The following is a 56,087-nucleotide window of genomic DNA, read 5'->3' as shown; positions in this document are numbered from 1 at the left end:
GATCGCGACCGAGTGGGACGTCCGTGCCGGCGGCGAGAACATGATGTACAAACCGGCCTATCGGTGTGGCATCGCCAGTGACGCGTTCCGCGACCGCGTCGGCGTTCCGGGCGACCGAAACAGCAGCGACGCCGTCGTCGAAGCGTAATACTACCGGGCAGTATACCCGTCTTCTGACCAGTCGCGGTCAGCAATCGGCCGATTCCGGATCGACGGGGAGCTCGAGGTCGGAGACGTACGGCTCGAGGGCATCGAAGTTCGCTCCGGATGTGACCGTGTTCCTCGAGCGGTCGTAGTCGACGACGTCGTACTCGTCGAGCCGCGGCAGGTGATTGTGGACGAGTTGGATGATGACCGAACGGGGTGTCTTCACTCCGAGGTCGACTGCCGTTTCCCGTTGCCAGGTGACGACTCGCTCGGCGAACTCCCTCGTCGTCGTGCGGTCGACGACAGAGAGGTACCAAAGGAGGTGTTCGCGAACGACGTCGTCGAGCAACGAGTAGACGGGTTCCCGCTGGAGTCCGTCTGGATGACCAGGCATGATAGCCGACCTAGCTCTTGGAGTCGTAACAACGCTGTAGCCTAACTAGTGGGGTAGTTGTCGATCGGACTCGAGTTCGAACAGTCTCCGAAGGGCGGTCGGAAGCAGACTCTCGTCGAGGTGTTGGCTCGATCGTCGTCTCCCGTCGACGCGTTCGACCGATCGGTTTCATGTACCGAGAGAACCTATCGCCGATAGTGACCGACGAGACAGCGTCCCGTCACGACCGCGTCCGCCACCACCCGACGCCGGGACCGGGAAACTCCCTCGCCGACTGGCCCCGCGCCCGTCACCCGCTCCGTGTCGCCCTCTCCTACGTCGTCGTCTGGCTGATCCGGATCTCGCCGAGTTTGCGGCTCAAACGCTGGCTGTTGCGACGGCTCGGCGCCACCGTCGGCCCCGGCGTCTCCTGGGGGCTGGAGGCGACGCCGGACGTTTTCTGGCCGGACCTGATCACCGTCGAGGCAGAGGCGATCATCGGCTACGACGCGACGATCCTCTGTCACGAGTTCCTCCAGGACGAGTACCGAACGGGCGAAGTGGTGATCGGCGAGCGAGCGATGATCGGCGCCGGCGCCATCGTCCTTCCGGGCGTCGAGATCGGCGCGGAGGCTCGCGTCGCCGCGAACTCGCTTGTCACGCAGGACGTCCCGCCCGGAACGACCGTCGCCGGTGTTCCGGCCGAGCCGATGGGCTCGAGTGCCGACGCTGACGATGTCGACGAATCCGATAACACCGACGAAGCCGAAATCGGTGACGACGAATCCGAGTACTGACCCGGAACGGCGGTGTGCTTGCTCTCGAGTAGGTACCGGAAGGTCGTCTCGCCGCGGGGACTCCGTAGACGAAAGACGGTACACAGCGAAAAACGGTGTTCGGAACGCAACCGGGGGTGGCCTACAGCGACGGCCAGGACTTGCGGGCTTCGTTCCAGGAGGTGATGTCCGCGATCCAGCGGGCAGCGATCATCTTCTTCAAGTTCTTGGCCGGGACGCCGCTGAAGGTGTCGACGGGCAGGGAGAGACCGAAGGCCGGCTTGATCTCGTGGGCGACGGCCTTCTCGCCGACGGAGACGACGGTCCCTTTGTCCTCGTGTTCCCAGGTTTTCAGCGGGCGGTTCTCGATCGCACGGGAAATGTTCTCGCCGACGACCTCCGCGGCCTGCCAGGCTGCCTGGGCGGTCGGCGGTGCGGGCTGGTCACCCTGGTCGATAATTGCCGAGTCGCCGACGGCGAAGACGCGCTCGTCGGAGGTCTGGAAGTTCGCCTCGACGTTGACGCGGTTGTGTTCTTTCTCGATTTCGGCGTCGTCTAGGGCATCGCGGCCCGTGATGCCGCCGGTCCAGACGAGAACGTCGTGTTCGAGAGGCTCACCCTCGTCGAACTCGATGTGGTCGTCCGTCGCCTCGGTGATCGGATCGTCCGTGTGGATCCGGACGCCGGCGTCCTCGAGTAAGTCACGCAGGGCCTGTTGAATCTCGGGATCGTTACCGGGGAAGATCTCCTCGAGCGCTTCGACGAGGTGGATCTCGATGGGGGCGCGATGATTGTCGCGGAACTCGGCGATCTCGCCGGCAGTCTGGATGCCCGAGAGGCCGGCACCGCCGATGACGACCTGTGCGGGCTCGCCGCGAGTCGCGTCCTGGCTGGCCTCCTTGACGGCCTCGTGGATCTCGAGGGCATCGTCTAAGCTCTTCAGCGTCAGCGAGTGTTCCTCGAGGCCGGGAATGCCGTAGTAGGCGGTCTGGCTACCCAGTGCAACGAGGACGTAGTCGTAATCAACGTCGTCGTTGTCGGCGAGTTCGACGACCTGCTCGTCGACGTCGAGCCCGACGACCTCGTCTTTGATAAACCGGGTTGACGGGTCGGCGATCTGGTCGATGGGGAACGTGATGTCCGATCGGGCGTCGGGATCACGGATAACGCGGTGAGCTTCGTGGAGAACGAGGTGATAGTCGACGTCGGCAATCCAGGTCAGCCGTGCGTTACCCCCGAGCTCCGACTGGAGTTTGTTGATCGCACCAGCACCGGCATAACCGGCTCCGAGTACGACGACGTTCTCAGTCATATGTACTATTCCGAAATCCTCCGATACAAAGGTGTTGGAACGTTCACGAACGTGGTAGTTGGTATCACGCAACACGTAGCCGGTGTCTACGGTCGAGCGCGGACAGAACGGCCGGTCGTAACGACGATCGTAACTATTTCAGGAAGCGAAGACGGGATCGCGGTCGCTCCGGGAGTGTGTCGGATCGAGGACTCATACGGATTGCTGTACCGATTTCCGGCGCAACCGCAGCCCGGGTCGCGGTTGCGACGGTACCGACGTACAGTAGTCCGTATCAGAGGATCCGCTTGCCGAACGCGCTCGCGGTGAGTTCGGCCGCGATCGTCGCCGTCTCGTTTCCCTCGTCCAGAATGGGATTTACCTCGACGACGTCCATCGATCGCACGACGTCGTCTCGTTCGTGGTACTCGGAGACGGTCTCGAGTGCAGTGTGTGCCTCTCGGTAGGTGACGCCGCCACGGACGGGCGTGCCGACCCCGGGTGCGGTCTTGGGATCGACCCAGTCCAAGTCGAGACTCACGTGGACACCGTCGGTGCCGTCGGTCGCGATCGCGAGGGCGTCCTCGACGACCGCCGTCATGCCACGTTCGTCGATGTCGGACATCGTAAACGCCGTCAGGTCGCTGTCGCGGACCAGTTCTCGCTCGCGTTCGTCGATGCTCCGGAGGCCGACGTACGCGATCGCGTCCTCGCGAACGCGGGGGACGTTTGCCCACTCCATGTCGTCGAAGGCTCCCCGCCCGAGGACGGCGGCCAGCGGCATCCCGTGGACGTTCCCGCTTGGGGAGGTCGCGGGCGTGTTCAGGTCCGCGTGGGCGTCGAACCAGATCGCACCGAGATCGGCCTCGCGAGCCGAGCCGTGCATCGAGCCGATGGCGACGGAGTGGTCGCCGCCGAGCACGAGCGGGAACTCGCCGTCGGCAAGCGTCTCCGCGACCCGATCGCTCAGCCGGATGCTGACGTCGGCGACCTCCCGGAGGAACTTCGCGTCACCCCGCGTCGGCTGGTCGCTGTCGGGATCGCGTTCCTCCGCGTGGGGGATCGAGAGATCGCCCGCGTCGATCGGCTCGACGCCTGCCTGCTCGAGTCGGTCGGCCAGTTCCGCATACCGGATCGCCGACGGTCCCATGTCGACGCCGCGACGGTTCGTCCCGTAGTCCATCGGCGCGCCGATGATCCTGACAGTCGTCCCCATACTCGATATGGGACGTGGCGCGGTTTTATCGTGGCGATCGGCAAAGTGGTGGCGCCAACGCCCGTCTCGAGTCGCCGGTCTATCACCGGGTATAAATTCTTCCTCCGGTACCCTCCACATATGGACACCTACGACCTGATTACGCGAAACGCCGAGGAGGTCGTCACCGACGAGGAGGTGCGCGATCTAGCAGCCGATCCCGAAGGCAAGCGCGCCTACGTCGGCTACGAGCCCTCCGGCGTGCTTCATCTGGGTCACCTGCTGACGGCGAACAAACTCATCGACCTCCAGGAGGCCGGCATGGAGGTCGTCGTCCTGCTGGCCGACGTCCACGCCTACTTAAACGGAAAGGGGACCTTCGAGGAGATCCGCGAGACGGCCGAACAGATGAAAGCCCAGTTCATCGCCTACGGCCTCGACGAGGAGTCGACCGAGTTCGTCTACGGCTCGGAGTTCCAGCTCGACGACGACTACACGCTCGATCTACACGAACTCGAGCTCTCGACGACGATGAACCGCGCCCAGCGAGCGATGGCCGAACTCCAGAGCGGCGAGACGGCGAAGGTAAGCCACCTCGTCTACCCGTTGATGCAGGCCCTGGACATCGAATACCTCGATCTCGATCTGGCCGTCGGCGGGCTAGACCAGCGCAAGGTCCACATGCTCGCCCGCGAGGAACTGCCCGAACTCGGCTACGACTCGCCGCCCTGTCTCCACACCCCGATCGTCGCCGATCTTACCAGCGGCGAAGGGAAGATGTCCTCGAGCGAGGGCGTGACGATCTCGATGGAGGATGCGACCGAGGACGTCGAGGAGAAGGTCAACTCAGCGTTCTGTCCGCCAACCCGCGATCCCGAAGGCGACCTCGAGAATCCCGTCCTCGAACTGTTCGAGTACCACGTCTTCCCGCGATTCGAGGAGATCGTGGTCGAACGCCCCGAGAAGTACGGCGGCGACCTGACGTACGAGAGCTACGAGAGCCTCGCCGAGGATCTCGAGTCCGGCGAACTCCACCCCGCAGACGCAAAGAGCACGCTGGCGACGTACCTCGACGAACTGATCGAACCCGGTCGCGAGAAACTGCGCGAGATTCGCGACTGAGACGGTCTTCTGTCGTCACGTCCCGCTGTGGCCCGTCACGGTCACGGCTGTACCGGAACTGACGGACAGCAGTCCATCCGAGCGAGCGGGTCGTTTCGACCGCCTGCCTTCGTCGTCCGAGTCGGACCGAACTGTTCCACTTCAGAACTCGACCGCACCGATTTCGATCTCGTCCCCACAACGGCGACACTCGAAGCTCGTTCGGTACTCCTCACACGGTTCGTGTACCTCACGCCCACACGTCTCACAGATCACGAGTTCTGTCTCGTCGATTCGACGTTGACAGGTCGTGCAGATCCGTCCGATTTTCATGGCTATTGGTAGCGTGCCGCACGCCCTATTCGTAGCTCCGTGAACGAGCGACAAAAGCCTACGGATCGACCAACGAACCGAACGGTTCGACGGGGTCGGCGGCCGCTCGTCGGATCCGAACCCGCCGATTGAAGTACGAGTATCCCCCTCTCGAGGGCATGAACGAGACGCGACGATCGATCCTCGAGGCGCTTTCGGACGGTCCGGTCTCGGGACCGGCGCTGGCGGAGTCACTCGACATCTCGCGGGCGGCCGTCTGGAAACACATCGACGGCTTGCGCGACGAGGGGTTCGAGATCGAGAGCGGTCCGGACGGATACGAACTGGTCGCCGTCACGGCGTACAACGGCGCGGCCATCGAGTACGAACTCGAGGCGCCATTTACCGTCGAGTATCACGATTCGATCGAAAGCACGAACGATCGCGCGCGCGAACTCGCGTCGGAGGGTGCTTCGGACGTCGCCGTGTTGGCGGACGAACAGGTCGGTGGCCGCGGTCGCCTCGAGCGGGCGTGGACGGCGCCGTCGGGCGGCGTCTGGGTGAGCGTCGTCACCAGGCCGTCGATCCCGCCCGCACAGGCACCGCTGTACACGCTCGCAGCCTCGGTCGCGACGGCAGCGACAGCCCGCGAGGCCGGCGTCGATGCCCGGATCAAGTGGCCCAACGACGTCGTCGTTCCGGACGGGAACGACGGTGACTACCGAAAGCTCGCGGGGATCCTGACCGAGATGGAAGGACAGACGGATCGCGTCGAGTGGATCGCCGTCGGTATCGGCGTCAACGCGAACATCGACGCCGACACGCTCCCCGAGGGAGCAACGAGCATCCGCGAGGAAGCCGGTGACGTGGATCGACGGCGGTTCGTCCAGCGGCTACTCGAGGAGTTCGACGAGTATCGAAACGATCTCGAGTCGGTCGTCCCGGCCTGGCGCGATCTAGCGTTGACGCTCGGCCAGCGTGTCAGGGTCGACCGCCCTGCAGGCGAGGTCGTCGGCGAAGCGGTCGACGTCACCGAGTCGGGCGCGCTCGTCGTCGAGACTGACGACGGCAGCGAGACGGTTTCGGCGGGCGACTGCGAACACCTCCGACCGGTCTGATATACTGTCGGACAGCAGTCACTGTCGTGCTGTCCGACAGTATGAAGCCGATCACTCGACGGCGACCGGTCGGCGCTTCTCCTGGTCGACGTCCTCGTCCGAATCGACGTTGACCGTCAACACCGGAACCGGCGCACGACGGACGACACACTCGGTCACGCTGCCCAACAGGAGGCGGTTGAGTCCGGCGCGGCCGTGGGTCCCCATGACGACGAGATCACACTCACCTGGCTGGGCCTGCTCGACGATGACGCGACTGGGCGACCCCTCGAGGACGACCGTCTCGACGTCGACGTCGGCCGGCGCGAGTTGCGCTGCCCGATCGACGGCATCGTTTCCCCTCGCCCGGAGCGCACCACTGACGCCCTCCAGAGCGGCTTCCATCGGCATGTTTCCGTAGCCGGCGACGCTGACGACGTAGAGCGCTCGTACCGTCGCGTCGTGGGTTCGGGCCAGATCGAACGCGTACTCGAGTGCGTATTCCACCTCCGGCGAGCCGTCGGTCGGGACGAGAATGCAGTCGTACATATGATATGTATTACCATAGCATAGTCGAGTATAATAGCGTTATCGTGGACTGAACGGACGGTCATACTGTCGGACAGAAGTCGAGCCGACGGACGGTAGCGGTGGCGCCGTCACGGAACGACACGCTGTCTACTCGCGTTCGGCGCCGAAGACGACCTCGCGAACGTCGTCGACGCCGGCTCGGCGGACCACGGCCCGGACCGGATCCCGCGCGCCCGCGAGATTATGTGAGTTGCCGTCCAGGACCAGGAGTCGAGCCTCCCGCCCGGGTTCGACGAGACCGTACTCGAGGCCGGCGAGTTCGGCCCCGTTTACCGTCGCCGCCCGGAGGATCTCTCGAGCCGAGAGCTCGGAGAGTTTGGCGAGAAACTCCATCTCGCGGAACATCGACGGCGAGTTGAGCATCACGTTGTCCGTCCCGAGTGCGAGCGTCGTCCGCTCGTTCAGCTCGGCGTACGGTGAGAGTCCGACGTCGGTCACGAGGTTCGAACGGGGACAGACGACGACCGGGACCGCCTGCTCGGCGATGCGCTCGAGGTGGTCGGGTTCGGGATGGACGACATGGACGAGAAACTCCGGCTCGAGATCCAGTGCAGGGTGGATGTCGCTCGCGTCGACTTCGCCCGCGTGGATGCCGAAGGGTTTGCCTGCGTTGCGCGTCGCTTCCCGCTCGTCGCCGAACTCGGCGTCGTTGGCACCGCTCGCACCGAATCCGTCTCCCGCCTGCATCGCATCGACCGAGCCTCGGGCGAAGGCGAGCGCGTCGATGTCGAGCCCGTCGGCGGCGCGTTCGAGCGTCTCGACGCCGGAGACGTCGCCCTCCCGGAAGTCGAGACAGGCGGCGGTCCCCGACCGCTGCATGAACTGCAGCGACCGACGCATGGCGCCAGCGAGTTCGTCCGACGACGCCTGCCGAAGCAGCCGGTGTTTCAGTCCGTCCGGCGGCGCGACCAGTTCCTCGAGCGAGAGGCCGCCGCCGGCTTCCTTCGCGATCGAGTCGCCGATGTGGGTGTGGGCGTTGACGAACGCCGGGAGGATGATATCCGAGCCGTCGACTGTCGTCTCCTCGATGGCCTCGATTCGGCCGTCGTCGTCGATCACGACTCGTCCCTCGACGGGTTCGAACTCGCGACCACGGAGGATCGTGCCCGTTCGTTCCATACCCCAGTGTTCGGGGTCCGGGCCTTCATACTGCCGGTCGGCACCGTTTCCCGACGCAACCGGACTCGGCTCGCGGTCGCGTGGTCCCTGATATGAGACCGGCGCGCTCGTCCGTCGCGGCTACGTGTCGTCGTCGAAACCAGTCTCTCTTACAGTAGTTACGTTCCACTTTCACTTCAATATCTAATGAATAAAATTAGAGGATTGTTAGCAAACATCTAAGTAGCACGTTGTGGCAGTTCCGGGTGCGATGTCCGAGGATAAACCCCACGCGGCCGGTGACGTCGATGCAGGCGATACAAGTGAGCGAGTCGGAATGGAAGTTCTCAGAGAACGCGGTCTCGAACCCGAGGACCTTCGCGAGAAGTTGATCGACGCTATCGGTGCCGAGTTCACGACGTACTACTACTACACGAACCTGCGGATGCACCTGGCCGGTCACGAGGATTACAAAGAGATCACCGAGGACGCCCGCCTCGAGGACCGGGCCCACTTCGAGTTGGTCGCACCGCGCGTGTACGAACTCGGCGGTGCGCTGCCGAACGACATTCGTGATTTCGCCGACCGAGCGTCCTGTCCCGACGCGGAAGTCCCGACACCCATGGACGACGAGGGCGGCTTCGAACTCGACCAGTTGACGGCAGAGAACATCCTCGAGGTGTTACTCGAGGCCGAACGCTGTGCGATCCGGACGTGGTCGGAAGTCTGTGACATGACCGAGGGGGTCGATCCCCGTACCTACGATATGGCCCAGCGCATTCTCCAGGAAGAGATCGAACACGAGGCCTGGTTCGTCGAACTCCTCTCGATGGAACGCGACGGCGAGATCAATCCGGCCGGCCACTTCGTTCGGGGCGAACCCGGCGACGCACCGTACTCGACGAACCGGCGAATCAACGACAGCGCGTAGTGATCCCCCGACCCTGACCCGACTTCGGACCGTTGTGGCCGACTTCGGGCGACGCACCTCGAGTCGTACGAACCGCTCGACGACCGGCCGCATCCCGTTTCTCCGGCCGGTCATCGCTCGAGGGCGGACCGACGTCTTCCCATCGAGAGTCTCCGTCGCCGACAGCACCGACGATACAGGCATAGCCTTCGAAGTGGTAACTAATACCATGAGACAGATCGAAGTGTTCACGGAGATCGACGCTCCCCCCGACGTCGTCTGGGAGGTGTTACTCGAGTTCGAGAGCTATCCCGAGTGGAACCCCTTCGTCCGAGCAGTCGAGGGCGAGCCGAGCGAGGGCGAACAGCTCCAAGTGCGGATCGATCCACCTGGCGGCCGATCGATGACGTTCTCCCCGGAGGTCGTCGCCGTCGAGGAGAACCGTCGTCTCGTCTGGCTCGGTCGTCTGGCCGTTCCCTTCGCGTTCGACGGCTACCACGAGTTCCACCTCGAGCCGATCGAGGGTGGCGAGCGGACGCGACTGCTCCACCGCGAGACGGTCCGTGGCGCGCTCGTTCCGCTGTTGTTCGACGAGGACGCACTCGAGAGCGGATTCGAGGCGATGAACGAAGCCGTCATGGAACGCGCCGAGCGTCGGGCGAACGCGACGGCATGACCTAGAGTAGCCCCGGGAGTTCCTCGAGGGATTCGATCTCGTAGGTCGGCGCTGCCGGGAGGCCAACCCCCTCGACGTGGTCGCGCCGGAGAAACGCCGCGTCGATACCGGCAGCGTCGGCCGCCTCGACGTCGACCCAGCTATCGCCGACGTACAGGGCGTTTTCGGTCCCGAGTTCCTCGAGGGCCAGTTCGAGGTAGTACGGTGTCGGCTTCTTGCGATCGATTCCTTTCACCGTCGGTTCGCGCCCGTACCAGGTGTCGACCCACTCGAAATCGAAGTGATTCAAAATGTTAGCGATCGTCTCGTGTTGGTTGTTACTGACGATCGCCGTCGCGGACTCGAGGGGGGCAAGCGCATCGACGTCGTCGTAGCGTCGTTTCCGGCCGGCTTCGATCTCCGCGAGCTGGGTCTCGATGGCGGCGTGTTCCCGGGCCGTCCAGAGGTCGTTCGGATCGACGTCGTGGGCGTCGGCGACTTCGCGCAGCGAGTCGACGCTCGGCCCGAGCAGCGTTCGGACGTGATCGGCCGGCGGGTCGGTCACGCCGACGTCGGCGAAGGCGTCGTGGATGGCCTCGAGAAGGGCCTCGCGCTCTGTCGGCGTCGTCAGTACGCCGTCGTTGTCGAAGACGACTGCGTCGTAGGCTGCGTCCATTCGGGAGTGTCGATACGGGCTGGAGGAATTTCGGCGTTTTGCCCCTCTCGTTGCCACAGGTTCAAGTACGGACGAGCGGCCACGGCCGCCGATGGAGTCACAGGCAGGCGCTCGACTTCGATCGGAATACACAGCCAGCTACGAACCGCGTTCGGCCGGCGAGGAGGCAGATGGGACATAGAGCACTCGTCGCCTACCGCCGACCGGACCGACGATACGATCTCCGGTACAGTCACTGGGGCGGCGACACCGTCGCGTTCGCCGAGCGGATCAGTGCCGACACGCCGCTTGCCGACGGCGCCGTCGATCCCGCTCTGATCGCGACGGCGGTCGATCGGAATCGCGTGCTGACAGCGCACCTCGATCCCTGCCGCTACGAGGCGCTGTATCTCGTCGCACCGGGCGAGAACTACCACGTCTCCGCCTATCGCGTCTGCTGGCTCGAGTGGATCGATACCCTCGACGACTGTGACGACGACACCGACGGCGACCGCGGCGCGATCGTCGCCGTCGAGAGCGAGATCGCCGATCACCGGATCAGGACGTGGTTTCGTGCCGTCAAAACGACCCTCGCCGACGTCGTCGAGATGGGCGCCCTCTCGCGGCGAGCAGCCCGGACGTACCTCGAGGCACGGGTCTGTGAGGACGAGGACGGAACGCTATACACCTACGGCGAGCCAGAGTCGATCGATTCGGCGTACGTACCGGAGACCTCGCGGTTCGGCGCGGAGCGATGGCACCGATCCGGCGAGGACGAGCGATCCGACGACGAGTCCGACGGCGGGGGCCGTTTCTAGTCGTCAGCCGTCCAGTTGGCGTCGGCCAGCGTTCGCTGGACGGTCTCGTCGCCGACCGCCTCCGCAAGCGTCTCGAAACCCGCCCGCTCGCTCCGATCGTCGGCGTTGGCGACGAGTCGAGAGACGATGAACTCCGGTGTCGATCGGCCGACGGTGTCGAAGCGGGGCTGGTAGTCGACCTGCAACTCGAGGTCCGTGTTCAGCCCTTCGGCGAAGATACCGTCGACGCGTGCCTCGGACGGCAGCGGCTCCAGGTCGTCCGCGAGGTGGGTGACGAACACGCCCAGCGCCTCGCGCTCGACGGCGAGTGTCACCAGCCCGTGGAGCAGATCAGCTGCACTCCCCGGCTCCGTGATCGCCTCGAACTCGTCGACTAACATCAGCGTTCGGCCGTCGGCCGACAGCGGCGGCACGATCGAGCGCAACGTCGACTCGAGGACGCCCGCGTTGAAACTCGCGTGCCGGCGGTGAAAGACAAGCGAGTCGACTGGCGTCACCGTCGCGCGCTCGGCTGGCACGGGCAATCCCATCATCGCCAGCAGGACGACCTGACAACACGTCTCGAGTAAGGTCGTCTTCCCGCCGCTGTTGGCACCGGTGAGAACGGAGACGTGTTCCTCGCCCGGAACGGCGTTTACGCCCGTCGGAACGCCGGTGACGTCGTGGTCACCGAGGGCGTACGTGACCGGCTGGACCGACTCCTCGTCGGCTGCGGCAAGCGTAAGGTTCCGCGCGTCGACGACGGCGACGGCGGCGTTCGTTTCGTCCCGAAACGCCGGCCGCGTACAGTCGTAGGCGAGTGCGAACCGCGCGAGCGAGAGGGACAGCGCGATGTCGTCGACCGCCGAGACGGCCTGATCGACGGTGTCGCGGGTCTCCTCGAGTGTCGCCTCGAAGTCGCTTGCGACGGCGTCCTCGCGCTCGTCGATCGCGTCGGCGAGATCGCTTCGAAGGGTGCGCAGCGTGGCGCCGACGAAGTCCGTCGCGTCGGTCGCGTCGGTCGGCATCGCCGCCCGGACCCGATCGACCGTCACCTCGGTCTCGGCGAGAAGGTGCTCTTCGAAGGCCTCGCGGAACTGGCCGACGTCGCGGACACCCTCCCCGCGAAGCTCCTCGATCAACTCCAGGGCGTTGGCGTCTATGTCCTCGACGGTCCCGAGCGCGTTCCGCAAGCGGTCGAGTTCCTCGTCGGCGCCCGCGCGTACGCGCCCGCGATCGTCAAATGCTCCCAACGCATCGGCGGCCGCGGCGAGTCGTTCGCGATCGAGGTCCGCGATCGATTCGAACGGGCCCGAGTCGACGTCGGCCTCGAGCAAGGCGAGTGCGGTCTCGACGGCAGCGTGTTCGCTTTCGGCGCGCTCGTCGTAGTGGTCGTAGGCCTCGAGGACGGCCTCGCGGTCGGTTTCGGGGAGTTCGGTCCAGGCGTCGCGAGCCGCGAGCACGTCGTCCAACCGGGCTTCCATAGCCGCTCGAGACGACAGCGGTGTGAGCACCCGGATCCGGTCGGCGGCCCGCCGCGTGACGGCGTGGTCGACTGCGAGATCGAGCAGTTCCTTGTACGCCGATCGCGCGTCGCTGGTCGCCAGTACGTCGATCCCATCGTCACCCGTCGCCCGACGCAGGATTCGCGTTGCTCGACCGCGCGCGAGCCCGGCGTCGACGAGCGCCCGTACGTCGCCGCTCTCGATCGCCTCGATCGCGCGCTCTCGTCCTAACCCCTCGATCAACGTCTCCCGCGTCTTCGGCCCGACGCCCCAGTACTCCTCGAGTCGCATACTCGTCGGATTCGAGCCAACCGTCTTGAACACTGTGTCTACGGTCTCCTGTCGTCGACGACCGTCGATCGCTTCGGCCGATAGTGCGTGTTATTCCCTCCCTCATTTATACACCTTGGTGATGTGGGAATCGACGGGGATTCGGATGAGTGATCAACAGGTTCCAGGGTACGACCTCGGCGACGACAGCATTCCCGAGGCACCGATCGACGAAGCAGAGTTCGATCGACTGAAGCAGTCGGTCATGTTCACCGAGGAGGACGAAGAGTACTTACAGGAGGCCGGGGAGCTCCTCGAGCCCCAGATCGACGAGATTCTGGACGTCTGGTACGGTTTCGTCGGGGACCACGACTTCCTCCTCGAGTACTTCGCCGACGCCGAGACCGGCGAACCGATCGACGAATACCTCGAGCGCGTCCGCGAGCGCTTCGGCCAGTGGATCAAGGACACGTGTGACACGCCGTACGACGAAGCGTGGCTGGATTATCAGTTCGAGATCGGTCGTCGACACCACCGAACTGGAAAGAACGAGACGGACGACGTCGATTCGGTCGAGATCATCCACCAGCGGTACCTGATCGCCTTCATCTACCCGATCACGGCGACGATACGGGACTTCCTCGAGACCGGAGATCACGATCGGGAAACAGTCGAGAACATGTACCACGCGTGGTTCAAATCGGTGACCCTGCAGGTCACGATCTGGACCTATCCCTACGCCGGCGACGACTGGTAGTCGTCGGTTACCGACGGCACCCTCGAGACGCCCGCGACAACCGACCACCGACGTCGAGGTCGCGTATGTATCCACGTTCGTGGATATCGACCGGTTGGGGAAACCGTAGTGAAAGCACAAACACGGGGATTTTTATCGCCGCGGTGCCCTACTGACTTCCATGACTGATGGGCGGGGCGAGACTCCCCGGCGAACAGGAATGACCGAAAAGTGCGGCGTCGTCGGCGTCTCACTGGACGGTCGGGACGCGGCACGACCGTTGTATTACGCGCTCTATGCACTCCAGCACCGCGGCCAGGAGTCGGCCGGGATCGTCACCCACGATGGCTTCCAGCAACACAGCCACGTCGATATGGGTCTCGTCGGGGACGTCTTCGACGCAGACGACCTCGAGACTTTGAACGGATCGGCGGGAATCGGCCACGTCCGGTATCCGACGGCCGGCTCGGTCGACTCCTCGTGTGCACAGCCGTTCTCCGTCTCGTTTAAGAGCGGGTCGCTCGGCCTGAGCCACAACGGCAACCTCGTCAACGCCGACGAGATCCGCGAGGAACTCGCCGCCGTGGGACATGCCTTCACCAGCGACGGCGACACCGAGGTCATCGCTCACGACCTCGCACGGAACTTACTCGAGGAAGACCTCGTGCGTGCCGTCAAGCACACGATGAGTCGAATTCACGGCTCCTACGCGTTGACGATCAGCCACGACGATACCGTCCTTGGTGTCCGCGATCCACAGGGGAATCGTCCCCTCTGTATCGGGAAACTCGAGGACGGCTACATCCTCGCCTCGGAGTCAGCTGCGATCGACACGCTCGACGGGGAACTCGTCCGTGACGTTCGGCCGGGCGAACTCGTCGTCCTCGACGACGACGGCGCCGGGTTCGACTCCTACCAGCTGGTCGAGACGGAGAACACGGCCCACTGTTTCTTCGAACACGTCTACTTCGCGCGGCCGGACAGCATTATCGACGAGCAACTGGTCTACGAGGCCCGCCGAAATCTCGGTCGCAAGCTCTGGGAGGAAAGCGGCGTCGAGACTGACGTCGTGATGCCGGTTCCCGACTCCGGCCGGGCGTTCGCCTCCGGCTACGCCGATGCTGCAAGCGAGACGACCGCCGACGGCGAACTCCGCGCCGACGAGGACGACGGCGTCGAGTTCGCCGAGGGACTGATGAAAAACCGCTACGTCGGCCGGACGTTCATCATGCCGACCCAGGACGAACGCGAACGCGCGGTACGGCTGAAACTGAATCCGATCAAATCCACGATCGAAGGCAAGACCGTCACCGTCATCGACGACAGTATCGTCCGTGGCACCACTTCGATGCAACTGGTCCAACTGCTCAAAGACTGTGGCGCCGAGGAGGTTCACGTCCGGATCGGTGCACCGGAGATCGTCGCCCCCTGCTACATGGGGATCGACATGGCTACCCGTGAAGAACTGATCGCCTCGGATAAGTCGACCGCCGAGATCCGTGATACCATCGGCGCCGACAGCCTCTCGTATCTCTCGACCGACGCCGTCGCCGACGTCCTCGGAAAAGAGCGGATCGATCTCTGTCTTGGCTGTGTCACTGGCGAGTACCCCTACGATATCGAAGGCGAAGAGACGGACCGCGACGTGAGCCGACCCGAACTCGAGGGACGGACACTCCACGCGGACGACTGATACGGTCCCCCGTACCGACCTCCCGGCACACCTCCGACCGGGTCGCGGATGTGCCAGTACTGACCGACAGCGATCCGTATACCGCCGCCGCGTTCTCGATCAGCGGGCTCTCGGGTTTCGACGACTGACTCGAGGCTGGCTACCGCCGTCAGTAGACGACGTGCAACAGCACGTAGACGACGATCCCCAGCGAGAACGAGATCAGCCACAGCGCCGCGGCGTAGCGACCGAAGCGGGCGTGGCTGGTGTTTCGGAGTTCGTCGATGGGATAGGCAAACCCGAGCAACAGCGCGTAGTAGACCAGCGGAATACAGACGACGGCAAGGAAGATGTGGATGGCGAGTATCGGCAGATAGACGAACTGGTAAACCGCGTCCGGACCGGGGAACGGTTGTGGCCCACCAGTCACGATCAGCCGGTAGAGGTAGAACACGAGGAAGGTCGCGAACAGACCGAACGAGGCAAGCATTGCGAGGCGATGTCTGTCGACGTCTCCGCGTCGGATCGCCCGCCAGCCGATCGTAATCGTCCCGATTGCCGCTGCGCTGATCGCGACGTTGAGGTGGGGAATCAGATCGAGGACCCACTCCGGCGCGGCCGGCACCGTTTCCTGTGGGATCTGCCCGCCAGCCGCGGCGAAGACGACTGCCAGCGAGACGACGCTCAGGACGGCAGCGAGCGGGGTGACGCGCTCTCGAGAGACGTATTCCATATCTCGAGGTTCGACTGTGGCAGGAAAGGGGTTACTGTCCGCGGTGGCCTCGATTCAGTCTCCGTGACACGAGCGTCGTCTGGCGGCGCTGCTTGTTCGTGTAATGTCTCGATCCAAACCATTAAAGTATCAAATGAATAATTAATAAGAACGCATGACTAACGCGTTCTCACTCTCGGATCCCGCCCAGTTCGCTGTCGACGTGATCGCTGTCGCTGTCGTCTCTCTTGCGTTGTTGTTCGGGGGGACGCAGTCCGGGATCGTGACGCCGACGTTCACGTGGGTTACGGGAGGTCTCGTACTGACGGGCCTCTGTCTCGGAGTCCTCTGCTGGAGATATTCGCTCGAAAGCGAACAGGGAGCACTCGCCTCTCGCCGTTCGGGATACCCGCTCGTCCTGTTTCTCATCGGGATCCTTACGTTCGGGATTCTCTGGATGGGGTTCGTCCCACCAGCCTACGGCAGTGACCTGGTATACGGCGTCTTGATGCTGGTTTGGACGATGTTCGTCCTCTCGTATACCGGCTAACGTCTGCTGTCTCCACGACGCCGTTTGCAACTGTCGTCGCTACTGACCGTCAGTGCGCACTCGACCGCACGACGGCCATGTGGATCGGAACGGTGTGTGTAAGACCCACGGCTCGAGCAGTGTACGATAGCGGATCTAACTTCCAGCAGCGGCCCTCGCGACAATACCCGCTGCCGAAGGCCGTCGCTATCTCGTGTAGTTTCCTGTAGAAGTTATGCGTGGGTGATGTCCGCGAAGGGAAATCACCTGCATCGTTTGCGTTCGGCGGCGAAGCCGCCTCACGTTCCGCGGCGCGTAGCGCCGCGCATGCGATGCGTGGGACCGGATTCGAACCGGCGGACCCCTACGGGACAGCGCCCTCAACGCTGCGCCGTTGGCCTGGCTTGGCTACCCACGCTCGCTGTCTTTGTCTTACTGCACTCAATCGTAGCCAGTGGTATTACAAAACACTTTCTTTTCTATCGGCGCCTGCGGGGAGGTCACACGGAACTGACCTCCTGCAAGGCGGAGATTTGAAATGCGGCAGTTGCCAAAGGATACCATGGCTAAGTATTCGACCGGTTCGTCGTCCGGCGGCGGCGGGACGAATTGCGAACTCTGCGGTGCAGAAAGCGATTCGCTTCGCCTCGCCAGCGTCGCCGGCGCCGAACTCGAGGTCTGTCCGGACTGTGCACCTCACGACGACACTCAGCGCACCCAGTCCCAGCGCGACTCTCAGGACGAGGGTCGCGACGACGAGCCGAGCCGCAAGCAGAAGGCGGCCCAGAACGTCGCCAAGGCCAACCCCGTCTGGGACGGCGACTCCGAACACTGGGAGCAAGAGGGAACGAACTACGACGACGATCCGCTACCGTATCTCGTCAGCGACTACGGTGACAAGCTCGAAGCGGCCCGCCAGGAGGCCGGACTGCAACGAGAGGAACTCGCCGAAGAACTCGGCGCGCGCGAGAAAGACCTCATCGCGATCGAACAGGGACGGGCCACACAGGCTGGCGTCGGCGGCGGACTGATCGACGCCCTCGAGGAGTATCTCGACGTAGAGCTCTCCGAGTAACGACGGCAACGTTTTGCTTCGGCCGGACGACCGAGTCATACTGCCGGACAGCAGTCAGTAACACGTCGGTCGTGAGCTCGCGGCCGTCACCCGTTGGGACGGCCGCAGTAGCGCGACCGATCGCTGAATAGTGCTGTCCGGCAGTATCAGTGATCCGAACACCGTAGCGTCTCGCCCAGCCAACGCTGCCCCGTGTTATTACTTGTCTGCGAGCGACCGACTGGGTATGGGAGTCGACTACACGACGCTGCGCGACCCGAACGCGGAGTATACGATGCGGGATCTCTCGGCCGAGACGATGAACATCACGCGCGAGCGCGGCGACGGCCGCGATATCGAGATCACGGACGTCCAGACGACGATGATCGACGGCAACTTCCCGTGGACGCTCGTGCGGATCTACACGGACGCCGGGATCGTCGGCACCGGTGAAGCCTACTGGGGGGCCGGCGCACCGGAGTTGATCGAACGAATGGTGCCGTTCCTGCAGGGTGAGAATCCGCTGGATATCGACCGCCTGACCGAACACCTCGTCCAGAAGATGTCCGGCGAGGGCTCGATCGGCGGCGTCACTGTCACCGCCATTTCGGGTATCGAGGTTGCCCTCCACGACCTGGTCGGCAAGATCCTCGAGGTGCCCGCCTATCAACTGCTGGGCGGCAAATATCGTGACGAAGTCCGGGTCTACTGTGACTGTCACACCGAAGAAGAGGCCGATCCGATCGCGTGTGCCGACGAGGCCGAACGCGTCGTCGAGGAACTGGGCTACGACGCGTTGAAGTTCGACCTCGACGTCCCCTCCGGCCACGAGAAAGACCGCGCGAACCGGCACCTCCGGGCTCCCGAGATCGAACACAAAGCCTCGATCGTCGAGGCGATCACCGACCGCGTCGGCTCGCGGGCCGACGTCGCCTTCGACTGTCACTGGACATTCTCGGGCGGCAGTGCGAAACGGTTGGCAAAGCGATTAGAGGAGTACGACGTCTGGTGGCTCGAGGACCCCGTCCCGCCGGAGAACCACGACGTGCAACGCGAGGTCTCCCAGCATACCTCGACACCGATCGCTGTCGGCGAGAACGTCTATCGGACCCACGGCCAGCGTCGCCTCCTCGAGGAGCAGGCAGTCGATATCATCGCCCCCGATATGCCCAAGGTCGGCGGGATGCGTGAAACGCGGAAGATCGCCGACCTGGCGGACCTCTACTACGTGCCGGTCGCGATGCACAACGTTGCCTCACCGATCGCGACGATGGGCAGCGCTCACGTCGGCGCGGCGGTCTCGAACACACTCGCCGTCGAGTACCACTCCTACGAACTCGACTGGTGGGGAGATCTCGTCGAGGAGGACGTCATCGAAGACGGCTACATCGAGGTTCCCGAAGCGCCTGGCCTCGGCGTGACCCTCGACATGGACGCCGTCGAAGAGCACATGATCGAGGGCGAGGAGTTGTTCGACTGAGACGGACTGCTGTCCCGATCGCCCGCCGATCGCCAGGGCGGGGTCGGCGGTGGGCGGGACGTGACGACAGCAGACCGTATGACCGGAGCGAACTCGGCGGATCGTTGTCCGTCAGTGCCGGCGCGACTGTGACCCGTCCTGCGGTCGTATCGGGATATCGGCACACCGCTCCGTACGACTGCTGTCTCGCGGTATACTGTCTCGCAGTAAGCACAGGGAACGTATGTACGCTGATCTCGGCAAGCAGTTGAGGGCACGCCCGGAAGTACAGGACTGAAATCAGTCGAGTATGATATCTGCAACAGATCCAATATCGAGTAAGAGGGCAACTCCGAGTGCTACTCCTCCGAGCGACGTAAAAGTCAGATAACCGGGATTCCGACGGCTGAAGGGTTCTGTCTCGAACGGATTGCCTCCTGAAAAAGCATACGCGAGAGACACTATTACTCCCAGTAGACCAACAGTCAAAAAGAACAATCCAACGGTTATTCTTTTGTCCATAAACTGAATTGATTCCTTTATCTAGATATATCTTATTATCAATATGGTTGCAAACTAGCACGTGTAGTGACCGAATCGTCTGTTTCGATTTCAGTCGTCTTTCTGAATGAAGAACGCGTGCTATTCTCTCCTGCAATCACTCGAGTCCGAGCGATCGAATTCGATTTGGACTTTCGACGAACGTGGGGCAGCCGAATCTGTGAGACGGCGCGTCGGTGGCGAAATCGCCGATCCAACGGCGGGAAACTCGAGACTCGAGACGACCCACCGTAGCGCTCCGATAGCGCCGTAGCGTACTCCCGGCCTCTCCTCGAGTCGGCCGACTCGAAGACGAACGAGTACTCGAATCGGGATTCGCGTCGGCTCACGGCCACTTTCTGGCCAATCCTGTCACCTTCATATTACCGTCTACCGAAGCGGAACGTCGCGAAACACATTCAGAATCTATTTTAACTATGTTTGTAAGAACTTCTACGAACGGTATGGAATCGGAAACGACTGCTATCGCTGACTCTCATCTCGAGGGAGAGCTCTTTACTGCCGTCCAGCGCAACGGCGTCTTCGCGGATTCGAAGCGATTCGTCGACTGCGTGCCGCTGTCGGATCCGCGTCGGATCGCACGGTCGTTCGCGGACGAACGAGACGAGCCGGGATTCGATCTTCATGCGTTCGTCGAGACCCATTTCGACGTCGCCGGCGAGACGGAGCCACACGTGATCGACGGCGAGCGATCGATGGAAGCACACATCGATCAGCTCTGGTCACATCTCAGACGGGAACAGACGAAACAGAACGAATACGACACGCTGATTTCGCTGCCGAACCCACACGTCGTCCCCGGCGGTCGATTTCGCGAAGTGTACTACTGGGACAGTTACTTCGTCGCGGAGGGGTTGGCCGCGGCCGGTCGGTTCGACGCCGTCGTCGACATGGTCGAAAACGTCGCCAGCCTCGTCGACCGATACGGGTTCGTCCCGAACGGCAATCGGACGTACTACCGGACTCGGTCGCAGCTACCGCTGTTCTGTCGGATGGTGTCGATACTCGTCCGACGAAACGGCGTGGACGCGGCCACGCCGTATCTGCCGCGACTCGAGCAGGAGTACTCGTTCTGGATGGACGGCAGCGACGACGTCGACCGGACCGATCCCGCTCACCGGCGTGTCGTCCAGATCGGAGATCACGTGCTGAACCGATACTGGGACGACGAGTCCGCGCCACGAAAGGAGTCGTATCGAGAAGATCGCGAAATCGCCGCCGACGTTGCGCCCACGGAGCGACCCGAACTCTACCGCCACATCCGCGCAGCGTGTGAGTCGGGGTGGGACTTCAGCAGTCGGTGGCTCGCGGATCCAGACGACTTCGCGTCGATCCGGACGACGGATCTCGTTCCGGTGGACCTCAACGCGGCGCTGTACGACGTCGAACGGAAACTCGCGAAGTGGTTCGCGGCCCACGATAAACCGACAGTCGCAGACGAGTATCGGGCGGCGGCCGACCGCCGTCGACGGGCCGTCGACGAGTACTGCTGGGATCCGGACGATGGCTTCTATTTCGACTACTGCTGGACGGCGAGTCGCCGGACCGATCGGTGGTCGTCGGCGGCGGTTGCGCCGCTGTACTTCGGACTGGCGTCGGACGAACAGGCGACGGCGGTGGCGACTACACTCGAGGAACGGTTCCTCGAGCGCGGCGGGCTCGTGACGACGCTGACCCGATCCGGCGAGCAGTGGGACGCGCCGAACGGCTGGGCGCCGTTGCAGTGGATGGCCGTCGAAGGGCTTCGCCGATACGGGATCGATGACCTCGCCGACGAGATCGAGCGGCGGTGGCTCACGCTCAACCGGCGCGTCTTCGACGACGCCGGGAAGCTGGTCGAAAAGTACGACGTGATCGATCCCGATCGCGAGGCTGGCGGCGGCGAGTACCCCCTTCAGGACGGGTTTGGATGGACCAACGCGGTCGTCGTCGCGCTTCAACGCGACGAGGACGTACGGCTCGAGGAGCCGACTCCGTAGCGATACCTGCTACTGCCGGACAGCAGTCAGTGAACCATCGGTGAACAGTGCTGTCCGACAGTAGACACCTCGTAGACGAACACGGTGGCGTCGATCGGTTTCGACGGATCGCCGAAAGTTCTGTTTTTCGCCCTCGAGTAAACTTCTTTGAGCGGGGGCGCGAACGGCCCGTCGTGATGATCGATCACGACCACGCGCTCGGAGGGATCGCCGATGACTGACGTCCGGACGGTCAGAGACCGCCTCGCCGAAAGCGGCGTCGTCGCCGTGCTCCGTGGGATCGACGAAGATCTGATCGTACCCGTCGCTCGAGCGATCCACGAGGGTGGCGTCGACGCGCTCGAGATCACCGCGGACGGGACGCGCGCGAGCGAACGGATCGCAGCCGTCGACCGCGAGCTATCGGACGCGATCGTGGGTGCAGGAACTGTCCTCGACGCGCCGACGGCCCAGTCGGTAATCGATGCAGGCGCCGAGTTCGTGGTCTCGCCACATACCAACGTCGAGACCGTCGAACTCTGCAATCGGCAGGGCGTCCTCGTGGCACCCGGAGTCATGACACCGACGGAAGCCGTCACGGCGATGGAGGCCGGTGCGGACGTTCTCAAACTGTTCCCCGCCTCGACCGTCGGCCCGGGCCACATCGGCGCGATCCGCGGTCCGCTCGGCGACGTCGACGTGATTCCGACCGGTGGGGTCTCCCCCGACAACGTGGAGTCGTTTTTCGAGGCCGGTGCCGTCGCCGTCGGCGCGGGCAGCGCGCTCGTCGACTACGACGCGATCGAAGCCGGCGACATGGACCGCGTCCGGGAACGTGCCGCCGCGTTCGTCGACGCAGTCGACGCAGCACGACGCGACTGATCTCGATCACGATCTCGAGATCGCCGAACGCGAGTCGCCCCCCGTCGATGCCGTCCTGATGGAAACTATTACTATCTTCGGAGTTAGTATTTATGGTATGGGTGTCGACTACACGACGCTACGCGATCCGAACGCGGAGTATACGATGCGAGATCTCTCGGCCGAGACGATGAACATCACGCGCGAGCGCGGCGACGGCCGCGATATCGAGATCACGGACGTCCAGACGACGATGATCGACGGCAACTTCCCGTGGACGCTCGTGCGGATCTACACGGACGCCGGGATCGTCGGCACCGGTGAAGCCTACTGGGGGGCCGGCGCACCGGAGTTGATCGAACGAATGGTGCCGTTCCTGCAGGGTGAGAATCCGCTGGATATCGACCGCCTGACCGAACACCTCGTCCAGAAGATGTCCGGCGAGGGCTCGATCGGCGGCGTCACTGTCACCGCCATTTCGGGTATCGAGGTTGCCCTCCACGACCTGGTCGGCAAGATCCTCGAGGTGCCCGCCTATCAACTGCTGGGCGGCAAATATCGTGACGAAGTCCGGGTCTACTGTGACTGTCACACCGAAGAAGAGGCCGATCCGATCGCGTGTGCCGACGAGGCCGAACGCGTCGTCGAGGAACTGGGCTACGACGCGTTGAAGTTCGACCTCGACGTCCCCTCCGGCCACGAGAAAGACCGCGCGAACCGGCACCTCCGGGCTCCCGAGATCGAACACAAAGCCTCGATCGTCGAGGCGATCACCGACCGCGTCGGCTCGCGGGCCGACGTCGCCTTCGACTGTCACTGGACGTTCTCGGGCGGCAGCGCGAAGCGACTGGCAAAGCGATTAGAGGAGTACGACGTCTGGTGGCTCGAGGACCCCGTCCCGCCGGAGAACCACGACGTGCAACGCGAGGTCTCCCAGCACACCACGACGCCGATCACCGTCGGCGAGAACGTCTACCGAAAGCACGGCCAGCGCCGTCTCCTCGAGGAGCAGGCAGTCGACATCATCGCCCCCGATATGCCCAAGGTCGGTGGGATGCGCGAAACCCGGAAGATCGCCGACCTGGCGGACCTCTACTACGTGCCGGTCGCGATGCACAACGTTGCCTCACCGATCGCGACGATGGGCAGCGCCCACGTCGGCGCCGCGATTCCGAACGCACTCGCCGTCGAGTACCACTCCTACGAACTCGACTGGTGGGGCGATCTCGTCGAGGAAGACGTTATCGAGGACGGCTACATCGAAATTCCCGAGGCGCCCGGCCTCGGCGTGACCCTCGACATGGACGTCGTTGAGGAGCACATGGTCGAAGGCGAGGAACTCTTCGACGAAGCGTAGAGTAACCACTGAAACGATTTACACACCGATCCCGGGACTCGCGGATTACGTCGGTCTCGCTCGCCAGTTCGCGGGGCTCGCTCCGGTGGGCGCATCGACCCGCGCTCCCGTGGGGCGATCGGGTTCCCACTGACGGTCAGTGGCTACTATCGGTCTCGACTACAGCCTCGGCGGATCGCCACGGCGAGACAGCGTCTCGCGGCCGTCGTCGGTATCCGATAGGATGGACGTGCTGGGACGTGTTTTATTGGAGCGGTCGGGGTATCGGTCGGTATGCCGCCAGACCATCCACGCGTTACGCGTCGTCGGCTACTGCAACTGAGCGCCGGGGCCGCGACCGCGACCGCACTCGGTGGAGGTGTCGCCGCCGCGAGCGCTCAAGAGGAGCCCGAGTTCGAAGGCGAGGGAGCGTACGCCGAGATTTACGAGGAGACGATCGACGACGTCGTCCTCGTCAACGTCTTCGGTACCGACGGGCCGGGCGAGGACGGCATCGGCGGGCTCGGATCTGGGTTCGTCGTCGACGACTACGTCGTCACGAATCACCACGTCGTCGGCGGTGCGAGCGAGGTCGAACTCCAGTTCGTCGACGAACAGTGGCGAACAGCCGACGTCGCCGGCACGGACGTCCACAGCGATCTGGCCGTCCTCGAGGTCGACGACATACCCGACGGCCCCGACGGCCTCTCCTTTACGACCGACGAGCCCACGATCGGGGCAGAGGTCCTCGCACTCGGCAATCCGCTCGGACTCGACGCGTCGATCTCACAGGGGATCATCAGCGGCATCGACCGATCGCTACCGAGTCCGACGGGGTTCTCGATTCCCGCGGCGATCCAGACCGACGCGCCCGTCAATCCCGGCAACAGCGGCGGCCCGCTCGTGAATCTCGAGGGGGACGTCGCCGGCGTCGTCTTCGCCGGTGCCGGCCAGACGATCGGCTTTGCTATCTCGGCTGCCCTCGCCGATCGCGTCGTTCCCACACTCGTCGAGGATGGCGAGTACGACCACGCCTACATGGGTGTCAGCGTCTTCCCGGTCGGCCCACTGGTCGCAGACGCCAACGACCTCGAGGAGCCACGCGGCGTCCTGATCATGGACATCGTCTCGGATTCGCCAGCCGACGGCGTTCTCGAGCCGGCCGACGAGACGACGACCGTCGACGGCGACCCCGTTCCGACCGGTGGCGACGTCATCGTCGCGATCGACGACAACGAGATTCCGAACCAAGATCTCCTTTCCTCGACGATTGCACTCGAGACCTCACCCGGCGACACGATCGACGTCGAGGTCGTCCGCGACGGCGAACGGGAGACCGTCGAACTGACGCTCGAGGAGCGACCCGAAATCGACATGCCCTGATCGGGTCCCCGTCTTGCCGTTCCGGCGACGCGACGAGTCGGGCCTACGACCGGAACAGCCGATACAGCCCGACGAGTCCGAGCCAGAGCCACACGAGTACGACCGTGGATGCGACGAACAAGACGATACCCGCCCGCGTCAGCGGCCGACCGAGAAACTCGAGGACCACGACGACGACGAAAAAGACGGCGAGGAGAACGAGCTCGAACCGCACCGACCGAACCACCTCCTCGAGATACGGATTGTCGGGATCCCAACCGGGTAGCATCGTCGTCGATATACGGTTTCGCTACAGAAATATGTCATCAAGTGACATCTCGGTGATGACCGCGGCCGGCGACACGAGGCGCCCGGAACGGTGTCGGGTAATACTGTTGGTCGACGCGCTCCATTTCGTCCTCGATTTCGGCCTCCCGTTCCGCCTCGTATTCGTCCGTGCGGTCGGTGTCGTCTTCGGCCATGACACCCGGAGTACACACTCGAGCGGTTTGGTCGACGGGCCGTCGAGTGCAACGTCGAAACCTGTCGTTAGCTTGAACCGTCGGCTAACACGAAAGACAGATAAAAGACGCAGCGTTGTGAACGGATAGATATGGACGTTCCGTACGACTTGACCTCCTACGTTCGGGTGTTGAAGATGGCGACGACACCCACCACCGAGGAGTTCCTCCAGGTGTCGAAAATCGCCGGTGCAGGGATCCTGCTGATCGGACTGATCGGGTTCGTCATCACTGGCATCATGCTCCTGCTGACTGGCGGCGGTGGTATCTGATGGGTATCTACGCCGTCAAGACCACAGCCAGTCAGGAGCGCACCGTCGCAGATATGATCATCAACCGCGAGGAGCCGGAGATCCACGCCGCGCTCGCGCCCGACTCGTTGACCTCCTATGTGATGGTCGAGGCCGAGGGGGATGCCGTCCTCAACCGCGTACTCGAGGACATTCCCCACGCACGTAGTATCGTCCCCGGTACCTCCGACATTTCGGAGGTCGAACACTTCCTCTCGCCCAAGCCGGACGTCGAGGGGATCGCCGAGGGCGACATCGTCGAACTCATCGCCGGACCGTTCAAAGGCGAGAAGGCACAGGTCCAGCGCATCGACGAGGGCAAGGATCAGGTGACCGTCGAACTGTACGAGGCGACGGTGCCGATTCCAGTGACCGTACGGGGCGACCAGATTCGCGTGCTCGATTCCGACGAGCGGTAGCCTGTCGGGGCATGCGACGGTTATGACGGGGCCGCGAGCGAAGCGAGCGACGACGGCGAATTCGATTCTAGAGCGGGGTCGGACGGTGACGATTCCACCGGCTGTTCTCGAGGGTCCAGCGTCTCACCGTGTGACGTGAGAAACTGTACCTCGAGTTCGATCGAGTCGTCGACGTGTGGCTCGATCGCCGTCGCGAGGCGTGCGGTCAGTGCTGAATCCAGATCAGTCTCGGGGCCCGTGATAGTGATGACGACGCGATCGATGGAGCGAATCGGATACTCGGCGTCGAGTTCGACCGCCACCGTTTCGGCCTCGAGTCGGTCGTACTCCGGATCGGCGAGGACGCCGTCGACGCCGGCTTCGACGTCCGATTCCAGCTGTGCAGCCCGAAGTTCGACGATCGTCGCGCTGACGAGTGGGAGCAACAGGAGGAGGATAATCAGCCCGATGACAGCCGCAAACACGACCGTCTGTCGACGGGCAGTCGAGACGGTGAACAGCCCCGGCGGACGGTAGCCACCGCCCCACAGCGTCACCAGTGCGGCGAAGTTGATCGACAGTGCGTTGACCAGCGTGAGTATGAGCGCCCCGCCGGCCGCGCCATAGATTCCCCAGGCGAGGGCGATCCCGACTGCTGCGGCCGGCGGGATCAGCGCCGCGGCGATCATGACGCCGACGATCGCCTCCGACAGCTCCCGCGTGAGACTCAGGATACCCGCGACGCCGGCACCGAGTGCGATGACGAGGGCGAGTAGGTTCGGCGCGACCCGTTCTTCGAGCTCCGCGATGGCGACGATATCGATTCCGGCCGGCTCGAGACCGATGACTCGAACGAGTCCAGCGAACAGAATCGAACCGAGGACGGCGATACCGAGGCCGCTGAACTGGTAGGCGAGGCCGATCGATCTGAGTTCGGAGTCGGCGATGACGGTGCCGATGCTCGCAGCGAGTGCTGGTCCGATCAGCGGCGCGATCACCATCGAGCCGACGACGACAGCCGGCGAGTCGAGCAAGAGCCCGGACGTCGCGACGATCGCGCTGATGAAGGTCATCGTCGCGTAGACGGCAAACGACGGCGTTAGATCCGCCGCCCTCGTCTGTAGCTCGTGTCTCGAGATGCGACCGCCGGCCGGTCTGCCACGACTGTACTGCTCTTTGAGCCGGGCGAAATCGTCCGAGAGTATCGTTTCAGCGTCGATGACGACGATGCTTGCATCGTCGCTGATTCCGGCCTCGGTCAACCGATCGAGGACCTGTTCGACAGCCTGACTCGGGATCGGAAACCGGACGACGGCGACGTAGTCGCGGCCGCTGGTCTCGTCGCTGACGACGTAGTTGATCCCCTCGTCTTCGAGGATCTCGAGAACTGCACCTTTCCGACCAGTCGGAACCGTGACCTCGACGTAGCGCACGGCCGAAACGACCACGGTGGATCATATACTGGTTTTCGACGGCCAGCGGTGAGTCACGATCGAACGTGTTTTCAACTGCTTGGAAACTCCAGATGCGAAGAAAGCGAGCAAAGCGGCTGTACTGCCGGACAGAAGTCATCGAAGCGCGTTCGCCGACGGGAGCAGCAAACCCTCACACTAGTTTTATCCGGTAGATGATACCGCTCGAGGTGACGGGGACCTGACCGACAGTCGTCCGTACTACTGTTTCAGTTCGCGAGCGATCGCCTGCATGTCGGCGACGTCTTCGATCTCCGCCAGGAGTTCCTCGCGCTTGCGGACGTCCTCCGAACTGGCGCCGTAGGCACGGACGTACTCGGCTCGACTGTGTTCGGTAAACGCGTGGCGAATCGCGAGATACCCGTCAGGGACGACGGTGCCACAGACCTTACACTCCCGTCGTTCGTGTTCCGTCGCCTGATGGACGACGGTCGCCTCGACGTCCTCGAACACCGCGCCACAGCCGTCGATTCCGCATTCCCAGGCCATTCACAATCACTGATGTATCGAACGGCCGACCTAATGATCCTTTCGCAGCCGAGGGACGCGGTCGACGGCGGCCCCCGAGTGGCCCGAAAATCAGAATTCATAACTCGACCGTCTCGAAAGACGGTGTCGTGAGCGAGGGCACAGCCGCGGAGACGCGAGTCGACTGTCACGTGAAGGTGCTCGACGACGCGGTCGTCGAGCGAGCGATCGACGCCGGGCTCGACGCGATCGTCTACGCGCCACACTTCACGCGAATCCCTGATATCCGCCGGGAAGCACGCCGCTACTCGAGCGAGGAGCTCCGGGTCATTCCCGCTCGCGAGGTGTTTACCGGTTCGTGGCAGAACCGAAAACACGTCCTGGCGATCGGTCTCGAGGAGCCGGTGCCGGATTTCATCCCGCTGGAGACGGCGATGGCTGAGTTCGAGCGCCAGGAGGCGGCCGTTCTCGGCCCCCACCCCGAATTCGCGACCGTGAGTCTCGACGAATCGGACCTCCGGCAGTACCGGGAGGTCGTCGACGCCGTCGAGATCTTCAATCCGAAACACCTCCCATCACACAACCGACGCGCGCGCGATATCGCCGAGCGACTCGAGTATCCGCCGTTTACGTCCTCCTATGCCCATCTCCCACGGACTGTCGGCGTCGCCCACACGGCTTTCGAGGCGACGATCGACTCCGAGGACGACCTCGTCGAGGCGCTTCAGGACGACGTCGCCCGTCGCGTCGTCTACCACAACGGTAGTCGCCGCTGGCGAACGACGGCGGGCGAACTCGCCCATCTCTGTTACGAAAACACCTGGAAGAAGGTCGATCGGCTGTTTCTGTCGGGGACCGAGCCGACACATCCCGACCATATCGCCTACGACGGTCGGTTCGACGACGTTTCCGTCTACTGATACGGACTGCTGTCCCGCTGTCCTGCCGATCGTCAGCGGGGTCGGCGATCGGGAGACACAGTTACAGCGGTCCGCATCAGTCGTTGCGATGGTCCTCTCGATCCGTCTCTGCCTCGAGTGCGTCCGCGATCCGCTCGAGTTGAATCCCGATGTAACAGAGCGCCTGCGTCTGCATTATCGCCGGATCGGTACTCCACTCGTCGGTGATGTACGCAGCCTGTTTACCCGCTCGATCGAGGTGTTCGGTATCGTCTGACATAGCCACTCGAGGCGTTCGCTACCGAGACGTGAAACGGTTTGGACCGATCCGGACCCGGTCGAAATCGAGGCGTATGATCACGGCATTGTCACGCCCGAAGACTACCTCAGTCCGGCGTGTCCGTTCATTCGACCATGGGTGACACAGTCAAAGTCATCACGCTGACTGGTAATTCGACGGAATCGTGGGAAGACGCTGCCCAGAACGCGCTGGACGATGCCGACCAGACCATAGAGAATATCACCGGGATGGAGGTCGAGTCACAGACAGCCGAAGTCGAAGACGGAACGATCGAAGAGTACCGGACGACCCTCGACGTGGCGTTCGTCCTGGAAGGTCGATAGACCGACTCGCCGATGACGGCCGACGGTGCCGGCTACCGGTCCTCGACCGGTTCCCCGCCGTCGTCGTCGATCCTCGAGAGCGTTCGGTCGACCCGCTCCCAGTGGCTTCCCTGCCAGAACTGTTGCCCACAGCGGCTGCACCGCCAGACGTCGGTCTCCGCCGGATCGGGGGCGTACTCGGGCGTCGACGCCGACCGCCCGACGCGCTCGAGGCGACCGTTACACCGCCCACAAAACGTCGGCTCGTCGGCCAGCGTAAGAGAAACGCCGGCGGCCGTCAGTTCGGCGAGCTGGTCCTCGACGTCGCGTGACTCGAGCAGAATCGCGTCGTCGGCGCGGTTCGCGAGCGCGACGTCGCGGGTGAGCAGGGTTCGGTTCTCTTCTCGAGCGAGTTCGAGCAGTTCGTCGTCGGCCTCGAGGCCGCGGTCGCCGGCGTAGACGGTGTCGTGGTTGCACATCCGCAGGTAAGCGACGAGCCCGCCACACATGACGTCGAGGAGCACTCGCATGGTCGATATCGAGAGGCGTGATTCGGAAGCAGTCTCAGTGGAGGAACGCGCGGAGTTCCTCGAGTTCCCAGGTGTTGATCACGTCGTCGGCTTCGGCCCAGCCACGACGCGCCGTGTGGACGCCCCAGCGCATGTACTCCAGTGTCGAGGGCTGGTGGGCGTCGGTGTTGATCGAGATCGGCGCGCCCGCCTCGAGGGCGGCCTGGACGGCGCTTCCCCAGAGGTCGAGCCGTCGGGGATTGGAGTTGATCTCGAGAGCGGTATCGTGTTCGGCGGCGGCCGCACCGAGTGCCGTCGCGTCGAAGTCGAGCCCTGAGCGTTCGTTGAGCAGCCGGCCGCTGGGATGGCCGAGCACGTCGATATCGGGGTTCTCGATTGCGGTGATGAGTCGTTCGGTGGCCGTCTCGGCGTCCTGGTCGAGCGCGCTGTGGGGCGAGGCGACGATCACGTCGAGTGCGTCGATCACCGCCTCGGAGAGATCGATCTCGCCTCGGGCGTCGACGTTGGCCTCGATGCCGGCGACGACCTCGATCTCACTGGCGGCGTCGACCTCGCGGACCGCTTCGACCTGCTCTAGGATCTCCGTGTCGGAGAGGCCCATGTTGCCGACGACGCCGGGACCGTCGGCGTGGTCGGCGACGGCGTAGAACTCATAACCCATCCCTTCGGCGGCCTCGACCATCGCCTCGATCGACGTGTTGCCGTCGGACCACTCGGTGTGGCTGTGGAGGTCGCCCCGGATGTCGTCGCGCGTGACGAGTTCCGGCAGTTCGCCACGTTCGGCGGCCTCGATCTCCCCGCGATCCTCGCGGAGTTCCGGCGGAATCCACGGGAGATCGAGCGCCTCGTACATCCCCGACTCGGTCTCGCCGGCGACGCGCTCGCCGATCCGCTGGCCGGCTTCGGTCTCGGCGACGTCCGAGACGTCGAAGGCGCCGTACTCGTTTAACTTCATCTCGCGGTCGATCGCGTAGTTTCGAAGGGAGACGTTGTGGTCCTTGCTCCCCGTAAAGTACTGTAACGCGGAGCCGAACTCCTCGGGAACGACGACCCGGAGGTCGACTCGGATCTCGCCGACGCGGACGCTCGCCTTCTCCGGCCCGGACTCGATCTCGCTGTCGACGGAGTCCCAGTCGACGAACGCCTCGATCACGTCCTCGCCGGCCTCGGTTCCGACGAGGACGTCGACGTCACCGATCGTTTCCCGCCACCGGCGGATCGAACCGGCGACCTCACAGCGTTCGACGGCTTCGAGGCCCTCGAGAAAGGCGAGGACGTCGTCGGCGAGGGGTCGACCCTCCCCGAGCAAGTGACGTTGACCGATCTGGCGGGCGAACTCGAGGTTGTCCCGGATGTTCTGTTCCGTCTTGGGGCCAAAGCCCGTGACCTCCTGGATCTCGTTTGCTTCGGCGGCTTCCTCGAGGTCGTCTAAGGTTTCGATCCCGAGTTCGCGATAGAGTTTGCCGGCCGTTTTCGGGCCGACGCCCTCGATGCGCGTGATGTCGGCGATGTCGATCGGTAACTCGGCGCGTAGCTCCTCGAGTTCCTCGATCGCGCCGGTCTCGACGTACTCGACGATCTTCGCGGAGATGGCGTCGCCGACGCCGTCGATCTCCTCGAGAATTGCCTCGTCGCCGTCCTCGATACGGTCGGCGATCGGGACGGGGTGGGCGCGGATGTTCTCGGCCGCCCGGCGGTACGCGCGGGGTTTGTACTCGACGTCGTCGGCCTCGAGTAGGTCGGCGAACTCCTCGAAGCGGCCGGCGATCTCGGCGTTGGTCGCCATTACCGGCCCCTCCGTGAGGCGCCGTCGTCCGCTCGACCCAGCGCCTTCTTGAGAAACGACATCCAGCGTTTCTTGTCGGCGGCCTGCTTTGCCTGCTGCTCACGCTCGAGATCCGTCGGTCCAAGGCTCTCTAAGGCGTTTAACGCGCGATCGATCCCGATGATGCTCTGGGCGAGTTCCTCGCCTTTCTCACGGGAGATGTCGCCTTCTTCGATGGCCTCGAGGCGCTCGGTTCGCTCCCGACGGAGGTTCCGTTTGGCCTGCTCGACGCGGTCGCGCTCGCCCGGCGGGACCGTCTCGCGGCGCTTGATCTCGAAGACGAACGTTCGCAGGTCGATCGCCTCGCCCTGGACGGTGATCGTCTCCGGAATGTCCGCGCCGACGGTCGCACCCTCGCGCTCGACGCGCTCGAGCAACTGCTTTCGCTCGTACTCTTGCACGTCTGAATATGGGAGTTCGGCGTGCAAAAATGTACAGTCCCACGGGCGGTCCTGGCTGACCGATCGGCGTGTCGGACGTGGGTGTTCGCGGGCGTGGGTGTTGTTACCGTCAGGGAAACGAACCCCAAATCCCTTAGCGGTCCCACTCTTACCCCTCGTCAATGGCGAAGTGCGACGTGTGTGGGAAAGACGAAAGCATGCCCTACAACTGTCGGCACTGTGGGGGCACGTACTGCGGTGAACACCGCTTGCCGGAGAATCACGACTGTACGGGCCTCCAGGACTGGAACGATCCCAGCGGCGTCTTCGACAGTGGGTTCGACGACAGCGTAAACGGTGGGGCCAGTGGCGGCGGCACCTCGAGGGCCTCGAGTCTTAAAGACAAGATCCCGATCGATACCGGACCGGGCGGGCCGCTCGCGTACTTCCGCGGGAACATGACGTACACGTTCCTCGCGTTGATGTGGATCACGTTCCTGTTCCAGTGGATCGTGCTCCTCGTTGGCGGTCCGGCGCTTCACAACGCGCTCTTTACGCTCTCGCCGGTCAACCCCGAGTACGTCTGGACGTGGGTCACCTCGATCTTCGCCCACAGTCCCGACAGGATCTTTCACATCGTCTTCAATAGCATCGTGATATTCTTCTTCGGCCCGCTCGTCGAGCGCTACGTCGGGTCGAAGGAGTTCGCGATCCTGTTTATCGTCAGCGGCGTCCTCGCCGGCCTGAGCCAGATCTCCCTTACGGCGTTGCAGGGTGGCACTACCGGCGTCCTCGGCGCCAGCGGCGCCGCGCTGGCCATCATGGGCGTCATCACGATCCTCAACCCCAAACTGACGGTCTACCTCATGTTCATGATCCCGATGCCGATCTGGATCCTGACTGCCTTTACCGCGGTCATCAGCGTCTTCTTCATCGGCGTCGGCGGTGGTGGCAACATCGCGCACATGGCCCACCTCGTCGGGCTCGGGATCGGCCTCGCCTACGGCGAGTACGTCAAACGCACCCAGAACGTCCGCGCGCCAAGCCAGTTCCAGCTCGGCGGTGGTCCTGGCGGCCCCGGTGGCCCGGGCGGTCCCGGTGGTCCTGGTGGTCCCGGCGGCGGTCGCCGTCGATTCTGAACCACTCGCCGTCGCAACCCCGACACTGATTTTCACTCGTTTCCAACGCCAACACTGATGGCCCCACCACGGCCCGATTTGGCACCCGACCCCGGCCTCGAGCGCGACGACATGGAGGCCCTGCAGCGTGACATCGCCGATGTAGCGGTCTTCGAGGACGACGTCGATTTCGATCCCGCGACGCTCGGTGACCCCCTCGCGGCGGCCTCGAGCCCCGACGACCCGCCGGTCGTCGTCGGCGTCGACCAGTCCTTTCTGACGAACGAGGCGGGCGAGCAGGATCGTGCGCTTTCGGCCGTCGTCGCCATGCGCGGCGAGGACGTCGTCGAACGCGTCCACGCGGTGACATCCCTCGAGATCCCCTACATCCCGGGCCTGCTCTCCTTTCGTGAAGGCCAGCCGATCCTCGCGGCGCTCGAGGAGCTGTCGGTCGACCCGGACCTCTGTCTGTTCGACGGCAGCGGCCGTATTCACTTCCGGCAGGCCGGAATCGCGACGCACATGGGCGTCGTTCGGGACGTCCCCAGTATCGGCGTCGCGAAGAGCCTGCTCTGTGGCTCACCACGGGGAGACCTCGAGAACCTCGCGGAAGGGGCCCGCGTCCCGATCGAAGCCAACGGCCGGGTCGACGCCCCGGATGGAACGCTGCTTGGCTATGCCGTCCAGACGCGCCAGTACGACTCCTCGAACCGGCACATCAACCCACTGTACGTGAGTCCGGGCCACCGCGTCGGCCCCGAGACGGCGGCCGACATCGCCCTCGCGCTCGCTTCGTCGTACAAACTCCCCGACCCCGTCCGGCTGGCAGACAGCTACGCCGACGAGGCAAAGCGAGAGCTCACCGGAGCCCGTTGATGGCTCAAGATAAAGAGACGGTCGCCACCTCGAGAGTCGATCTCCTGGGAGACGCCCGTCACGCCGAGGGAATGAGCTGTCGGATCTGCTGGAGGATGGGCCCGCGGACGGTGTTCCCGTCGCGAGCGAGAATGACCGTTCGGTCCGTTCGACGCGTCACCCGTTGTGGAATCGACCCGACGAGCCGGCGATGAAGCGCACCGTGTCGTGTCGCGCCGAAAACGAGGACATCGTGGTCGGATGCGGTCTCGAGCAGCCGTTGTGCGATATCGTCTCCGTCGTGCAGCAGCGACTCCGTTCGAACGCTCGGTCCCGGCGCGTCCTCGAAGCTCGTCTCCGCCTGAGCAAGGTACTCGCGTGCCGTCTTCGCGTCCGTCTCGCCGTCGGCGACGGACTGGAGACGGACGGTCGCATCGTTGCGTGCGGCGATCGCCTTCGCGACCCTGACTGCCGGACGGACGTGTGGGCCACCCGCGACCGGAACCAGGACCGAGTCGACGCCGTCGGCCTCGTGGCCGATCCGCTCGACGTAGAGATCACACGGGACGCGTTCGATGAGCCGATCGACCGTCGTCCCCAGTACGGCGTCCGTTCGACGCTCTCGTTCCCGCCAGCCGACGACGAGCGCCCGTGCGTTCGTCCGCTCGACCGCCGTGAGGATGCCGTCGACGAGCGATCGACTGACGACCAGCATGTCATCGACGTCGACGTCATCGGGGGCCGCGGCGACCGCACCTTCGAGGATCTCCCGGCTGTTCGCCGAGTACCGTTCGATGATCGTCTCGTCCGAGTACACTGAAAACGGCGACTCGTGTGATTTCACGACGACCGAGACGAGCTGGACGACGCCGTCGTTCACTCGAGCGAGGTCACCGCCAGTCCGGACGAGCTGGACGGCGTGGTCGGGGTTCGCGACCGCAACCAGTATCGGTCGCTCCTCCCCTGTTTCGTTCTCGTTCATACTGGTTGTACGTGACACAGTACCGTGTATATCTCGGTCAGCTGTCGTGAGTGTCCGTTTCGGAGACTGGTATCCGCTATCGATCCGTCGACTGCCGGGTCGAAAGCGGGCGGTCGACTGTCGTCGCAACTGGAACGTCCGGCGGGCGCGACAAACCGTCGATACTTAGGTATCGCCTCTCGAACCGGTCACGTATGGCCACCGCTGAGGACGTCGAGGGAACCGACGATGACGGGCCGGACGGTACCGTCGTCGAAGACGATCGCGAGACGGACGCCGATCGTGTCGACGAAGGAGAAGGAAGTGAGACGACGAACGTCGGCGACGAGGGCGACCGGTATACGCGCAAGAAATCCGTGCTGATCACCGGCTGCTCGTCGGGGATCGGACGCGCGACCGCAAACGCCTTCCTGCGAGACGACTGGCAGGTGTTCGCGACGGCCCGGAGCACCGACGACATCGAGGACCTCGAGGAGGCCGGCTGTACGACCCTCGAGTTAGACGTCACCGACCCCGACCAGGTCGCACGGACCGTCGAACGCGTCGTTGAGGTCGGCGGCGCGATCGACTGTCTGGTCAACAACGCCGGCTACGCCCAGATGGGGCCGATGGAAGACGTCTCGACGTCGGACCTCCATCGACAGTTCGACGTCAACGTGTACGGGCCACACCGACTCATTCGTGCCGCATTGCCCCATATGCGTGCTCAGGGTGCCGGCCGGATTATCAACGTCTCGAGTGTCATCGGGCGGATCTCGATCCCGGGGTCGGGCGCCTACGCGGGCTCGAAACACGCCCTCGAGGCGATGAGTGACTCCCTGCGTGCGGAAGTCGAGGAGTTCGGCATCGACGTCACCGTGATCGAACCGGGCCCGGTCGAGACGAACTTCGCCGACCGTGTCGACGAGGAACTTCCCGAAAACGAGCGCACGCCGGCCTACGAGACGCTGTATGATCTTTACGACGAGATGCAACTGATCGGCGCTGGGAGCGGCGGCCCCTTCGCCTCCGACCCGGACGACGTCGCAGCGGCGATTCTCGACGCGAGTACGACGCCAGAGCCGCCGGCCCGGTATCCGGTGGGTCCGATCGCACAGTACGGAGTCTACGCGCGATTCCTTCCGGATACGCTGCGTGACGCCGGCTACCGACTGTTACGGAAACTGGTCTGAACACGCCGACGGCTCTACGACGGACGGGAACGAAAACTGGATCGCATGAGCCGGCTGCCAGCGACGTTGTGACCGGCGGAAAGCGTTCGGGATCGATTCAGACGGTCTGAGCGGCGTCGATAGGCGAAGTGCTGTTGGGTTGGGTGGAGCGACCGAACGGTTGGGGCTATGGGACGACCGTTCGAATCACACGCCGCTCGAGCGCGTCGATCAGTCAGCGGGGTTCGTCGAGTGCTGGTCGGTGGATGCGTCCGTGATCGCCGTCACCCGTGGGGCATCGGGATCGGCGAGCGTATAGACGCCACCCGTGCACTGACGGATCTCCCCGGCCCGTTGCAGGGCACGACAGCGACGCTCGACGGTTACCGGGTGCGCCTCGAGAATCGTCGCCAACTCGGCGATCGTCGCCGGGCTGATCTCCTCGAGGGCCTCGAGGATCGCGTCGGCCTGCGTCTGGTCGGGATGGTCACGGTCTGGCATACCGGTCTCGGATATCACTTACTCGGTCAGGAGTATGAACCGTGCACCCGGTTCCCAGCCAGTCGGAACGTAGTTACCATTGGTAATATTATGGAGTGGCGTCGATTCACAACGGACGTTGAAGACGAAACGGATGAAAAAGCAGTGTGTGGTCGCTACGAATCCCAGGCTTCGACGAATTCGGTCGGAAGCGCCGTGATGTCGATCCCCCAGGCCAGCGGCAGCCAGAGGAGCGCGACGAGCGTGATCAGGATGATCCCGATCACGTTGAGTCCGGCACCGACGCGAGCCATCTGCGGGAGCGAGATGTAGCCACTGCCGAAGACGATCGCGTTCGGCGGCGTCGCGACCGGGAGCATGAACGCGAAGGAGGCAGCGGTCGCGCCCGCGATCATGAGTCCGTAGGGGTGGACGCCGATACCGACCGCGACACCGGCGAGGATCGGCATCAACATCGCCGTCGTCGCCGTGTTCGAGGTCACTTCGGTCAGGAAGATGGTCATCATGACCACGGCAAGCAAGATGACGACCATCTCGACGCCTGCGAGCAGCTCGAGCTGTTCACCGATCCAGGTGGCGAGTCCGGTGTCACCGAAGCCGGCGGCGATCGCGAGGCCACCACCGAACAGGAGGATAACTCCCCAGGGAATATCGACGGCGTTGGTCCAGTCGAGCAGGAACGTGTGATCGCCGTCCTCGGTCTTCGTCGGCAGGGTAAAGAGGACGAGCGCGCCGCCGATAGCGACGATCGTGTCGGCGTCGTCAGGCGGCGTGATTCCGAGCGCCGGCTCGAGCAGGCTGGCGCCGATCCAGGCTGCGGCCATGCCGACGAAGACGACCAGCACCATTCGCTCTTGGGAACTCATCGAACCGAGTTCCTCGAGTTCGCGGTCGATCGTATCGGCACCGATCGGGAGCTGATCGAACTGCGGGGAGATCGCGACGCGGGTCACGTAGATGTAGACGGCCGCGAGGCCGACGATCGAGATCGGGACGCCGTAGAGCATCCACTCGGCGAAGCCGATCGACGTATCGAAGAGTTCGCCAGCCTGGCCCGCAAAGAGGATGTTCGGCGGCGTGCCGATCAGCGTCGCGACGCCACCGACGGAGGCACCGTAGGCGATACAGAGCATTAGTGCGACACCGAACGAGAAGTTCCCCTCGCTCGTATCGATGTCGAGACCGGTCTCGTCGACCAGGTCCGCAGTCTGGTAGATGACTGCCAGCGCGATCGGCACCATCATCATGACGGTCGCGCTGTTGGAGACCCACATCGAGAGAAACGCCGTCGCCAGCATGAACCCGAGGATGAGCCTCGAGGGTTCGGTACCGACGGCCTTGATCGTCCGCAGGGCGATCCGACGGTGAAGCCCCCACCGCTGCATCGCCATCGCGAGGAAGAACCCACCCATGAAGAGGAAGATCAAGGGATGACCGTACGACGGCGTCGTATCCGCGACCGGTAACGCGCCGGTCAACGGAAACAGCGGAATCGGAAGCAGCGACGTCGCCGGAATCGGGATCGCCTCGGACATCCACCAGATCGCCACCCACGCGGTGACGGCGGCGACGGCCTGTCCCTCGGGCGAGAGACCCTCGGGCGTCGGCGCGAAGTAGATCAGGGCGAACAGCAGCGGACCGAGAACGAATCCGACCTTCTGTCGGAGGCCGTACGATCCACCGACGTCGAAGGGGTTCCGATCGCCGTTCCCTCGGCCGTCGCCGTCACCACTCCCGCCGGCTCCGCCACCCGAACCGGTACCGTCGTTCGGTTCCTGTCCACCGTCAGCGAACGCCTGCTCCGCGACGCGTTTTTCCTCTTCCGAGAGGTCGTCCATATCCCGTGCGATCGCGGGACCGTCGAGACGGAGGTACGCTTTCGTTTGCTCGTTGAGTCGCCACAGGTACGCCCACAGGTATTGTATAAACTCCTGATAGGTTTTCGGAGGGTTATTCACCATTTTTCCGTTTGTTACTAACATGGGGTATAAACCCTAACGATTCCGTCCCGTGGTACTACTGAGCGATCACCTTGGTACCAATCAACTAAAGTTAATAAACATTAAAGAAGTTGCTATATGGTAGCAGCAGTCGTTCGGTGATAGTGAACACGCATCTGTGACACTCGGACGGCCACAGTCGGCGTCGAGTCCGAACACACAACTCCGGCCGTGAACTTCGTCGAGACATGCCGCTGCTCCAGTTCGATACGACCCTGTCGCTGTCGGCCGACGAGAAGACGGCCCTCGCCGAGTACGTAACCGACTGTTATACCGAGGAGATGGCGACGACGGCGGGCCACGTCGCGGTGACGATCCGCGAGCGTGACCCGGCCGACCTTCACCTCGGGCGCGCAGTCGATGGACCGCTCGTCTTTCTGGACGCCGAGATTCGTCGCGGTCGCCCGTTCGAGCGCAAGCGCGCGTTCGCACTCGAGACGATAGAGTACCTCGGCGAGACGTTCGCCATCCCCGAACAAAACATGAAGGTCGTCTTCACCGAACATCCCGGCGAACACATGATGGGGGTCGACCGCGTCGGCGGCGAGTGGGACGGCGACTGATCGCGTTCGCGTGTGGCGACCCTGTTCCGGAACGTGTCTCCGCCATCGGGACAGTCAAACGCGTCCTCGAGCAAGCACTGACGTCGATGGACCGGTCGTACTGGCAGACGGTATCGCTCGTGACGACGTGGCAGGTATCGGCGAGCATCTGTTACTACACGGTGTTTGCAGCGACGCCGTTTTTCCGCGACGAGTTCGGACTCTCCCGCTTTACCGTCGGCTTCGTCGTAACGGCACTGACCCTGGGGTATGCGGTCTGGCTCCTTCCAGTCGGAGCACTGATCGACCGCTTCGGGGAAGGGCGAACGCTCACGCTCGGACTCGTCGGACTGGCGGCCGGCGCTGCGATGGTTGCCGGCGCTCCCACCTACGGTGTCCTCCTCGCGGCTGCGTTCTTTCTCGGATCACTGTATTCGACGGCGATTCCGGGAACGAACAAAGCGATCTACGACAACATCGCCGCAGGTCGGCAAAACCTCGCGATGGGGATCAAACAGGTCGGCGTCACTGCCGGCAGCGGGATCAGCGCGCTGCTCGTGACCGGACTGGCGGGTGTACTCTTCTGGCAGGCTGGCTTCCTGATCGCCGCCGTCGTCGGACTCGTCGTCGCCGTCTGCTTCGCACTGTGTTACGGAATCGAGAGCGACGGTGACACGGCGGAGTACCCCGACTTTCGGTCGCTCTCACGCAACCGTCCGTACCGAACCCTCGTCGCTGCCGGCTTCTTCCTCGGCGCCGCGTTGTTTACGACGACCGGCTACACCGTCCTCTACGTCGAGGAAGCGATCGGTGCCTCTGTCGTCTTCGGCGGGATCGTGCTCGCGCTCGTCCAGTTGTTCGGCAGCGTCGGCCGCATCGTCGGCGGCTGGCTCAGCGACAACTTACCCGGTGATCCGCAGCGTCGAATCGGCGCGATTCTCATCGTTCAGGCACTTGCAGGCGCGTTCCTGTTCGTTGCCGTCGCCGCGACCGACGGCCCGTTGAACGCGGCCGTTGCCTTTTCGGTTCTTGGCTTTTTCGTCCTCGGGAACACCGGCGTCTACTACTCCTACATGGCGACGCTCGTCACCAGCGACGAGATGGGTGGCGCGACCGCTGGCGGCCAGCTCTCGCTCGTCGCCGGTTCGGTCGTCGCCCCACCGGCGTTTGGCTATCTCGCAGACACCGTCGGCTACCGGGGCTCGTGGTGGTTTCTCGCCGCGGGCACCGCCCTCGCAGCCGTCTTGCTCGCTTACGCCGTTCGCCTCGAGCCGCCGATCGACGAGCCAGCGATGCGGGAATAGGACACGTACATCGACCGGCAAGAGAGACGTTCCACGACGGCAGAGAGAACTACTTTAGGTTCCGGAAACCGAACGTCGGAGCATGTACCGCGTTTTACTTCCGGTCGACGAGAACGCAAAGCGAGCGCGAGCCCAAGCCGAAGCCGTCCTCGAGCTTCCGGCTGACGGCGAACTCGCCGTCGACGTCGTACACGTCCACGACGAAGTGACGACTGGCGACGCCGAGTGGGCCGCTGGCGGCTTCTCTGAAACCTACGCCGAGGAGATGGAGGAGACGAAAGCGGGACAACGCCTTCCGGCATCAGTCGAGACCGTCGTCGACGTACTCGAGGCGAGCGACGCCGAGTGTACGGTCCGCGAGACGACCGGCGACGCCGCCGAGAAGATCCTCGAGGCCGCCGAGGAATTCGACAGCGACGCGATCGTCCTCGGGATCGGCCGACGGTCGCCGGTCGGGAAGGTCCTGTTCGGCAGCGTCGTACAGGCGGTGATCCTCGAGAGTGATCGGCCGGTGACGGTCGTTCCCGCCGGGGAAGGGTCACAGACGGAGTAACGGGCTGCGGTCCGGACGAATCGTCTCGTCCGACAGCAGGAAGCCAGTGCCTACCGCAGACAGGCAGCGACGACCTCGAGCATGCCTTCGCCGCGAACCTCTTGTGCGAACAGCGGGACCCGTCGCACCTCGGTGCCGCGGAACAGTTCCTGCGCCTCCGCGAGGGCGGACTGCTGGACGTCCCACCGGCGCTGGCAGAACTCACAGTCCTCGAGATTCGGCTGGAGGAACTCGCCGTCGACGTCGTCGGTGACGTCCGAGAGCGGTTCCATAACGCGGTTGACGACCACGGTGCCGACAGGGATCTCGAACTCCTCGAGCTGGCCGCGGAGTCGCTTGGACTCGAAGACGCTCATCTCCTCGGGGACCATGACGATCCGGAAGTCCGTCCGTGCGGGATCCTGCAGCGCCGCCCGGAGGCGTTCGATACGCTCGCGGACCTCCTCTAAATCCTCGAGATCGCCGGCCTCTTCGGGCGCCTCCTGGCCGGGGAACATCCCTTTCATTCCCTCGAGCATGCCACTGATCCGCTGGCGGAACGTGAGGATCCGGCCCATCATCGAGTCCATCAGTTCCGGCAGTTTCAGCAGTCGAAGGGTGTGTCCGGTCGGCGCGGTGTCGACGACGACGCGCTCGAACCGGGGGTCGTCCATGTACTCGAGCAGCAACTGCATCGCCGCGGCCTCGTCGGCACCGGGCATCGCACCGCCGAAGAGGGCATCCATCGGCGACTCGCCGCCGAGCATCTCGCCGAGACCGCCCATACCGCCCATTCCGCCGGCGTCGCCACCGCCGAACGGGCCACCGGCCCCGCCATCAGTGCCGCCACCGAACGGACCGCCGGCTCCGCCAGCCTCGTCGGTCTCCCCGGCGGTGTCGTCGCCGCCGACGTCGCCGAGAACCGCCTCGCCGCGGTCCATCGCGGCTTCGGGGTCGATCTCGGCCGCGTAGAGCGGGATGTCTTCCCGGATGCGGGCGGGTTCCGCGGGCACGTCAGTTTCGAACGTGTCCGACAGCGAGTGGGCGGGATCCGTCGAGACGACGAGCGTGCTGGTTCCGCCGCGGGCGCTGTCCAGCGCGGTCGCGGCGGCCATCGTCGTCTTCCCGACGCCACCTTTCCCGCCGTAGAGGACGTAGTCGGGCCCCTCGATAGGCTCGTCCGACGGCTCCACGTCGATCGTCTCCTGTTCGTCACCGACGGAGTCCGTCGGCGTCACCTCGATGGTGTGGTCGTCGTCGTCCGCCTCGTCGGCCGCCCCGTCGACCCGCTCGACGTCGATTCCACTCATACGGGACGGTTTCCCGCCCCGACACGAGTATTCGTCGGTCTCGAGCGACGGCGTTCCCACCCGGTCTCGAGTGGGTGGCGGTCACTCGAAGTGAGTCGCCAGTCGCTTGGCGGCCTCCTCGACGCGGGGTGTCACGAGTGCAAAGCGGAGCCAGTCCGACCGCGAGTCACCGAAGGCTTCGCCGGGCATCCCCGCGACGCCGGCCTCGTCGATCAGTCGCTCGACGTTTGCGAGCGTCCCCGGGTAGCCGTCGAACCGTGCCATCACGTAGAACGAGCCCTGCGGAGTCGTATACTCCGCACCCGTCTCATCCAGGGCGTCGGTGAACGTATCGACACGCTCGCGGAGCAACTCGCGGTTCGTCTCGTAGTACTCGGGGGGCGTCTCGCGAAGCGCCTGCAAAACCGCATACTGGCTCGGCCGGCTCCCGGCGACGTTGACCAGCATGTGACGACTCCTGGCGTCGTCGACGAGTTCGGGCGGGAAGATCGCGTAGCCAACCCGGAACCCGGTGATCGCCAGTGATTTCGAGAACGCGTTGGTGACGATCCGGTTCTCGGAGTCGACGCTCAGGGCGCTTGCGAACTCGCCCGAGAGGTCGTAGTGGTCGTAGACCTCGTCGCTGATGAGGATCGCGTCGTACTCCTCGGCGACGTCGACGAGTTCCCCGATCGTGGCTTCGGGATAGACCGCTCCGGTCGGATTGTTCGGCGAGTTGGCCACGATTGCGGCCGTCTCCTCGCTTGCGGCTGCGCGGACGGCGTCCGGATCGAGCTGGCCGTCCTCGTCGGCCGCGACGAACGTCTGTGTCCCATCGAGCATCGTCGTCTTGCCAGGGTAGTAGGGGTAGACGGGATCGGTCAGGATGATCTCGCTCCCGCGGCCGCGCTCGAGGGCTCGCGCCATCGCGAGATAGTTGGCCTCGCCGGCACCGTTGGTGACGATCACCTGCTCGGTGTCGACGCCCCGACGGGCGGCGATCTCCTCGCGGAGCTCGAGCAGGCCCTCACTGGGCGGGTACTGGAACCGGTCGGGCTCGAAGTCGGCGTACTCGCGCAGCCCCTCCCTGAGCGCTTCGGGGGGCTCCCAGTCGGGATTCCCGCTGACCATGTCGATGACGTCGCGGTCGGCCCGCGCGGCGTACTGCATGACGTGAAAGAACAGCGGCGTCTCGTACTCCATACGGGATAGCGGGAGCGCACGGACCGTCGTTCTTTCCGTTTCGGAGCTTGCCGGTTCGTTCTCGGTGCTCGACGGTTTGGTCCGTTTCGATCGTGTCCCGGTCGATACTGATACTGTCGGACAGCAGTCAGTGATACGGATTGCTGTAACGATTTCCCGGCGCAACCGCAGCCCGGTCGCGGTTGCGCCGGTAACGACGTACAGTAGTCCGTATGAGCCGTCGGTCGCGAACTCGCGGCCGTCACCCTCGGGACGGCCGCAGTCGCGCGACCGATCGTCGAATAGTACTATTCAACAGTATGATACTTCGTTGCCGGCTCAGCGGTTCGCCGAAGCGGACACTGCTTCAGTACGGAACCACGCTTTGACGTGGTGGGCCGCCCTTTCCCTGCGTATGAACGACGACATCGACCGCGAGCTACCGATGGCGGTCGCCGACACTCTGCGTGATCGCGACGAGACGCTGGCCGTCGCCGAGTCCTGTACCGGCGGGCTGATCGGCGCCGCAATCACGGCCGTGCCGGGTGCCAGTGACTACTTCGATTCGGGGCTGACGACCTACGCCTACGGCGCCAAACGCCGCCAACTCGGCGTCAGCCGCGAAGCCCTCGATGAACACGGTGCCGTCTCCGAACCCGTCGCTCGCGAGATGGCCCGCGGCGTCCGTGACGTGTCGGACGTAACGTGGGGCGTCGCGACGACCGGAGTCGCCGGCCCGACCGGCGGAACCGAGGCAAACCCCGTCGGCACCGTCTACATCGGCGTCGCCTACGCCGGTCCGTGGGGCAGCAAGTCGTCGTTCTCGTCGGTCTCGAGATACGTCTTCGACGGCGATCGGGCCGCAGTGCGTGCACAGACGGTCGATCAGGCCCTCGAGGATCTCCTCGAGGCGATCGACGGACGGTAACCGATTTCGTCGCTGCCCCAACAATCAGCGATTCTGACGCTGACCAGACAGTCTCGAAAGAAAACTATTCGGCCGGTGATTTCCCAGTAGGAGGTAGATGAACAAGAAGGGACACGTGCTCAACGCGGTGCTTTTGAGCCTCGGGCTGGGGGTTTTGCTCGCGCCGGCGGAGAGTTTCGAAGTGGCCGAAATCCTCGAGATGGTCGAAATGATCGTCGCGATCGGTGTGCCGGTGACCCTGGGGGCGCTGTTTCCCGACGTCGATACGGCGTTCGGAAAACACCGGAAGACGTTGCACAACCTCCCGGTCCTGGTGGGTTTTCTCGCGTTTCCGTACGTCTTTGGCAACCTCGAGTACGTCTGGATCGGCGTGTTGACCCACTACGTACTCGACGTCGCGGGTAGCAAGCGCGGGATCGCGCTCTTCTACCCGCTCCGAAGACAGGAGTATGGACTTCCGACTGGCGTCCCAGTCAGCAGTAGCCGGGCGACGCTGGTGACCGTCGCCGTCACGATCGGGGAGCTGTTGTTGATCGGGCTGGTCGTGTACGAGGTCCCACAGTGGGGATTCGAGATGGGACGGCAAGCAATCGGCCTCTGACACGGTCTCCAGTCCAACAAGATACGGTCAGTAAACAGTATGAACTGTCGGCGGTGAGGAGACCACGAAAGAGGACTGGAATGGTGGACAGACACACCCCTCGTTTTCAGTGAAACGGTCGAATGTGGGGAGCCGATAGTCGTGAGTCCGTAGCCGATCACCGAGTTGTATATAAAGAACTGATTGTGCTAGAGCGACATTTTAGAATATCCCTGGTACATTTACTCTACTCACTTTCTATACTATACTACTTACTACTACTTTACCGTTACAGTAAATAATATAATAACGCGATCAAGGGAGACGGAGCGCGACCGACACAACCCAACACCCTTTCGGAGCCTTTCACTGAAAACGAGGGGTGGGGGTGTTCACCCCCACTTCGATCCCTGCAGTCGCTCACCCGATGTTTTCGCGGGTCTCGCCCCTTTCACTGAAAATCGGGTCCGATGCGTTTATCATCGACCTCTGGAATGTCCCCGTCAATGGGAAATGATCCGATCCCGACGCCTTCGATCGAGGAACTCCAGGACGATCCGATGGCGGACGGGACGACGTCGATCTTTCGTCGTCGCGAACTCCTCCGGCCACAGCACGTGCCACAGAAGGATCGCATCGTCGGTCGTGACCGCGAGATCGAGACCGTCGAAGCGTTGCTCAAGCCGGCGGCGTTCGGTGATCCCCCCGAGAGCGGCTTCCTGTTCGGGAAGACGGGGACCGGCAAGTCCCTCGTCGCCAAACACGTCACGGGCCGCGCTCGAGGGATCGCACAGATGCAAGGAACCGATCTGACGGCTGCCTACGTCGACTGTGACCAGTACAACACGGAGACACGGGCCGCCCGCAAGATGGCTTTCGAGGTCCGCGATGCGATCGACCCCGACCGCTACATCCCGAAAGAGGGTGTCGGGGCGAGTCGCTACTACGACGCGCTCTGGGACGGTGACGGCCTCCTTCACGAGTCGGATTCGTTTATCGTCATCCTCGACGAGATCGATAAACTCGGCGACGACACCGCAGAAATCCTCTCGAAGCTCTCGCGATCGGAGGAGGCCGGAAAGACTGGCTGTTACATCTCGGTCGTCGCGATCAGCAACAAGACTGACTACACCGACGCTCCCGACGAACGCGTCGCCTCGAGTTTCCAGGACGATCCGATCATCTTCCCACCGTACGATGCGACACAGCTCCAGGCGATCCTCGAGCGACGCAGGGACGCGTTCAAAGACGGCGTCCTCGAGGAGGGCGTGATCGAACTCGCCTCCGCGCTTGCCGCTCGCGACCACGGGGACGCGCGCCGAGCGCTCGACATCCTCCGATCGGCCGGGAAACTCGCAGAGAAAGACGACAGCGACCGGGTAACTGAGGATCACGTCCGGGAGGCCGACGAGTACAGCGATCTCAACCGGTCGATACAGGTCATCAAGAACGGAACGCCACACTCCCGGTACGCACTCTATGCACTCGCGTATCTGACCAAGACCAAGCTATCGGATTCGTTCTCGACGGGCGAAGTGTACGACACGTACTGTATCATCGCCGACGTCATCGCTGGCGAATCGCTGACCCACCAGCGAGTCCTCGATCTGATGAAGAAATGGACACTTCCCGAGATCACCGAGAGTCGCCACACCGGTGGTGGCAAGGGCCAGGGGAGTTATCGGACTCATCGACTGCTGCACGATCCCGACGTCGTGATGAGTGCCTGCCTCGAGTCGACCGCCGACCAACGCACTGTTTTGGACGCACTCTCGGACGCGTCGATCTGAACTCGAGCCGAAACGTTCCCCGCTTCCACTCTTTTCGCTGCTTTCACTGAAAACGAGGGGTGTGGTGACCCGTTTCACTGAAAACGAGGGGTGTCCCGCTGACGTCGACCCCGCTGTCGTCGGTGGCTGGAGTGTCGGACTGATACGGCCCTCGACCCGTCCCAGCCACCGACCCTCGAGTTCGTCTCCTCGAGCTCGTCTTCGTCTCAGTCGAACAGCACGCGCTCGAGGATCGGTCGCAGGAACGTCCCACGCCGGCTCTGTTTGGAGTGGACGAGCAAGACCGGCTGTTCGATGGCTGCGGCCAGCCGATCGGAGCGTTGCTCGATGACCAGATCGGGTAGCCGACGGTGAGTCATCGTACTCAACATGACGATGTCGGCCGACTCGAGTTCCATGGAGAGCCCTTCGACGTCGTCGTCCGTACGCACGATCGACGACTCGACGGGGACGGTACAGAGTTCGTCCAGTTCCGCGTGGTAGTCCTCGATCGTCTCGACGAGCTCGTCGGGGTCGTCCTCACCGACCGCATAGAGGAAGCGCACGCGTGCCTGCAGGACGTCCGCCATCGCGTCCGCGAGTTCGACCTTCAACGGGTCGTTGAACGGACTGCGATCGGTGACGATCGAGATCTCCTCGACGTCGACCCGCTGTTCGTGCTGGACGAAGACGACGTCACACGGAGCGTGGTCCATGATCCAGTCGGTATCCCGGCCGAACAGCGTCCCGAGTCGACTGGTCGCCTCCTGGCGGGCGAGGATCAGGTCTGCACCGGTTCGCTCGGCGAAGTTGACCACGGCGTGGCGAGTGTCGTGGCTGACGATCTCGCCGACCTCGACGGGCACCTCGAGGTAGCGGGTGAGTTCGTCGGTTCGCTCTTCGAACTCGAGGTCGTCCTCGGAGACGTCCTCGGCGGCGGTATCGAGCGGTACCTGGTCTGGAACCTCGTCGAATCGGACGACGCGAATTCGCCCGCCGCGGCGGTTGACGATCGGTGCGGCCATCTGGATCAACGCCTCTTCTTGCTCCCGGGAGACGTCGTGTCGGATCGGGATGAGGACCTCGTAGCGATCGTCGTCTGCGAGTTGCTGTTCGGTGTCCTGAACGAACTGCTTCCCGGCTTCTCGCCGTGCAAGCCCTTTGGCGACGCCCTCGCGGTCGATCTTGTCCTCGGCGTACCATTTGTACCAGACGAACCCGAAGATCACGATCGCGATCGAACCGACGATCTCCTGGGTCTCCATCTGCGTGATGATGAACACGCCGGAGACGATCCCGAACAGCTGGACCCAGGGATAGCCGGGCGTATGGAAGTCCGGATCGTACCACTCGAGGTCGCGCTCGCGGAAGGCGATCAAGGCCCCACAGACGAGGATGTAGACGAGGATCTGGAAGGCGCCGGCCATCTTGGCGATCTCGTCGACGTCCTGGGTGGCGACGATGAAGATGATGGCCGCTCCCGTCGTCAGGATCGCGACGGTCGGCGTGTTGAATCGTGGATGGATGTACTCGAACTTATCGAGGAAGAGATCGTCGCGGCTGAGCGCGAGCGGGTACCGCGAGGCAGTCAGGATACCCGCGTTGGCGGTGCTGACCAGCGCGAGGACGGCCGCCAGAATGATGCCAGCGACCGCGAGGGTGCCGACGGGGACGCCGGCGACGATCGAGTCGGCAAACAGCAGTTCGGTCGCCCGCGCCATCGGCTCGTTGTGGGCCGCCAGTTCGTCGCCGTCCATCACGCCGACGAGGACGAACACGAGCAGGGCATAGAGGAACGCGGTGACGCCAAGCGAGATAGCAAGTCCGAGCGGCAGGTTTCGGCCAGGGTTCTCGATCTCTTCGGCCACGGCGGCGACTTTCGTTACGCCCGCGTAGGAAACGAGAACCAGAGCAGTCGCGGCGAGGACGCCGTCGATCCCTTCGGCGAAGAACGGATCGTAGTTCGTGCCGTCGACCTGGATGATCGTCGCCGCCACGAACACGCCGAGGATTACGAGCATGATGACGACCATGATCGACTGGATCCCACCGGTCTGTTTGACCCCGACCAGGTTGATCGCGATGAAGATGATCGCGAACGTGATCCCGAGTGCCCGAACGCCGGGAATCGGAAGCGAAGCCCCGAGGCCGGGTATCGCGAGGCTCCACGTCGGAAGCGAGTAGATGAAGTCGATGTAGAACATGCCACCGTAGAGCGCGAGCGACCCCTTCAACATCAACATCAGCCAGGTACCGAGTCCGGCGATCGTCCCGAACGAGGGCCCCAGCCCGCGTTCGATGAAGACGTAGTCACCGCCCGCTTCCGGCATCGCCGTGCCGAGTTCGGCGATCGAAAGCGCCGCCGGCACGACCAGAATAGCGGCGATTACGAACGCCAGAATCACGGCTGGCCCCGCCTCCGCCATGGCGACACCGGGTAAGATGAAAATCCCGCTGCCGATCATCGCCCCCATACTGATCGCGATTACGGCAAACAACCCCAGGTCGCGCTCGAGATCCTTCGTCATCGGTTGGCCGTTTCGAACGAAGGTCCCAAAAGCTTCCCATTGAGGAAGCGAGTGTGTCCTTTCACCAAACGAAATGATACGCTGGCAAATGAACGAGGGGAAAACAAATCATTTGTACAATCCAGGAGATACACCCGTGGTAGCACGAACCGAATTCGGGTGGCTAACGATCGTATTCGGTACCGATTCACCGGCGACTCGAGTCGACTCGAGGTCGATATCGACGGATTCGGTTTTCGAACGCGAATCTAGTTGCGAGTCGACAACTGCGAAGAACAACCCACGGTGTTTTTAAGACCCGGGCGTGTATGACCCAGTAGCGAGACCCGCGGGCAAGTGCGTACGAGCCACGATGTCGTGGCCTCTCGGCGGCGATTGCCGCCCGTACGCATAGCGGGATGGCCGACGCGCTGCAAGACGCCGGGGCCGCACAACCGGGAGTCCGCGGACCGTTTCGATGAGAGTCCATATCGCGGCTTTCAGTACAACGAACCATGGAAATCGAAATCGCAACCATTGGCGGCTACGAAGAAGTCGGACGGCAGATGACTGCCGTCCGCGCCGGTGACGACGTCGTCATCTTCGACATGGGTCTGAACCTCTCGCAGGTGCTGATCCACGACAACGTCGAAACCGAGCGGATGCACAGTCTCGACCTGATCGACATGGGCGCAATCCCCGACGATCGGGTCATGTCCGACTTGGAGGGCGACGTGCAGGCGATCGTTCCGACCCACGGTCACTTAGACCACATCGGTGCCATCTCGAAGCTGGCTCACCGATACGACGCGCCGATCGTCGCCACGCCGTTTACGATCGAACTCGTCAAACAGCAGATCGAGGGCGAACAGAAGTTCGGCGTCGAGAACGAACTGATCAAGATGGACGCCGGCGAGACGATGTCGATCGGCGACTCCGGCAAGGTCGACCTCGAGTTCGTCAACGTCACCCACTCGATTATCGACGCGATCAACCCGGTCCTCCACACGCCGGAAGGCGCCGTCGTCTACGGGCTGGACAAGCGGATGGACCACTCGCCGGTCATCGGCGACCCGATCGACATGAAGCGGTTCCGTGAGATCGGCCGCGAAGGCGAGGGGGTCCTCTGTTACATCGAGGACTGTACGAACGCGAACAAGAAGGGCCGGACGCCCTCCGAGAGTGTCGCCCGCGAGCACCTTCGTGACGTCCTCTACAGTATGGAGGACTACGACGGCGGGATCGTCGCGACGACGTTCTCGAGTCACATCTCGCGTGTGACGAGTCTCGTCGAGTTTGCCAAAGATATCGGCCGCCAGCCCGTCCTGCTCGGCCGGTCGATGGAGAAGTATTCGGGGACCGCGGAACGTCTCGACTTCGTCGACTTCCCGGACGACCTCGGGATGTTCGGTCACCGCAAGTCCGTCGACCGGACGTTCAAGCGGATCATGAACGAGGGCAAGGAGAACTTCCTACCCGTCGTGACGGGCCACCAGGGCGAGCCGCGTGCGATGCTCACGCGGATGGCCCGCGGCGAGACGCCCTACGAACTGGACAACGGCGACAAGGTCGTCTTCTCCGCCCGCGTCATTCCGGAGCCAACCAACGAGGGCCAGCGCTACCAGGCCGAGAAACTGCTCGGTATGCAGGGAGCCCGCGTCTACGACGACATCCACGTCTCCGGCCACTTGAACCAGGAGGGCCACTACAAGATGCTCGATGCGCTCCAGCCCCAGCACATCATCCCAGCCCACCAGGACCTGAAGGGGCTATCGGGCTACGTCAACCTCTGTGAAAGCGAGGGGTACCAGATGGGACGAGACCTCCACGTCTCGCGCAACGGCAACCTCATCCAGCTTGTCGACTGATATGACCAGTTCCGAGACACGAGATGAGGCGGTGCTCGGGGCGGTCCGGGAGCGCCGCGAGTTGGTCAACGACGCGATCCCGGCAGAGCTCCCGATCCAGCGGCCCGAGCGGCTCTACGAAGCGTCGCGTTATCTGCTCGACGCGGGTGGCAAACGGCTGCGGCCGGCCGTCCTCCTGACGACGGCGGAAGCGCTCGCCGACGTCGAGCCGCTGTCGACCGACTACCGCGAGTTCCCGACCCTTCACGACGACGCAGACGATACGATCGACATCATGGACGCCGCAGTCAGCGTCGAAGTCATCCAGTCGTTTACCCTGATCCACGACGACATCATGGACGACGACGATCTCAGACGCGGCGTTCCGGCCGTCCATCGCGAGTACGATCTCGAGACGGCCATTCTCGCCGGCGACACGCTCTACTCGAAGGCCTTCGAGATCATGCTCGAGACGGGTGCGGAACCCGATCGGCTGGTCGATGCCTTAGACGTCCTCGCGACGACCTGTACGAAGATCTGTGAGGGACAGTCGCTGGACGTGACCTTCGAGCAACGTGACGACGTTTCCCCCGAGGAGTACCTCGAGATGGTCGAGCAGAAGACCGCAGTGCTGTACGCCGCGTCGGCCTGTCTGCCCGCCATCTTGCTCGGTGCCGACGACGAGACTGTCGACGCGCTGTACGGCTACGGGCTCGACATTGGCCGTGCGTTCCAGATCCACGACGACGTCCTCGATCTGACCGTCCCAAGCGAGAAACTCGGCAAACAGCGCGGAAGCGACTTAGTCGAGAACAAGCAGACGCTGATCACCGTCCACGCCCGCGAACAGGGTGTCGACGTCGAAAACCTGGTCGACACCGACGACGTCGACGCGGTCACGGAGGCCGAGATCGACGACGCGGTCGCTCGCCTCGAGACCGTCGGGTCGATCGATTACGCGAACGATCGCGCCCGCGAACTGGTCGAACAAGGGAAAGCGCGACTCGAAGTGGTGCCGGACAACGAAGCCCGGATGCTACTCGAGGAACTCGCGGATTACCTGATCGAACGCGGCTACTGAGCCGAGCGTTGTAGCGTTTCGTTTTGCCGGCACAACCGCGGACGGATCGGGGTTGTGCCGAAACTGACAGACAGCGATTCTGACCGGAGATACTGTTTTATCGCCGGACATCTCACAGAGACCATGGATCCGCCCCCCGATTCGGACGGCGAACATCGGTTGGGCCTCCGCCAGCAGGAAGCAGTCGCCGACCTCGCCCAGCGAGCACTCGAGACGGACGACTTCGATCAGTTCGTCGACGAGGTCGCAGTCACGGTGGCGGAGACCCTCGGCAACGAGTTCGCGGCCGTACTCGAATACCGACCCGCCGCCGACGAGTTCGCTTTCAGGGCTGGCGTCGGATGGGAGGGCGACGCCGACCCGACGGTTGCGGTCCTCGAGTCGGACCCGAATGCCGAGTCGGTGCTTTCGGCCCAGCCCGTGATCCTCGAGGACGCTCGGACCGAACAGCGACCGCCGTTCGACTGGCTGACGGCGGACGACATCACCGGCGGTATCAGTGTCCGCATCGGCCCCTCAGAGGAGCCATGGGGGTTGCTGGTGACGTACTCGACCGACCGTCGATCGGCGACCGAACAGGACGTTCAGTTCGTCCGAAACGTCGCGGAGACCCTCTCGGCGGCGATCGAAAACGAGACGACTCGCCACGAACTCGAGGAGGTCTACGGTCGGATCTCGGACGCGTTTTTTGCTCTCGACGAGCAGTGGCGGTTTACCTACCTCAACGAGCGCGCGGAAGCGTTGATCAACTACGACGGACGCGACCTCGTCGGGAAAGACGTCTGGGACGAGTTTCCGGCGGCAAGCGACGCCGTGTTCAGATCGAGCTACGAGCGTGCAGTCCGCCGACAGGAGACGGTGACGTTCGAGGAGTACTACCCGGAGCCGCTGGACGCGTGGTTCGAAGTTCGTGCGTACCCCTCCGAGACGGGGCTGTCGGTCTACTTCCGGGACGTCTCCGAGCGCAAGGCTCGCGAGCGAGCACTCGAGCAAAGCGAGCGTCGGTACCGAACGCTCGCCGAGTGTTTCCCTAACGGGATCGTCACACTGTTCGACGACGACCTCACGTACACCCTCGCCGCAGGACAGGTGTTCGAATCGCTCCCGGTCGCTCGTAGCGAGGTCGAAGGTACAACGCCGCGTGACGTGTGGGGCGACGACGTCGCCGACGAACTCGAGTCCGCGATGCGGACAGCGTTGAACGGCGACAGGGCGGTCGTCGAATTCGCCTCCGTTGGGCGCCACTGGAACGTTCATACGGTCCCCATCACGGACGATACCGGCGAGCCGTTCGCCGGAATGACGATGGCCCAGGACGTCACTGAACGAACCGAGCAAGCGAGTGAACTCAAGCGCCGGGCACGCCAGCAACGGGCTGTCGCGAACCTCGGACAGCTCGCACTCGAGACCGACGACCTCGACGAACTCATGTCCGAGGCGACCCGCGTCGTCGCCGACACGCTCGACGCTGCTTACGCCAAGGTACTCGACCTCGACCCCGAGTCGGGGGATCTACTACTGTGTCAAGGCGTCGGCTGGCGGAACGGCAGCGTCGGCTCGGTAACCGTCGACGCCGACGAGAACTCACAGTCGGGATACACGTTGCTCTCGAAAGCGCCCGTCGTCGTCGACGATCTGCGAGCCGAGACGCGTTTTCACGGTCCCGAACTCCTCACCAGTCACGACGTCGTCGGCGGTATCAGCACGATAATCGGCTCCGTCGACGAGCCATGGGGTATCTTCGGCGTCCACGACGTCGAACGCCGATCGTTTACCGACGAGGACGTCGCGTTCGTCCGAACCATCGCCGTCATCCTCGCGGCAGCGATCGAACGCCAGCGCGGCCACCAGACCGCACTCGCCCAACTCAACGGCGTCGTCAGAACGATTACCGACGCCGTGCTCTACCGACCGACCCGTGCCGACATCTACCACGTGGCGTGTGACGTTCTCGCCGACTCGGAGATTTACGAGTTCGCGTGGATCGCCGAGGTCGACGCGGAGGCGGGAGCGGTACGAACGCACGCCGAAGCCGGTATCGACGGCTGTCTCGATGGAATCGACGCCACGATCGATCCATCCGAGTCGGGGGGTCGGGATCCGATCACCGACGCGATCAGAACGCAGGACGTCCACGTCACGAACGACGCGTTCTCCGAACTAGACGACGCGCGGTGGCGTGACCACGCCCGTGAATACGGGTATCGATCCGTCGCTGCGATTCCGATCCAGTACGATGGAACGCTGTACGGCGTTCTCGGCCTCCACGCCAGTCGACCGGACGCGTTCACCGACGAACAGACGGCCGTTATCGGTCAGATCGGAACGATTATCGGTCACGCTATCGCTGCCGTCACGCGAAAACGTGCTCTGACCAGCGACGAGGTCACCGAGGTCGAACTGCTGCTTCCCGACGTCTCCGGCGCTCCGGACCACGACGGGACGATCACGTTCGACAGGACGGTCCAGGCCGGTGACGACGAACACCTCGTCTACGGAACCGCGCCACTCGAAGCGATGGACGTCGTCGAAACCCTCGATCGGTCGATATCGGCCGTCGACTCCGTCCAGCGGATCGCCGTCGACGGCCCGGCGATTCGGTTCGAAATCCGAACATTCGAGGAACCGCTGCTCACGCGAATCGCATCTCACGGCGGTGCCGTCGCGGCCGCTGCCCTCGAGGACGGTGATCTCCGTCTGACGGTTCACGTGCCGCTGGGGACCGACGTTCGGCATGTGGTCGACGTCGTCCGCGAGGTGTCTCCCGACGTCCAGACGCTTGCCCACCGGCAGGTAAGGCGGTCTGCCTTCGAAGGCGATCGAGGTGACGCTCTCGAGCCACTCGAGGAGTTGACGTCCCGCCAGCGGGCCGTCCTCGATACCGCCTACTACGCCGGCTTTTTCGACTGGCCGCGGGAGAACACGGGCGAAGCGGTCGCGGATCGGCTCGATATCGCACCGGCGACGTTCCACGAACACCTTCGAACCGCACAGAAACGACTCCTCGAGTCGATATTCGACGAGGCTCCGGCCGCGAGGTGATCCGTCCAGCGGTCCCGACGACGGGACCGACGCGTGCTGGCCCGTGTCGGCGCCGTCGATTCAACACCGCGGGGGTTTTGGTCCGGGCACGAATACCCTCGAGTAATGAACGACGAGTTACGCGAGCGCATCGAGCGCGAGGCGGAGAAACACGCGCTGCTAAACGCAGTGAAACACGAGAGCGACGCCGACGTCGGCGCTATCATGGGGCCGCTGATGGGCGACAACCCCGACTTCCGCGAGCACGGCGACGAGATTCCCGGGATCGCCGGCGGAGTCGTCGGCCGTGTCAACGATCTCTCCTACGCGGAGAAACGCGAACGACTCGAGGACCTCGCACCCGAGGAACTCGCGGAGATCGAAGCCGAAGCGGAGGAAGACGAACACGACCTCCCCGAACTGCCAAACGCCGACGACTACGACGAGGTCCGAATGCGGGTCGCGCCGAATCCGAACGGACCGTGGCACGTCGGCCACG

General features: G+C 63.7%; 56 protein-coding genes and 1 tRNA gene (2 of these 57 cut by a window edge). 33 read left to right on the top strand and 24 right to left on the bottom strand.

What is annotated here, in order from left to right:
• Positions 1-148, top strand: the final stretch of a protein-coding gene (locus RBH26_RS04440; RefSeq protein ID WP_306756831.1) for a hypothetical protein. It extends 665 nt beyond the left edge of the window; the window shows 148 of its 813 coding nt (coding positions 666-813); the start codon falls outside the window, past its left edge; its stop codon occupies positions 146-148.
• Positions 149-187: 39 nt separating this feature from the next.
• On the opposite strand, the gene RBH26_RS04435 is transcribed toward RBH26_RS04440, so the two are convergent.
• Entirely contained in the window at positions 188-541 is a 354-nt protein-coding gene (locus RBH26_RS04435; protein ID WP_306756830.1) for a hypothetical protein, read from the bottom strand.
• Between the two features lie 197 nt (positions 542-738).
• Between RBH26_RS04435 and RBH26_RS04430 the strand changes: the two genes are divergently transcribed.
• Positions 739-1,317 (top strand): acyltransferase, encoded by a 579-nt coding sequence (locus RBH26_RS04430; protein WP_306756829.1) that lies wholly within the window; start codon positions 739-741, stop codon positions 1,315-1,317.
• A gap of 121 nt (positions 1,318-1,438) precedes the next feature.
• Here RBH26_RS04430 and RBH26_RS04425 read toward each other — a convergent pair whose 3' ends face one another.
• Together RBH26_RS04425 and rocF are read right to left on the bottom strand one after the other, a co-directional pair.
• Positions 1,439-2,608, bottom strand: a complete 1,170-nt coding sequence (locus RBH26_RS04425) for an FAD-dependent oxidoreductase (RefSeq protein ID WP_306756828.1) — start codon at positions 2,606-2,608, stop codon at positions 1,439-1,441.
• Between the two features lie 274 nt (positions 2,609-2,882).
• Positions 2,883-3,803 (bottom strand): arginase, encoded by a 921-nt coding sequence (gene rocF, locus RBH26_RS04420; RefSeq protein WP_306756827.1) that lies wholly within the window; start codon positions 3,801-3,803, stop codon positions 2,883-2,885.
• A gap of 120 nt (positions 3,804-3,923) precedes the next feature.
• Here rocF and RBH26_RS04415 point away from each other — a divergent pair, with 120 nt between their 5' ends.
• Positions 3,924-4,904: a tyrosine--tRNA ligase gene (locus RBH26_RS04415; protein ID WP_306756826.1), complete on the top strand. Its 981-nt coding sequence runs from the start codon at positions 3,924-3,926 to the stop codon at positions 4,902-4,904.
• Between the two features lie 470 nt (positions 4,905-5,374).
• Entirely contained in the window at positions 5,375-6,313 is a 939-nt protein-coding gene (locus RBH26_RS04410; protein ID WP_306756825.1) for a biotin--[acetyl-CoA-carboxylase] ligase, read from the top strand.
• A gap of 51 nt (positions 6,314-6,364) precedes the next feature.
• Here RBH26_RS04410 and RBH26_RS04405 read toward each other — a convergent pair whose 3' ends face one another.
• Both RBH26_RS04405 and RBH26_RS04400 read right to left on the bottom strand, forming a co-directional pair.
• Positions 6,365-6,841 carry a universal stress protein gene (locus tag RBH26_RS04405; RefSeq protein ID WP_306756824.1) on the bottom strand — a complete coding sequence of 159 codons (477 nt, stop codon included), beginning with the start codon at positions 6,839-6,841 and terminating at the stop codon, positions 6,365-6,367.
• A 129-nt stretch (positions 6,842-6,970) separates the two neighbouring features.
• Entirely contained in the window at positions 6,971-8,002 is a 1,032-nt protein-coding gene (locus tag RBH26_RS04400) for an amidohydrolase family protein (protein ID WP_306756822.1), read from the bottom strand.
• Between the two features lie 250 nt (positions 8,003-8,252).
• Here RBH26_RS04400 and dps point away from each other — a divergent pair, with 250 nt between their 5' ends.
• Positions 8,253-8,912, top strand: coding sequence for a DNA protection during starvation protein (gene dps, locus RBH26_RS04395; RefSeq protein ID WP_306756820.1), 660 nt, complete (start codon positions 8,253-8,255; stop codon positions 8,910-8,912).
• 208 nt (positions 8,913-9,120) lie between these two features.
• On the top strand, positions 9,121-9,567 hold the full coding sequence (locus tag RBH26_RS04390) for an SRPBCC domain-containing protein (RefSeq protein WP_306756818.1): 447 nt from the start codon (positions 9,121-9,123) through the stop codon (positions 9,565-9,567).
• 1 nt (position 9,568) lies between these two features.
• Here RBH26_RS04390 and RBH26_RS04385 read toward each other — a convergent pair whose 3' ends face one another.
• A complete protein-coding gene (locus RBH26_RS04385) occupies positions 9,569-10,222 on the bottom strand; it encodes an HAD-IA family hydrolase (protein WP_306756816.1) in 654 nt (217 codons plus the stop codon).
• Positions 10,223-10,392: 170 nt separating this feature from the next.
• On the opposite strand from RBH26_RS04385, the gene RBH26_RS04380 reads away from it, so the two are divergent.
• On the top strand, positions 10,393-11,019 hold the full coding sequence (locus RBH26_RS04380) for a DUF6735 family protein (RefSeq protein ID WP_306756815.1): 627 nt from the start codon (positions 10,393-10,395) through the stop codon (positions 11,017-11,019).
• On the opposite strand, the gene RBH26_RS04375 is transcribed toward RBH26_RS04380, so the two are convergent.
• Positions 11,016-12,794 carry a DNA mismatch repair protein gene (locus tag RBH26_RS04375; protein WP_306756813.1) on the bottom strand — a complete coding sequence of 593 codons (1,779 nt, stop codon included), beginning with the start codon at positions 12,792-12,794 and terminating at the stop codon, positions 11,016-11,018. The two genes, RBH26_RS04380 and RBH26_RS04375, sit on opposite strands and share 4 nt — an antisense overlap.
• 145 nt (positions 12,795-12,939) lie before the next feature.
• Here RBH26_RS04375 and RBH26_RS04370 point away from each other — a divergent pair, with 145 nt between their 5' ends.
• Positions 12,940-13,530, top strand: coding sequence for a protoglobin domain-containing protein (locus tag RBH26_RS04370; RefSeq protein ID WP_306756810.1), 591 nt, complete (start codon positions 12,940-12,942; stop codon positions 13,528-13,530).
• 199 nt (positions 13,531-13,729) lie between these two features.
• Positions 13,730-15,202, top strand: a complete 1,473-nt coding sequence (gene purF / locus RBH26_RS04365; RefSeq protein WP_306756954.1) for an amidophosphoribosyltransferase — start codon at positions 13,730-13,732, stop codon at positions 15,200-15,202.
• A gap of 148 nt (positions 15,203-15,350) precedes the next feature.
• On the opposite strand, the gene RBH26_RS04360 is transcribed toward purF, so the two are convergent.
• Complete coding sequence (locus RBH26_RS04360) at positions 15,351-15,914, bottom strand: DUF420 domain-containing protein (protein ID WP_306756809.1); 564 nt, start codon at positions 15,912-15,914, stop codon at positions 15,351-15,353.
• A gap of 154 nt (positions 15,915-16,068) precedes the next feature.
• Here RBH26_RS04360 and RBH26_RS04355 point away from each other — a divergent pair, with 154 nt between their 5' ends.
• Complete coding sequence (locus RBH26_RS04355; RefSeq protein ID WP_306756806.1) at positions 16,069-16,443, top strand: hypothetical protein; 375 nt, start codon at positions 16,069-16,071, stop codon at positions 16,441-16,443.
• Between the two features lie 312 nt (positions 16,444-16,755).
• Here the strand turns inward: RBH26_RS04355 and RBH26_RS04350 are convergent.
• Positions 16,756-16,840 (bottom strand) — tRNA-Leu (locus RBH26_RS04350).
• 144 nt (positions 16,841-16,984) lie between these two features.
• Here RBH26_RS04350 and RBH26_RS04345 point away from each other — a divergent pair.
• Entirely contained in the window at positions 16,985-17,497 is a 513-nt protein-coding gene (locus RBH26_RS04345) for a multiprotein-bridging factor 1 family protein (protein ID WP_306756804.1), read from the top strand.
• A gap of 226 nt (positions 17,498-17,723) precedes the next feature.
• Entirely contained in the window at positions 17,724-18,956 is a 1,233-nt protein-coding gene (locus tag RBH26_RS04340; protein WP_306756803.1) for a mandelate racemase/muconate lactonizing enzyme family protein, read from the top strand.
• 279 nt (positions 18,957-19,235) lie between these two features.
• Here the strand turns inward: RBH26_RS04340 and RBH26_RS04335 are convergent, their stop codons facing one another.
• Positions 19,236-19,457: a hypothetical protein gene (locus RBH26_RS04335; RefSeq protein ID WP_306756802.1), complete on the bottom strand. Its 222-nt coding sequence runs from the start codon at positions 19,455-19,457 to the stop codon at positions 19,236-19,238.
• A 482-nt stretch (positions 19,458-19,939) separates the two neighbouring features.
• Here RBH26_RS04335 and treF point away from each other — a divergent pair, with 482 nt between their 5' ends.
• The 4 genes from treF (at position 19,940) to RBH26_RS04315 (ending at position 25,034) form a co-directional block, all read left to right on the top strand.
• The gene (gene treF, locus RBH26_RS04330) at positions 19,940-21,475 is read left to right on the top strand and encodes an alpha,alpha-trehalase TreF (RefSeq protein ID WP_306756801.1); all 1,536 of its coding nucleotides are present in this window, start codon (positions 19,940-19,942) and stop codon (positions 21,473-21,475) included.
• A 213-nt stretch (positions 21,476-21,688) separates the two neighbouring features.
• Positions 21,689-22,336: a bifunctional 4-hydroxy-2-oxoglutarate aldolase/2-dehydro-3-deoxy-phosphogluconate aldolase gene (locus tag RBH26_RS04325; RefSeq protein WP_306756800.1), complete on the top strand. Its 648-nt coding sequence runs from the start codon at positions 21,689-21,691 to the stop codon at positions 22,334-22,336.
• 97 nt (positions 22,337-22,433) lie between these two features.
• Positions 22,434-23,672, top strand: a complete 1,239-nt coding sequence (locus RBH26_RS04320) for a mandelate racemase/muconate lactonizing enzyme family protein (RefSeq protein ID WP_306756799.1) — start codon at positions 22,434-22,436, stop codon at positions 23,670-23,672.
• 273 nt (positions 23,673-23,945) lie between these two features.
• On the top strand, positions 23,946-25,034 hold the full coding sequence (locus RBH26_RS04315) for a trypsin-like peptidase domain-containing protein (RefSeq protein ID WP_306756797.1): 1,089 nt from the start codon (positions 23,946-23,948) through the stop codon (positions 25,032-25,034).
• Between the two features lie 43 nt (positions 25,035-25,077).
• Here the strand turns inward: RBH26_RS04315 and RBH26_RS04310 are convergent, their stop codons facing one another.
• Both RBH26_RS04310 and RBH26_RS04305 read right to left on the bottom strand, forming a co-directional pair.
• The gene (locus RBH26_RS04310; RefSeq protein ID WP_306756795.1) at positions 25,078-25,302 is read right to left on the bottom strand and encodes a hypothetical protein; all 225 of its coding nucleotides are present in this window, start codon (positions 25,300-25,302) and stop codon (positions 25,078-25,080) included.
• Positions 25,303-25,339: 37 nt separating this feature from the next.
• Entirely contained in the window at positions 25,340-25,495 is a 156-nt protein-coding gene (locus tag RBH26_RS04305) for a hypothetical protein (RefSeq protein ID WP_306756794.1), read from the bottom strand.
• Positions 25,496-25,626: 131 nt separating this feature from the next.
• Between RBH26_RS04305 and RBH26_RS04300 the strand changes: the two genes are divergently transcribed.
• Both RBH26_RS04300 and RBH26_RS04295 read left to right on the top strand, forming a co-directional pair.
• Positions 25,627-25,806, top strand: coding sequence for a protein translocase SEC61 complex subunit gamma (locus tag RBH26_RS04300; RefSeq protein ID WP_306756792.1), 180 nt, complete (start codon positions 25,627-25,629; stop codon positions 25,804-25,806).
• Entirely contained in the window at positions 25,806-26,243 is a 438-nt protein-coding gene (locus RBH26_RS04295) for a transcription elongation factor Spt5 (RefSeq protein ID WP_306756789.1), read from the top strand. Before RBH26_RS04300 ends, RBH26_RS04295 begins: the two co-directional genes overlap by 1 nt.
• Positions 26,244-26,263: 20 nt before the next feature.
• On the opposite strand, the gene RBH26_RS04290 is transcribed toward RBH26_RS04295, so the two are convergent.
• The gene (locus tag RBH26_RS04290; protein WP_306756787.1) at positions 26,264-27,655 is read right to left on the bottom strand and encodes a TIGR00341 family protein; all 1,392 of its coding nucleotides are present in this window, start codon (positions 27,653-27,655) and stop codon (positions 26,264-26,266) included.
• 240 nt (positions 27,656-27,895) lie between these two features.
• Positions 27,896-28,183, bottom strand: a complete 288-nt coding sequence (locus RBH26_RS04285) for a hypothetical protein (protein WP_306756785.1) — start codon at positions 28,181-28,183, stop codon at positions 27,896-27,898.
• A gap of 128 nt (positions 28,184-28,311) precedes the next feature.
• On the opposite strand from RBH26_RS04285, the gene RBH26_RS04280 reads away from it, so the two are divergent.
• The gene (locus tag RBH26_RS04280; RefSeq protein ID WP_306756784.1) at positions 28,312-29,082 is read left to right on the top strand and encodes a PHP-associated domain-containing protein; all 771 of its coding nucleotides are present in this window, start codon (positions 28,312-28,314) and stop codon (positions 29,080-29,082) included.
• Between the two features lie 76 nt (positions 29,083-29,158).
• Here the strand turns inward: RBH26_RS04280 and RBH26_RS04275 are convergent, their stop codons facing one another.
• Positions 29,159-29,341, bottom strand: coding sequence for a hypothetical protein (locus RBH26_RS04275; protein WP_306756783.1), 183 nt, complete (start codon positions 29,339-29,341; stop codon positions 29,159-29,161).
• 134 nt (positions 29,342-29,475) lie between these two features.
• Here RBH26_RS04275 and RBH26_RS04270 point away from each other — a divergent pair, with 134 nt between their 5' ends.
• Positions 29,476-29,685: a dodecin family protein gene (locus RBH26_RS04270; protein ID WP_306756781.1), complete on the top strand. Its 210-nt coding sequence runs from the start codon at positions 29,476-29,478 to the stop codon at positions 29,683-29,685.
• A 32-nt stretch (positions 29,686-29,717) separates the two neighbouring features.
• Here the strand turns inward: RBH26_RS04270 and RBH26_RS04265 are convergent, their stop codons facing one another.
• The 3 genes from RBH26_RS04265 to RBH26_RS04255 are packed head-to-tail and all read right to left on the bottom strand — an operon-like array spanning position 29,718 to position 32,420.
• Positions 29,718-30,194, bottom strand: coding sequence for a Mut7-C RNAse domain-containing protein (locus RBH26_RS04265; RefSeq protein WP_306756779.1), 477 nt, complete (start codon positions 30,192-30,194; stop codon positions 29,718-29,720).
• Between the two features lie 34 nt (positions 30,195-30,228).
• Positions 30,229-31,980, bottom strand: coding sequence for a DNA polymerase/3'-5' exonuclease PolX (gene polX, locus RBH26_RS04260; protein ID WP_306756778.1), 1,752 nt, complete (start codon positions 31,978-31,980; stop codon positions 30,229-30,231).
• The gene (locus tag RBH26_RS04255) at positions 31,980-32,420 is read right to left on the bottom strand and encodes a DUF5788 family protein (protein ID WP_306756777.1); all 441 of its coding nucleotides are present in this window, start codon (positions 32,418-32,420) and stop codon (positions 31,980-31,982) included. The genes polX and RBH26_RS04255 overlap by 1 nt, the downstream gene beginning before the upstream one ends.
• Before the next feature lie 161 nt (positions 32,421-32,581).
• Here RBH26_RS04255 and RBH26_RS04250 point away from each other — a divergent pair, with 161 nt between their 5' ends.
• Both RBH26_RS04250 and RBH26_RS04245 read left to right on the top strand, forming a co-directional pair.
• A complete protein-coding gene (locus RBH26_RS04250) occupies positions 32,582-33,538 on the top strand; it encodes a rhomboid family intramembrane serine protease (RefSeq protein WP_306756776.1) in 957 nt (318 codons plus the stop codon).
• A 57-nt stretch (positions 33,539-33,595) separates the two neighbouring features.
• Positions 33,596-34,393, top strand: coding sequence for an endonuclease V (locus RBH26_RS04245; protein ID WP_306756775.1), 798 nt, complete (start codon positions 33,596-33,598; stop codon positions 34,391-34,393).
• 58 nt (positions 34,394-34,451) lie between these two features.
• Here RBH26_RS04245 and RBH26_RS04240 read toward each other — a convergent pair whose 3' ends face one another.
• Entirely contained in the window at positions 34,452-35,354 is a 903-nt protein-coding gene (locus tag RBH26_RS04240) for a universal stress protein (RefSeq protein ID WP_306756774.1), read from the bottom strand.
• Between the two features lie 194 nt (positions 35,355-35,548).
• On the opposite strand from RBH26_RS04240, the gene RBH26_RS04235 reads away from it, so the two are divergent.
• Complete coding sequence (locus tag RBH26_RS04235; RefSeq protein ID WP_306756773.1) at positions 35,549-36,526, top strand: SDR family oxidoreductase; 978 nt, start codon at positions 35,549-35,551, stop codon at positions 36,524-36,526.
• 210 nt (positions 36,527-36,736) lie between these two features.
• Here the strand turns inward: RBH26_RS04235 and RBH26_RS04230 are convergent, their stop codons facing one another.
• Entirely contained in the window at positions 36,737-37,006 is a 270-nt protein-coding gene (locus RBH26_RS04230) for an Lrp/AsnC family transcriptional regulator (RefSeq protein WP_306756769.1), read from the bottom strand.
• A 155-nt stretch (positions 37,007-37,161) separates the two neighbouring features.
• Complete coding sequence (locus RBH26_RS04225) at positions 37,162-38,967, bottom strand: SLC13 family permease (protein ID WP_306756767.1); 1,806 nt, start codon at positions 38,965-38,967, stop codon at positions 37,162-37,164.
• 227 nt (positions 38,968-39,194) lie between these two features.
• Between RBH26_RS04225 and RBH26_RS04220 the strand changes: the two genes are divergently transcribed.
• The 3 genes from RBH26_RS04220 (at position 39,195) to RBH26_RS04210 (ending at position 41,405) form a co-directional block, all read left to right on the top strand.
• A complete protein-coding gene (locus RBH26_RS04220) occupies positions 39,195-39,569 on the top strand; it encodes a tautomerase (protein WP_306756765.1) in 375 nt (124 codons plus the stop codon).
• A gap of 86 nt (positions 39,570-39,655) precedes the next feature.
• Positions 39,656-40,852 carry an MFS transporter gene (locus RBH26_RS04215; protein ID WP_306756953.1) on the top strand — a complete coding sequence of 399 codons (1,197 nt, stop codon included), beginning with the start codon at positions 39,656-39,658 and terminating at the stop codon, positions 40,850-40,852.
• 82 nt (positions 40,853-40,934) lie between these two features.
• Complete coding sequence (locus RBH26_RS04210; protein ID WP_306756764.1) at positions 40,935-41,405, top strand: universal stress protein; 471 nt, start codon at positions 40,935-40,937, stop codon at positions 41,403-41,405.
• 50 nt (positions 41,406-41,455) lie between these two features.
• Here RBH26_RS04210 and RBH26_RS04205 read toward each other — a convergent pair whose 3' ends face one another.
• Both RBH26_RS04205 and RBH26_RS04200 read right to left on the bottom strand, forming a co-directional pair.
• Positions 41,456-42,694, bottom strand: a complete 1,239-nt coding sequence (locus tag RBH26_RS04205; RefSeq protein ID WP_306756763.1) for a TRC40/GET3/ArsA family transport-energizing ATPase — start codon at positions 42,692-42,694, stop codon at positions 41,456-41,458.
• A gap of 81 nt (positions 42,695-42,775) precedes the next feature.
• Complete coding sequence (locus tag RBH26_RS04200) at positions 42,776-43,876, bottom strand: pyridoxal phosphate-dependent aminotransferase (RefSeq protein ID WP_306756762.1); 1,101 nt, start codon at positions 43,874-43,876, stop codon at positions 42,776-42,778.
• Between the two features lie 394 nt (positions 43,877-44,270).
• Between RBH26_RS04200 and RBH26_RS04195 the strand changes: the two genes are divergently transcribed.
• The 3 genes from RBH26_RS04195 (at position 44,271) to RBH26_RS04185 (ending at position 47,153) form a co-directional block, all read left to right on the top strand.
• On the top strand, positions 44,271-44,783 hold the full coding sequence (locus RBH26_RS04195) for a CinA family protein (RefSeq protein WP_306756760.1): 513 nt from the start codon (positions 44,271-44,273) through the stop codon (positions 44,781-44,783).
• 97 nt (positions 44,784-44,880) lie between these two features.
• Complete coding sequence (locus RBH26_RS04190) at positions 44,881-45,384, top strand: metal-dependent hydrolase (RefSeq protein WP_306756758.1); 504 nt, start codon at positions 44,881-44,883, stop codon at positions 45,382-45,384.
• Positions 45,385-45,869: 485 nt separating this feature from the next.
• Positions 45,870-47,153, top strand: a complete 1,284-nt coding sequence (locus RBH26_RS04185) for an orc1/cdc6 family replication initiation protein (protein WP_306756757.1) — start codon at positions 45,870-45,872, stop codon at positions 47,151-47,153.
• Between the two features lie 206 nt (positions 47,154-47,359).
• Here the strand turns inward: RBH26_RS04185 and RBH26_RS04180 are convergent, their stop codons facing one another.
• Complete coding sequence (locus tag RBH26_RS04180) at positions 47,360-49,660, bottom strand: amino acid permease (protein ID WP_306756755.1); 2,301 nt, start codon at positions 49,658-49,660, stop codon at positions 47,360-47,362.
• 494 nt (positions 49,661-50,154) lie between these two features.
• Between RBH26_RS04180 and RBH26_RS04175 the strand changes: the two genes are divergently transcribed.
• From RBH26_RS04175 to RBH26_RS04160, 4 genes are all read left to right on the top strand, one after another.
• Positions 50,155-51,507 (top strand): ribonuclease J, encoded by a 1,353-nt coding sequence (locus RBH26_RS04175; RefSeq protein ID WP_306756754.1) that lies wholly within the window; start codon positions 50,155-50,157, stop codon positions 51,505-51,507.
• Between the two features lies 1 nt (position 51,508).
• Positions 51,509-52,567 (top strand): polyprenyl synthetase family protein, encoded by a 1,059-nt coding sequence (locus RBH26_RS04170; RefSeq protein ID WP_306756753.1) that lies wholly within the window; start codon positions 51,509-51,511, stop codon positions 52,565-52,567.
• 123 nt (positions 52,568-52,690) lie between these two features.
• Positions 52,691-55,609 carry a GAF domain-containing protein gene (locus tag RBH26_RS04165; protein ID WP_306756752.1) on the top strand — a complete coding sequence of 973 codons (2,919 nt, stop codon included), beginning with the start codon at positions 52,691-52,693 and terminating at the stop codon, positions 55,607-55,609.
• A 105-nt stretch (positions 55,610-55,714) separates the two neighbouring features.
• Positions 55,715-56,087, top strand: partial view of a glutamate--tRNA ligase gene (locus tag RBH26_RS04160; protein ID WP_306756751.1) — the beginning only. Its footprint extends 1,346 nt past the window's final position; 373 of the gene's 1,719 nt are visible here — the first part of the coding sequence; its start codon is at positions 55,715-55,717; its stop codon lies beyond the right edge, outside the window.

It is taken from the genome of Natronolimnohabitans sp. A-GB9 (genome assembly GCF_030848565.1).
Lineage (GTDB): Archaea > Halobacteriota > Halobacteria > Halobacteriales > Natrialbaceae > Natronolimnohabitans.
This window is presented reverse-complemented; position numbering and strand designations above follow the sequence as displayed.

Excerpts from the sequence above, each read along its gene's own strand:
- RBH26_RS04435 (WP_306756830.1), bottom strand. The coding sequence starts at position 541 with ATGCCTGGTCATCCAGACGGACTCCAGCGGGAACCCGTCTACTCGTTG.
- RBH26_RS04425 (WP_306756828.1), bottom strand. The coding sequence starts at position 2,608 with ATGACTGAGAACGTCGTCGTACTCGGAGCCGGTTATGCCGGTGCTGGT.
- rocF (WP_306756827.1), bottom strand. The coding sequence starts at position 3,803 with ATGGGGACGACTGTCAGGATCATCGGCGCGCCGATGGACTACGGGACG.
- RBH26_RS04415 (WP_306756826.1), top strand. The coding sequence starts at position 3,924 with ATGGACACCTACGACCTGATTACGCGAAACGCCGAGGAGGTCGTCACC.
- RBH26_RS04410 (WP_306756825.1), top strand. The coding sequence starts at position 5,375 with ATGAACGAGACGCGACGATCGATCCTCGAGGCGCTTTCGGACGGTCCG.
- RBH26_RS04405 (WP_306756824.1), bottom strand. The coding sequence starts at position 6,841 with ATGTACGACTGCATTCTCGTCCCGACCGACGGCTCGCCGGAGGTGGAA.
- RBH26_RS04400 (WP_306756822.1), bottom strand. The coding sequence starts at position 8,002 with ATGGAACGAACGGGCACGATCCTCCGTGGTCGCGAGTTCGAACCCGTC.
- dps (WP_306756820.1), top strand. The coding sequence starts at position 8,253 with ATGTCCGAGGATAAACCCCACGCGGCCGGTGACGTCGATGCAGGCGAT.
- RBH26_RS04390 (WP_306756818.1), top strand. The coding sequence starts at position 9,121 with ATGAGACAGATCGAAGTGTTCACGGAGATCGACGCTCCCCCCGACGTC.
- RBH26_RS04385 (WP_306756816.1), bottom strand. The coding sequence starts at position 10,222 with ATGGACGCAGCCTACGACGCAGTCGTCTTCGACAACGACGGCGTACTG.
- RBH26_RS04380 (WP_306756815.1), top strand. The coding sequence starts at position 10,393 with ATGGGACATAGAGCACTCGTCGCCTACCGCCGACCGGACCGACGATAC.
- RBH26_RS04375 (WP_306756813.1), bottom strand. The coding sequence starts at position 12,794 with ATGCGACTCGAGGAGTACTGGGGCGTCGGGCCGAAGACGCGGGAGACG.
- RBH26_RS04370 (WP_306756810.1), top strand. The coding sequence starts at position 12,940 with ATGAGTGATCAACAGGTTCCAGGGTACGACCTCGGCGACGACAGCATT.
- purF (WP_306756954.1), top strand. The coding sequence starts at position 13,730 with ATGACCGAAAAGTGCGGCGTCGTCGGCGTCTCACTGGACGGTCGGGAC.
- RBH26_RS04360 (WP_306756809.1), bottom strand. The coding sequence starts at position 15,914 with ATGGAATACGTCTCTCGAGAGCGCGTCACCCCGCTCGCTGCCGTCCTG.
- RBH26_RS04355 (WP_306756806.1), top strand. The coding sequence starts at position 16,069 with ATGACTAACGCGTTCTCACTCTCGGATCCCGCCCAGTTCGCTGTCGAC.
- RBH26_RS04345 (WP_306756804.1), top strand. The coding sequence starts at position 16,985 with ATGGCTAAGTATTCGACCGGTTCGTCGTCCGGCGGCGGCGGGACGAAT.
- RBH26_RS04340 (WP_306756803.1), top strand. The coding sequence starts at position 17,724 with ATGGGAGTCGACTACACGACGCTGCGCGACCCGAACGCGGAGTATACG.
- RBH26_RS04335 (WP_306756802.1), bottom strand. The coding sequence starts at position 19,457 with ATGGACAAAAGAATAACCGTTGGATTGTTCTTTTTGACTGTTGGTCTA.
- treF (WP_306756801.1), top strand. The coding sequence starts at position 19,940 with ATGGAATCGGAAACGACTGCTATCGCTGACTCTCATCTCGAGGGAGAG.
- RBH26_RS04325 (WP_306756800.1), top strand. The coding sequence starts at position 21,689 with ATGACTGACGTCCGGACGGTCAGAGACCGCCTCGCCGAAAGCGGCGTC.
- RBH26_RS04320 (WP_306756799.1), top strand. The coding sequence starts at position 22,434 with ATGGGTGTCGACTACACGACGCTACGCGATCCGAACGCGGAGTATACG.
- RBH26_RS04315 (WP_306756797.1), top strand. The coding sequence starts at position 23,946 with ATGCCGCCAGACCATCCACGCGTTACGCGTCGTCGGCTACTGCAACTG.
- RBH26_RS04310 (WP_306756795.1), bottom strand. The coding sequence starts at position 25,302 with ATGCTACCCGGTTGGGATCCCGACAATCCGTATCTCGAGGAGGTGGTT.
- RBH26_RS04305 (WP_306756794.1), bottom strand. The coding sequence starts at position 25,495 with ATGGCCGAAGACGACACCGACCGCACGGACGAATACGAGGCGGAACGG.
- RBH26_RS04300 (WP_306756792.1), top strand. The coding sequence starts at position 25,627 with ATGGACGTTCCGTACGACTTGACCTCCTACGTTCGGGTGTTGAAGATG.
- RBH26_RS04295 (WP_306756789.1), top strand. The coding sequence starts at position 25,806 with ATGGGTATCTACGCCGTCAAGACCACAGCCAGTCAGGAGCGCACCGTC.
- RBH26_RS04285 (WP_306756785.1), bottom strand. The coding sequence starts at position 28,183 with ATGGCCTGGGAATGCGGAATCGACGGCTGTGGCGCGGTGTTCGAGGAC.
- RBH26_RS04275 (WP_306756783.1), bottom strand. The coding sequence starts at position 29,341 with ATGTCAGACGATACCGAACACCTCGATCGAGCGGGTAAACAGGCTGCG.
- RBH26_RS04270 (WP_306756781.1), top strand. The coding sequence starts at position 29,476 with ATGGGTGACACAGTCAAAGTCATCACGCTGACTGGTAATTCGACGGAA.
- RBH26_RS04265 (WP_306756779.1), bottom strand. The coding sequence starts at position 30,194 with ATGCGAGTGCTCCTCGACGTCATGTGTGGCGGGCTCGTCGCTTACCTG.
- polX (WP_306756778.1), bottom strand. The coding sequence starts at position 31,980 with ATGGCGACCAACGCCGAGATCGCCGGCCGCTTCGAGGAGTTCGCCGAC.
- RBH26_RS04250 (WP_306756776.1), top strand. The coding sequence starts at position 32,582 with ATGGCGAAGTGCGACGTGTGTGGGAAAGACGAAAGCATGCCCTACAAC.
- RBH26_RS04245 (WP_306756775.1), top strand. The coding sequence starts at position 33,596 with ATGGCCCCACCACGGCCCGATTTGGCACCCGACCCCGGCCTCGAGCGC.
- RBH26_RS04240 (WP_306756774.1), bottom strand. The coding sequence starts at position 35,354 with ATGAACGAGAACGAAACAGGGGAGGAGCGACCGATACTGGTTGCGGTC.
- RBH26_RS04235 (WP_306756773.1), top strand. The coding sequence starts at position 35,549 with ATGGCCACCGCTGAGGACGTCGAGGGAACCGACGATGACGGGCCGGAC.
- RBH26_RS04230 (WP_306756769.1), bottom strand. The coding sequence starts at position 37,006 with ATGCCAGACCGTGACCATCCCGACCAGACGCAGGCCGACGCGATCCTC.
- RBH26_RS04225 (WP_306756767.1), bottom strand. The coding sequence starts at position 38,967 with ATGGTGAATAACCCTCCGAAAACCTATCAGGAGTTTATACAATACCTG.
- RBH26_RS04220 (WP_306756765.1), top strand. The coding sequence starts at position 39,195 with ATGCCGCTGCTCCAGTTCGATACGACCCTGTCGCTGTCGGCCGACGAG.
- RBH26_RS04215 (WP_306756953.1), top strand. The coding sequence starts at position 39,656 with ATGGACCGGTCGTACTGGCAGACGGTATCGCTCGTGACGACGTGGCAG.
- RBH26_RS04210 (WP_306756764.1), top strand. The coding sequence starts at position 40,935 with ATGTACCGCGTTTTACTTCCGGTCGACGAGAACGCAAAGCGAGCGCGA.
- RBH26_RS04205 (WP_306756763.1), bottom strand. The coding sequence starts at position 42,694 with ATGAGTGGAATCGACGTCGAGCGGGTCGACGGGGCGGCCGACGAGGCG.
- RBH26_RS04200 (WP_306756762.1), bottom strand. The coding sequence starts at position 43,876 with ATGGAGTACGAGACGCCGCTGTTCTTTCACGTCATGCAGTACGCCGCG.
- RBH26_RS04195 (WP_306756760.1), top strand. The coding sequence starts at position 44,271 with ATGAACGACGACATCGACCGCGAGCTACCGATGGCGGTCGCCGACACT.
- RBH26_RS04190 (WP_306756758.1), top strand. The coding sequence starts at position 44,881 with ATGAACAAGAAGGGACACGTGCTCAACGCGGTGCTTTTGAGCCTCGGG.
- RBH26_RS04185 (WP_306756757.1), top strand. The coding sequence starts at position 45,870 with ATGGGAAATGATCCGATCCCGACGCCTTCGATCGAGGAACTCCAGGAC.
- RBH26_RS04180 (WP_306756755.1), bottom strand. The coding sequence starts at position 49,660 with ATGACGAAGGATCTCGAGCGCGACCTGGGGTTGTTTGCCGTAATCGCG.
- RBH26_RS04175 (WP_306756754.1), top strand. The coding sequence starts at position 50,155 with ATGGAAATCGAAATCGCAACCATTGGCGGCTACGAAGAAGTCGGACGG.
- RBH26_RS04170 (WP_306756753.1), top strand. The coding sequence starts at position 51,509 with ATGACCAGTTCCGAGACACGAGATGAGGCGGTGCTCGGGGCGGTCCGG.
- RBH26_RS04165 (WP_306756752.1), top strand. The coding sequence starts at position 52,691 with ATGGATCCGCCCCCCGATTCGGACGGCGAACATCGGTTGGGCCTCCGC.